Here is a 45,399-nt window from a genome sequence, read left to right on the forward strand (position 1 = left end):
GAGGCGAACTGGGACCTTGATCAGCATAACACTCTGTTCGGCCGGCTTGAGAATGTCGCCAACGACGAGCTATTCCCGGATCACGACGATCCGCTGCACGATCAGACCTTCCGGGTCAGCAAGGTGCAAGCCGGATATGCGCGCAGGTTCCGGCTCGATCCGTTCGAGCTGGCACTGGGTGGTTCGCTTTCGGGCTACCTGAAGCCTGACGCTCTAGACGCTGCTTATGGCAACAATCCGTGGGGCTATACGCTGTTCGCTCGGTTAACCCTGGGCCGTTGACCCCTCGGGCGTTGACGGCGCGCAGCTTACCTGGCCGAGCGAATCGAAAGCCACGCGCTCGTTGGAGTCGTGGATGACGAGGCGGCTCGGCCAGGACTTGGCCCCACCCGGTCCCGCGCCGTCTTCTCCAGCCTGCGCCACAAGTTCGACCCAGTTCTGCGTGCCGATATAAGTGCTGTGCGCGCCAGATGGCAGTTCCGCACTGCCGCTCTTCACCGCCAGCGGGTAAAGCTTGCCCTCGATCTTGAGGTAACCCCGATCCTGCTGCGCCACGAACAACGGTTGTTCATCCGCTTGCTTGCCCGGCCGGAACATGCACCCGGCGCGGGCGAGGTCATACCGTGCGATGTCTTCTGTCGTGAAAGGTTGGGGCAGCACGGGCTTGAACGGAGGCTGGTTGAGCTTTTCCACCAGCGCGACATCCTGCGCGTCATCGACCGCTTTCGCCTGTGGCGCGTCCTCGTCTCCGCATCCGCTCAACGCCGCCACCGTCAGGACTGCCAGCCAAATCTTCCGCATCATTTCCGCCCGAACAGCTTCTCGATATCGCTATGGGCAAGTTTAACCCATGTGGGGCGGCCATGGTTGCACTGGCCAGAGCGGGGCGTTTGCTCCATTTCGCGCAGCAATGCGTTCATCTCCGCCACGGACAGGGCCCGCCCGGCGCGCACCGAACCGTGGCAAGCCATGGTCGCCAAAACGAGGTCCAGCTTCTCCCCCAACAGCAGGGCATCGCCATGACGGGCAAGATCGTCGGCGATATCGCGCACCAGGGCCTGAGCGTCGGCCTTGCCCAAGACCGAAGGCACGGCGCGCACCAGCAAGGCACCGGGCCCGAACCGTTCGAGGACGAGGCCGAAGCGTGCCAGTTCCGTCGCCTTTTCCTCCAGGCGATCACAGTCCGGTTCTTCCATTTCGACCACTTCGGGCAGCAACAAGGCTTGGCTGCGGATCATCGCCTCCTGCGCGCCGGCGGCTTTCAGTCGCTCCAGCACCAGCCTCTCGTGCGCGGCATGCTGATCGACGATGACGAGGCCGTCTTCCGCTTCGGCGACGATATAGGTCCCAGCCACTTGCCCGCGCGCCACGCCCAGCGGATGTTCGGCCACCGGCGCGTCTTCGCTGGCTTCCTCGGCTCGCGCCGCTGGGGGAGCGAGCGGCTGATGGCCCCGCCCGGCCCAGCCATTCCCCATCTCACGCACGGAGTTGGCCGCCGGAGCGTATTGGCGCGCGAACAGCGATTGCAGGGAGGGCGCAGGCGCCAGGGATGAAGGCGCAGGGGGCTCCACCTGCCACGCTCCCATCGCGCCCGCCGCTGGGGCCTGCGCGCTGCGCTGGCCTTGCGCCTCAAGCGCATGACGCAGCGCCCCCACCAGAAACCCGCGCACGAAGGCAGGGTCGCGAAACCGTACCTCGGTCTTCGCTGGATGGACATTCACGTCCACATCCTCGGGCGGTATTTCGAGGAACAGCGCGAGGACGGCATGGCGATCGCGCGCCAGCATATCGGCATAAGCTCCGCGCACCGCGCCGATCAGCAGCCGGTCCTTCACCGGACGACCGTTGACGAACAGGTATTGGTGATCGGCCACGCCGCGATTGAAAGTAGGCAAGCCAGCCACGCCCGTCAGCCGCGCAGCCCCACGCTCGGCCTCGATCACCACGCCGTCATCGGCCAGTTCGCGCGCGACCAGACGCGCAACCCGCGCTGCCAGCGCCTCTTCTGGCTGGGTCGCCAGAGTGCGCCGACCGTCATGTTCCAGCGTGAAGCCGATTTCGGGCCGCGCCATCGCCAGGCGACGGACCACATCCAGGCAGGCGGCATATTCGGCGCGCGGTGAGCGCAGGAATTTGCGACGTGCGGGCACGCGGCCGAACAAATCCTCAACACGAATACGCGTTCCGCACGGCAGCGCGGCGGGGGTGTCGGCAGCGATCGCGCCATGGTCCACGGTGCGGCGCCAGCCCTCTTCGGTCCCCTGCGCACGGCTTTCGATGGTGAGCCGCGCGACGCTGGCGATCGAGGGCAAGGCTTCCCCGCGAAAACCCAGGCTGGCGACCATCTCGATCCGCTCGTCCGGCAGCTTGGACGTGGCGTGGCGTTCCAGCGCGAGGGCGATCTCAGCCGAGGCCATACCGCAGCCATCATCCGTCACTTCGATCAGGTCCAACCCGCCGGAGGCAAGGCGCACCGCGATCGTGCGTGACCCCGCATCGATGGCGTTTTCCACCAATTCTTTGAGCGCAGACGCCGGCCGTTCGACCACCTCACCCGCCGCGATGCGATTCACAAGGTCGTCAGGCAGTCTGCGGATAAGCGGCATCGTTCCACTGGTAGCGACGAACCGCCGCGATTTCGAGACGGAGGCGACGAAACCCCCAGTGCTGTCGACACAAAATTTTGGCCTTTACGGATTTCTGGGCTAAGGGACGCGCGTTCCTCGCCACCCACCTGATCGCTTTCCCGCCATGCGCGGGCGGGCCTTCCGGTTACCTAACGGATTTCCTGATGGCCTCGATGATGTCGCGATTCTTCAAATTCGGTTCGCAGAACATGGCCATCGATCTCGGCACCGCCAACACCCTCGTCTACGTACAGGATCGCGGCATCGTGCTGAACGAGCCGTCGGTCGTCGCGATCGAGACGCTGCATGGCGTGAAGAAGGTCAAGGCCGTGGGTGACGATGCCAAGATGATGATGGGCAAGACGCCTGATAACATCGAAGCGATCCGCCCCCTGCGTGACGGCGTGATCGCGGATATCGAAATCGCGGAAGAGATGATCAAGCATTTCATCCGCAAGGTGCACGGCAAGAAAAGCTTATTTCGCTACCCGGAGATCGTGATATGCGTACCATCTGGCTCCACCTCGGTTGAGCGTCGCGCCATCCGCGATGCGGCCAGCAACGCCGGTGCCAGCCAGGTCTATCTGATCCTCGAGCCGATGGCCGCTGCGATCGGTGCCGACATGCCCGTAACCGAGCCGGTCGGCTCGATGGTTGTCGATATCGGCGGCGGCACTACCGAGGTCGCGGTGCTTTCGCTGCGTGGCCTTGCCTACACGACGTCCGTGCGTGTCGGCGGCGACAAGATGGACGAGGCGATCGTCTCCTACGTACGTCGCCATCACAATCTGCTGATCGGCGAATCGACGGCGGAGCGGATCAAGAAGGATTACGGCATCGCCGTCATGCCGGCCGATGGCGTGGGTGAGACGATCCACATCAAGGGCCGCGACTTGGTGAACGGCGTGCCGAAGGAAATCACGATCAGCCAGGCCAACGTCGCCGAGGCGCTGTCTGAGCCGATCGGCGCGATCATCGAAGGCGTGCGCATCGCGCTGGAGAACACCGCGCCCGAGCTGGCCGCCGATATCGTCGACCAGGGCATCGTGCTGACCGGCGGCGGCGCGCTGATCCAGGGTTTGGATGACTATCTGCGCGAAGAGACGGGTCTGCCCGTCAGCGTTGCGGAAGATCCGCTGTCCTGCGTGGCGCTGGGTACCGGGCGCGCCATGGAAGACCCGATCTACCGCGGCGTGTTGATGACCGCCTGAGCCGTTTTCGAAAGGCGGCGCGTCTTCGCTGAGCGGACGCGCCGGAAAAGGAGAAACGGCTGATGGCGCCGCCCGCGAACCGGCGCTCTGGCTATTCCCGCAGGGCGCAGTACACGATCTTCATCAGCTACTTCGCCGGTGTGGCCGGAGTTCTGCTGGGTGTCGTGCTGCTGGTAGTGTCCTTCGTTCAGCCGAGCGCCTTTACCGGATTGCGGGTTTTGGCCGCCGATCTGACCGAGCCTGCCGGCCATGTCACCGCGACGGGGCGGATGGCGAGCAAGGATTTCTTCGCCACCGTCAGCGGCTATTTCAAGGCGGGTAGCCAACATGCCCGGCTGGAACGCGAGCTGGCGATCGCCAAGATCAGGCTGGTCGAAGCGCGCGCTACCGCGGTGGAAAATCGTCGTCTCAAGGGCCTGCTGGGCCTGGCTCAGCAAAGCCCGGCACCCGTGGTCGTCACGCGTTTGACAAGTTCCACTGCCGCCAGCACGCGGCGCTATGCCACGCTGGCAGCTGGGGCTGATCGCGGCGTGCAGAAGGGCATGCCGGTCCGCTCGGAGATGGGCCTGCTGGGCCGCGTTCTTGAAGTGGGGCAAGGCAGCGCCCGTGTGCTGCTGGTGACCGACTCCGAAAGCGTGGTCCCGGTGCGCCGCGCCAGCGATGGCGTACCGGCCTTCGCGCAAGGAACCGGCGACGGCACCTTGCGCATCCGCTTGATCAACCTGGGCCTCAACCCGCTGAAGAAGGGCGATGTCTTGGTGACGTCGGGCTCTGGCGGCCTTTACCGACCGGGCACGCCGATCGCCATCGTGGCCAACATTCTGCGCGATGGCGCGACTGCGCAAGTCATCGCCAATCCCTCCGACTCGGACTACGTGCTGGTCGATCGACCGTTCGCGCCGGTCCCGCCCCCGGCGATCACCCCCATTCCGGATAGCCAGTGAGGCTTTGGCCGCAATTCGGCACGCGGCGGGCGCGGATCAATCGGACGCCCTCCAAGATTGTCGCGCGCGGGACGCCATGGGCCACCGTGATGCTGGCATCGCTGCTGCCAGGTCTTGCCCTGATCGCCTCCGCGCCCGTGCTGCCGCCGTTCGGCTTTCTGATGTTCATCTCGTGGCGGCAATTGCGCCCGGGCCTGCTGCCGATCTGGGCCGGATTGCCGCTCGGCATTTTCGATGACCTGTTTTCGGGCCAACCCTTCGGATCGGCCGTGCTGCTGTTTTCCGCAGCAGCGATCGCGCTCGACATGATCGAAGCGCGCCTGCCCTGGCGCAACTTCCTCACCGAATGGCTGGTGGCGATCGGCCTGATTATAGTTTATACCGCACTGGGACTGGCGCTGGCGAACCTGGACGGCGCAGCCACCCCCCTTCGTGTGACCTGGCCGCAGATCGTGATTTCCATCCTCGCTTATCCCCTCGTCGGTCGCTTCGTGGCGCTGGCCGATCGCTTTCGTTTGACGCCGTTCCTGGAAATTCGATGAGCCTCTTTCGTCCGCGCCATGTCAGCATGGCGACGCTGCGCAACAGCTTCGATCGGCGCAGCATGGTCATCGGCGGCGTGCAGGCCGGCATCGGTATTTTGCTGGCCAGCCGCCTCGGCTATCTCTCGATCGCCCAGAACGAGAAGTACAAGCTCGAATCGGAAAGCAACCGCGTCAATCTTTCGCTGATCCCCCCACGCCGGGGATGGATCCTTGATCGGCGCGGCTCTCCCCTCGCCTCGAACCGCGCCGACTTTCGCGTGGATGTCATCCCTGATCGCATGACGAATGAGGGGCAGACCATCGGCGAACTGGCCCGGCTGTTGCGGATGCAGCCGGTGGACGTGCAGGACTTGCGCGACAAGTTGGAGAAATCCCACGGTTTTGCCCCGGTCGAGGTGATGTCCGGCCTGGATTGGGAGCGATTTGCCGCCGTCAGCGTCCGCTTGCCCGACTTGCCGGGCGTGGTGACTCAGCGCGGCTTTTCGCGCTTCTATCCCACCGGACCAAGCGTCGGCCACTTGGTCGGCTATGTTGGCGCAGCTTCGGCCGAAGAGTATGAAAAGGAACGCGATCCCCTGCTCGTCACGCCTGGCTACAAGGTCGGCAAGGACGGGCTGGAAAAAATCTTCGAGAAGGATCTGCGCGGCTACCCCGGTGCCCGGCGCGTGGAGGTTACGGCAGGCGGCCGCGTAGTGCGCGATCTGGAAACGCGGGAGGACATGCCCGGCAAGCCGATCAAGCTGACCATCGATGGTCCGCTGCAGGACTATGCCGCGCGGCGCATAGGCCTGGAATCGGGTGCTGTCGTGGCGATGGACTGCCACACCGGCGAAGTGCTGGCGATGGCATCGATGCCCAGCTACGACCCCAACAGCTTCTCGGACGGCATCGGCCGTATCGAGTGGAAAATGCTGGCGGACGACGATCACGTGCCTTTGCGCAACAAGGTGCTGCGCGGTCTTTATCCCCCGGGCTCCACCGTGAAGCCGATGGTCGCCCTATCGTTCCTGGAAGCGGGCCTGCACCCGGAGGAAAGCGTGTTCTGCGGTGGCGGCCTGCGGGTCGGCAACCGGGTGTTCCACTGCTGGAACCGGCGCGGCCATGGCCAGGTCAACATGGCCAAGGGCATTTACCAGAGCTGCGATGTGTACTTCTATCACTTCGCCCAGCGCATCGGCATGGACCCGATCGCGGCGATGGCACGCCGCCTGGGCCTTGGGCAGGAGTTCAAGCTGCCGGTCGTCGGCCAGTCCTACGGCACCGTGCCCGATCCGGCCTGGAAGAAGCGCAAGTACGGCAAGGATTGGGCGATCTACGACACCGTGAACGCCACGATCGGTCAGGGCTACTTTCTTGTGAACCCCCTGCAGCAGGCCGTCATGGCATCGCGCCTGGCGTCCGGCCTCAACCTCGTGCCGAGCATGCTGTTCACGGACAAAGCCAAGCCTGCGCCCACTCTGGGCATTCCGCAGGAACATCTGGATATCATTCACAAGGCCATGTCGGACGTGGTCAACGGGCCCGGCACCGCCCATCGCGCGGCGCTGCCGATGAAAGACATCCTGCTGGCGGGCAAGACCGGCACGGCGCAAGTCGTCGGGCTCAATGTCGGCAATGGCAAGGGCGGCCTATGGAAGCACCGTGACCATGGCCACTTCATCTGCTTCGCGCCTGCGGACAAGCCTCGCTATGCCGTGGCGGTCGTGGTCGAACACGGCGGCGGATCGGGCGCAGCCTATCCGATCGCGCGCGATGTGATGACTTACCTGTTCGATCCCAACAAGGCGGTCGAGGTGCTGCATGGTTATGAAAAGGAGTGGGGCGGCACCGCGCAGCAGCGGCTGGACGCCAAGTACCGCGCTTATTCACAAGCCTACGGAGGCGGTGCGCCCGCGCCACCTTCGGAGGAAAAGGTGGAAGCGGCCGATCAGCCGCCCGCCACCAACCAGCCGATCGTGAGCGGCCCGCAAACGCCGCCGCCCGAGCCGGTGGCGTTACCTTCGACGCCTGTGACCGCCGAGCCATCGGCCCCTGCAATCACCCTCTCGCCGCCGGGGGGCAACCCGCAATGAACCGCTCCATCGTGCCCGAAACGATCGCCCGCCAGCCCTGGCATGTGCTGATCCCGCTGGCTGGTCTGGTCTCGCTGGGAGCAGCGGTGCTCTATTCGGCGGCGGGCGGAAGCCTTCAGCCTTACGCGCTCAGCCACGTCCTGCGTTTTTGCGTGTTCCTGGTCGCGGCTATCACTCTCAGCCGCATTCCGCGCGAATTCTTCCGCATGGCCGCCTACCCGGCATACGGGGCGATCCTGGTCCTGTTGATCCTGGTGGAGCTGCTGGGCGCCGTTGGCGGCGGTAGCCAGCGATGGCTGAACTTGGGTTTCATGACGCTGCAACCGTCAGAGCTGATGAAACCGGGCATCGTCCTGGCCCTCGCCCGCTTTTACGAAAGCCTGCCCGCCTCCATCACCGCTAGCTGGCGCGGACTAGTGCCTGCAGGACTACTGATCGCGATGCCTGCGTTCTTCGTGATGATCCAGCCGGATCTCGGCACGGCACTCGCGATCTGCTTTGGCGGGGGCATGACCATGTTTCTGGCGGGTTTGCCTCTCTGGTGGTTCCTGGGCGTTGCCGGGTCCCTGGCCGTAATCGCGCCTGTCGCCTTCTTCACCTTGCTCCACGACTATCAGCGCAATCGCGTCCTGGTGTTCATGGACCCGGAGAGTGACCCGCTTGGCACCGGTTACCACATCACCCAGTCCAAGATCGCGATCGGGTCCGGCGGCTTCTTCGGAAAAGGCTTCGGCAACGGCTCGCAAAGCCATCTGGACTACCTTCCGGAGTCTCACACCGACTTCGTCTTCGCCACGATGTCGGAAGAATGGGGCATGCTGGGCGGGCTGTTCGTGCTGCTGGTCTTTGCCATAATCCTGTTTTGGGGCCTGCGCGTGGCGCGCAACAGCACCGATCGGTTCTCCAGCCTGCTTGCGGCCGGTATGGCGCTGACGATATTCTTCTACGTGGCGATCAACCTCATGATGGTGATGGGCCTGGCGCCGGTCGTGGGCATTCCCCTTCCCTTCATGAGTCACGGCGGCTCATCGATGATGACGAACATGATCTGCCTGGGGACGATCATGGCCGTCAGCCGCTGGCAGCGCCGCCCAAGCGGCCTTGGTTGATACCGTCCGAAAAAAAGTGCAAAAAAGGTCTTCCCATCCGGCGGAAAGTCGCTAGAGGGACCGCTCCGCCGCAACGGCAACGATCGAAAGATCGCTTCGCAACGGCAGTGTGGACGCATAGCTCAGTTGGTAGAGCAGCTGACTCTTAATCAGCGGGTCCTTGGTTCGAGCCCAAGTGCGTCCACCACTTTCTCCTAAAAATCAGCCGCAGTATCGCACCGCGTACTGCCTTGGGATATCATAGGCCGTTCCATTGCGCGGCAGGATGCCCATCTTGGCGAGATGGCAGGCCAATCCCGTATCCGTGTCGTCGATCTGGAAACCACCGGCTCGCGGCCACCGGCTCATGGCGTTTGCGAGATCGGATGGCAGGACGTTGTTCTGGGCGCGGACGGAAAATGGCAGTTATGTGAGGAGCGCGGAGCGCTGTTCGTCAACCCGGGGCGGCCGATCCCCGCCGTCACCATGGCGGTGCATCACATCATCGATGCGGATGTCGCAGCTTCGCCTTTCTGGAAGTCGACCGCACCCGACATTCTTAAGCCCAAGGGCGGCGTGGTGGCACTTGCAGCGCATCGTGCGGCGTTCGAGCAGCGTTTCTGCACGCCGGAGTTGTCTGGCGGAGCCGCCTGGATCTGCACCTGGAAGTGTGCGCTGAGGCTTTGGCCCGATAGTCCCAGCTTCTCCAACCAGGTCCTGCGATATTGGCGCATGCCGGAAGGCCTGGATCGCGAGATGGGGTTGCCTGTGCATCGCGCTTTTCCCGACGCCTACGTGACGGCACATCATCTGCGAGATCAGTTGAACGAGGCGGGGCTTGAGACGCTTCTAAAATGGAGCGCCGAGCCGGGCCTGCTGCCCCGAGTACCCGCAGGGCCGGATCGTGGCAAATACTGGGGCGCGCTGGACGATGCCACCCTGCGCCGTCTCGCCGCCGACCGCGACGAGGATATTCGCTTTTCGGCAGAGACGGAATTGCGAGGCCGTGATGGGTTCGTCGGCCTGGAACCCGAGGTTTCCGCGCAGGGCCGGTTGCTATGACATCAAATCGCGCTAGTCGGTGAAGTCGAAAGACCTTCGCCCCACGCTGATCAGCGCTTCCATATCCGCCATATGGGCATCTTCGCCATCACACGTGGGTGCGAGCTCATCCGCTTTCGTTTCGACGCGGGCACTCGCCGTCAAGGTGCGGTGGACGGGGCAGCGATCTGCAATCTCAAGCAGGCGGGCGCGCTGCTCTTCCGTCAGATCGCCGCTGAAAGTGATGTGGCGGATGAACAGGTCGGTGGGCTTGCCGCCCTGCTCACGCCGATGGCCCACCGCCGTGCGAATATCTTCAACAGGCCATCCCTTTTGATCGGCATAGAGCCGCAATGTCATAGTGGTACAGGCAGCCAGCGCCGATCCCAGTAGCTGATACGGGTTGGGCCCAGAGCCGAGACCGCCGGCGCTTGTGGGTTCGTCCGCGAAGAATTGCACGCCGCCGCTGGATATTACGACCTGGAACCGCCCCTCGCCCGTCTCGCGACCGATCGCCTGGTCTAGCTTGTCGTTTGCGTCAGACATGTGCGGCGTCCTGTGTTGCTCCGTCACTCATGCAATCGCCGGGTGGCAGACGAATGTCAAAGTGCGTTGCGGCCCGATCGAAAGGCAGGCGCCCCATACGGCTAGCTTTGCACGCTCCCATGGTCTGACTGAAAGGGGGCACGAAAGCAGCCTCGCAGTTCCCGGACCGGCCACTTGTCTGTACCGACTCCAAGAAGAACTTGATAAAAGTCAATAACATGCCCCCAGGGGCAATTTGGCAGTTCAGGATCAAATCAGTTCTCAACCCGTTCCCCGCTTGTACAAAAAAGGGGACCGCCTTGAACATTTTACACTTGGCGCTGGGCGGTTGTCTTCGAAAGCCGCCAGTCCATTACGGCCTAACCGCCGACACGGGCGGCCACATCGCCTATGTTCTTGAAGTTGCAACCCATCAGGCACAACACGCCGATGTCAGCGGGGTGACGATAGTTACGCGCTTGTTCGACGATGAGAAGCTCGGCTCAGTGCATGCCCAGCCGACCGAGCACATCAGTGAAAAGCTGACGATCCACCGCATCGCCACATCCAACCGCCGGTACATCGAGAAAGAGCAATTCTCGGCGGAGCTTCCCGCTTTGATAGAGGCGTTCTGCGAGTATATTTCCCGACAGCCTGAGCGACCCGATGTGATCCATGCTCACTTCGCGGACGCCGCCGGTATGGCGCGGGAGGCAGAACGGCGGTTCGGCATTCCATTCATCTACACACCCCATGCGCTTGGGATCGACAAGCAGGCCGAAACTGGCGCTTGCGACAGTCTAGTAACCCGCATTGAGGCAGAGCGTGCGGCAATCATCAGTGCGGCGGCGATCATCGTTTCAACCGGGGACGAGGCGGAGCGCCAGATCGGTCGCTACGGCGTGGCAACAGGCGATCGCGTCCGCATCATCGCGCCGGGCGCTCCTGCCCACTTCGCAGGCGCCGGGCCGACGGTTGTCGATCGCATGACGGAATGGCTCGATCAGCCCCAGCTTCCGATCATATTGGCAATCGCCCGCCCCGTTCGAAAGAAGAACCTGATCGCCTTGGTCCGCGCTTACCTGGCGGACGAAAAACTTCGTGCTGCGGCGAACCTTGTGGTGCTTGCCGGGCAGCACGGCCTGGCCTCGGGTGAAGAGCGCGTTGTTATTGACGAACTTACCGCGATTTGCGCGACGCCCGAAGCTCGCGGTCATGTCATGCTACCGGCCGACCACGATTCCACCGATGTCGCCGCGCTTTATGAAAGAGCGTCCGAGGGTGGTGTGTTCGTCAATCCAGCCCTCCACGAACCCTTTGGGCTGACGCTGGTGGAAGCGGCGGCCGCAGGCGTGCCGGTTGTCGCCACTCGCAACGGCGGCCCGGAAGAGATCGTCGCCACGATCGGTCATGGCATCACCGTAGATCCGCGTGACGAGGGCGCCCTTGCAACGGCCATCCGCGCCATCGTGCTAGACCCGGCGCGTCATGCCCGGCTGGCTGGCGCCGCGCGGCGCGGACATCGGCAGTATTCATGGGATCGGTATGCGGCTCTGTCCGTTGAGACCTATCGCGAGTGCAACCGGCCAAGGCTGCTCATCAGCGATATCGACAACACCCTGACCGGCTGCCGGAGTTCGGCATTTGCATTCGCTGGATGGCGGGCGAGGTCGACCTTGTCCTTCATCGTTGCCACCGGGCGTAGCTTGGCCGCAGCACAAACTATCCTCAGGCAATGGGGCTTGCCGATGCCTGACGGCTTTATCGTCGATGTGGGCACCCGTCTCATGATCGCGGACGGCAAGGGCGGTTGGCGCGAATGTGACGATTATGCCCGCCTCCTTGATAACGGCTGGGATCGGAACGCCGTTCATCGCGCTTTGGCGACACTTTCGTTGAGCCCGCAGCCCGCCGAAACCGAAGGGCCGCACAAGATCAGCTTCTTCGGCAATGAACGGGATGCCAATGCGATCCGCGAAGCGCTGGCAGCGGCTGGCCAATCGGCCCGGGTAGTCTTTTCCCATGGCCGCCTGATCGACGTCCTTGCCCCGAATGGCGGAAAGGCGGCGGCGATTGCGGCTTATGCGCAGAGCCAGGGGCTCAGCCTGGCGCAATGCGTGGCGGCGGGTGACAGCGGCAACGATGTCGACATGCTGACGGCATGTGGCCGCGCAATCGTGGTCGGCAATGCCGGCTCGGAGTTGGACGATCTGCCTGAACGCCCCGGCTTGCTACGGGTCCATGACCATCATGCCGCCGGAGTGCTGGAAGGCCTGGCGAGCCTTGGCATCACCGTCCCCTCTCTTCTCCCTCAAGCGGCATGAAGCGTCCTTTCGGGTACTTCGTTCACCACCAGGGGCGTGGCCATGCAGAACGGTGCGCGGCGATCGCGGCGGCGTTGCCAGCGGATCGTCCGCTGACGATCTTTTGTGCGCGTGACGATATCTTTCCCGCCCTGCCTCCGCAGGCCACCGTGACGCGCATTCCATCGCTGTTCGAACCTTCGGGTGATGAGGCAGGCACCATGGATTGGGTGGCGACGCCTGAAACACTTCATTGCGCGCCGCTGGGCTGGCCAGGCATCCGGCAGGCGATAGGGACGCTGGCAGGGTGGTTTGCTTCGGCGGACCCCGCGCTGATGATCTGTGACGTCTCGGCTGAAGTCGCGCAACTGGCTCGCATCTGCTCGGTCCCTCACGTGAAAATCCTGCAGCATGGCGATCGCAGCGATCCCGGCCACCGCGCCGCCTACGATGGGGCCGCCGGGCTGCTTGCGCCTTTCCATCTCGACCTTGCCCAGCCGGACTGGAGCAAATCAATGCGGGACAAGACCTGCTTTGCCGGTGGTCTGGGCGTGGATTTGCGCGTGCCTGAGCGTGAAGTCGCCCGCCAGCGCATCGGCGTCTCGGCGGGCGAGCGGATGATCCTGGTCCTGTCTGGCGGCGGCGGTGATGGCTTTGCCGCCGCTCCTCTGGGAGTAGGCGCCCGGTCCACACCGGATGCGCGCTGGATCACCATCGGCAAGGTCCAGCGGGACTGGCACGCGACCGAACCGGCCAATCTGGAACATCGCGGCTGGGTGGATGACGCCGCCGATCATATCGCCGCAGCCGATATTGTCATCGCTTCTGCCGGGAACACCACCTGCCAGCAGATATTAGCCGCTGGCCGCCCGTGGCTGGTCGTTCCCGAGTGGCGGTACTTCGATGAACAGCATCACAAGGCCACCGCTTTGGGCCGCGCCGGGGCGGCGACAGTCCTGCCGCATCTCCCGTCCTCGGCCCATGCCTGGACGGCGGCGCTGGGCGAAGTGACCCGGTCTCATCTCCCGGAGCGGCAGAAGGCTCTGATCGACGATGCACCCGCAACTCTGACCGCCAACTGGCTCGAAGCCCTGGCATCCCGTCTTTGGGACGCACCGGTGGCCTTGGCCAAACCCACCCGATCACAGGAGAATTTCGCCGTATGACCAGCGTTTCCGTCGTAACCCTGGCGAAAGGCCGATCCGAACATCTCGTCAACGTCGTGCTGGGACTTTCACGACAGACCGTATTGCCTGACGAACTGATCGTGGCGGTGATGCAGCCTGAACCGTATGATCTGCCCGAAGCCCCCTTCCCCATCAGGCAAATCCGCGTGGAGGGCGAGCAACTCCCCCTCGCCGCCGCACGCAACTTCGCGGCGCGGGCAGCGAACAGCGAGTTGTTGGTCTTTCTGGACATGGACTGCATCCCGCACCCACGCTTGGTCGAAGACTATGCCGAACTCAGCGGCGCCTTGGATGGATTGCTGATGGGCGAGGTAATGTACCTACCCGGCGGCGCCACCCGTAACGACTGGTCCTATGACGAATTCGCCGCGGTGGCCGTGAAACATTCGGATCGGCGCGGTCCGCCGCCCAGCGGCATCGAGATATGCCCGGACTATCGCTGCTTTTGGTCTTTGAACTTCGCGATGCGCCGGGCGACGTTTCTGGAGATCGGCGGCTTTGATGAGCGCTATTACGGATATGGTGGAGAAGACACGGACTTTGGCAAGACGGTCAGTCAGGCCGGCGTTCCGATCGCCTGGATAAAAGGGGGGCTGGCCTACCACCAGTATCACCCCCATCATATGCCGCCCGTCCACCACATCGAAAGCGTGGTGCGCAATGCCCAGCTCTTCGAATCCAAGTGGGGCTATCGCACGATGGGCCACTGGCTTCATGCGTTCTTGCTGATGGGCTTGATCGAGGATGAACCCGGTGAGGCGATCCGGATCGTCCGGCAACCGGCGGCTGCGGACTTCGCGCTCACCACGCAGCAAAGCCATGAGCCTTACTGCAACACCGCGCGTGTGCTGCGCTATCTGAAGGATGAACTGGCGTTGCAGGGCGATGCCCCGGATGGGCTGACGCGGGTCATGCAAACGGCATGAAGATCGCGATCCTCGCCCACGTCCGCCAGCGGATCGCCCAGCCCTTCGCAGGCGGCATGGAAGCGCACTGCTGGCAACTGGCGGCTGGGTTGCAGGAGCGTGGGCATGAAGTGATCTTGTTCGCCTCGGGCGACAGTGATCCGCGATTTACCATCGATTCCGTTCTGGCCGAACATTATGAGCGCACCTTCCCCTGGGCGGAACATCGCGGCTCCCCGCCGCTGATCGCCCATCTCGATGCCGGATACGAGGCCGCTTGCGACCGCATTGCCGATGGCGGGTTCGATGTGCTTCACAACAACAGCCTCCACCGCTTCCCCCTGGCCCAGCAACGTACAGCGGCGGTCCCGACGGTGACCTCGCTGCATGTGCCCCCCTACGACGCGCTGCACTGGTTCGTGGCGGCAAGTCCCGCAGCGCGGCATCGCCTGACGGTGACGTCGCAAAAGCAATTGCGCGCCTGGTGGCCTGATGGCGCTCCGCCGGAGGCCTCCGTGCTGCACAACGGTATCGACCCGCGGCGATGGCCATTCCAGCCGCGCGGCAATGGCGAGGCGGTTTGGTGCGGGCGTGTGACGCCGAACAAGGGGCCGCATTTTGCCGCGCAGGCGGCGATGATCGCCGGTGTGCCGCTCACCTTGTTCGGCGCGATCGAAGACCCGGGCTACTGGCAGGCGGAGGTGGAGCCATTGCTTGGCCCCACCATCCGCTATGGCGGACACCTGCCTGCCAAAGCGCTGGCACGCGAGATCGGCCGCGCATCCGTGTTCCTGTTCACGCCATGTTGGGACGAGCCGTTCGGCCTAGTGGCGGCAGAGGCGATGTCCTGCGGCCTGCCCGTCGCCGCATTCGATATGGGTGCGGCGCGCGAGGTGATCGGAGAGGCCGGCGTCATGGCCGAACCCGGCGATGCCAAGGGTCTAGGGGCGGCCATCAACCAAGCCATGCTCATTCCGCGTGAAACCGCCAGAGATCGTGTGCTGGCTCATTTCACGCACGATCGCTGGCTGAATCGCTGCGAGGCACTCTATCGCGAAGTTTCCGTGGGCTCCGGCGTTTCGCAACATAATCCAATCCAGGTCGCTAGCACGGAACTGGTGTTTTAAAGCAACGTCCGCAGTGGAAGTAAGTCCATGAGGGCATACGGGAACTTTCCGCATTTGCCCTGCATTGTGTTTTTCACCCACTCTATTCAGGAATCAATGGCACCATGCGATCGCCTGCCGGCAAGAACTCTCGCCCGTACAACTCCAGCGCATCTCGCCCTAGACAGGATGGCCCGATGAGGCTCTGGGTCCACGGACCGATCCAGCCCATGGAGAAGCCGGGATTTCTTCAACGTTTTTTCGGTCTCCGTTGAAGCGCTCACCGGGCAAGCGGCAAAGCTTACGTGTGCGATAGTCACGCAATCACGGTCTTGCGAATGAGTTGTTGAGCCCGCAGACCTGTGGGTCTTAATAGGGGAACGATTGCTCATGAAAAAGCTGTTGCTGGCCGCCGCCGCCTTACTACCCATCTCCACCGCCCAGGCGGAGGCCCCGAAGCCTGCAGCGCTTGTGGCCGATGGCATACCACCCGTCCCCGATGATATCCCCGCTGCCATGCGGCCGTATGGCGAAAGCCGCAGCGCCGTCGTGCAGGGTTGGGACGCCAGCACCGGCAACCTGATCATCGCCACCCGATTTGCCAATACCGCGCAATTGCACGCGGTGGCAGGCCCGATGATGGACCGTCGTCAGATCACTTTCGAAGCAGAGCCGGTGCGCGCACATCCCTCCCCCGTGGGTGGCACGTTGCTGGTGCTTAAAGACACCGGCGGGAACGAATTCTTTCAGATATACCGCGTCGCCGAAGGCCAATTACAACTTCTGACCGACGGCAAGAGCCGTAACGAATTTGGCGCCTGGAGCGATGACGGCAAGCTGGTGGGCTACAGCTCTACCCGCCGCAACGGCACCGATACCGACCTTTACGTGATGGATCCGCTCAATCCCAAGTCCGACAGGATGGTGGCGCAATTGGCTGGTGGCGGCTGGCAGATCGCGGGCTTCTCGCCAGACAGCAAGACGGCCCTTGTCCAGCAATACGTGTCGGTCCAGAAATCCAATCTCTGGCTGCTGGATGTCCGCTCGGGCAAGCTCACGCCTCTGGGCGATCATGCTGCCTCCGTTTCGTATGGCGAGGCCGCCTTCGCGCCTGACGGCACAATCTGGGTAACCAGCGACGAGGGTTCGGATTTTCAGCGCCTGGGCACGATCGACCGGCGAACCGGGCGGTTCACTCCCCGCTCGACCGAAGCGAAATGGGATGTCGAAAGTTTCGAGATCGCGCGCGATGGATCATACGTCGCCTACGTGCTGAACGAAAATGGCAGTTCGCGGCTGAAGCTGCTGGACCCGAAAACCGGAGCGGCCAGGGAAGCGCGCAATCTGCCCCTCGGCACGATCGGCGGACTGGAAGCGGGACCGGACGGACGGCTGGCTTTTTCGCTGAGTTCCGCCAAGGTCCCGACGGACGCGTTCACCCTGGACCCCGCCTCGTTGCAGGCGACACGCTGGACGCAGAGCGAGACCGGTGGCCTGGACGCCGCTCGCAATCCTGAAGCTGAGCTGGTCGAGGTCAAGAGTTTCGATGGGGAGACAGTTTCGGGCTTCCTCTATCGTCCCGATCCAAAGAAATTCCCGGGCAAACGCCCGCTGGTCGTCAGCATCCACGGTGGGCCCGAAGGGCAGTACACCCCCGGTTTTCGCGGGGCGAGCAATTACCTGACGAACGAGTTGGGCATCGCCGTGTTCGCGCCGAACGTGCGGGGCTCCACCGGCTTCGGCAAGCGCTTCGTCAGCCTCGACAATGGGCCGTTCAAGCGCGAGGATTCGGTGAAGGATATCGGCGCGTTTCTGGATCGCCTGCAGCGCGATCCCCGCATCGATCCCAAGAGGATGGCCGTGAACGGAGGGTCGTACGGCGGGTACATGTGCTATGCTTCCGCGATCCGCTACGGCGATCGCCTTAAGGCGGCCGACTGCATCGTGGCCATCAGCAACTTCGTGACTTTCCTGGAGAACACCCAAAGCTACCGTAGAGACTTGCGCCGGGTCGAATATGGCGATGAGCGCGATCCGGCACAGCGAGCGAAGTTGACCGCGATTTCTCCGCTTACCAGCGTGAACAAGCTGAAGATTCCCCTGCTCGTGGTAACCGGCAGCAACGACCCGCGTGTGCCTGAGAGCGAGGCCAACCAGATCGTCGCGGCGGTGCGCGGGAATGGCGGTACGGCGTGGCACCTTGTCGGCAAGAACGAAGGCCACGGCTTCGCCAAGAAGGAGAACCGGGACTACCAGAGCTGGGTGGAAACCATGTTCTGGCGCAAGTATCTTCTCGGCCAATAGGCTGGTACTGCACCGTCTTTGCAAATTCGTGCGGGTGGCTTATATGCCGTCCGCGAAAGCCCCGGCCGAGCAGTTCGCGTGAATACGCTCTGCGCGCGCCGGGGTCCGCTTTTTCGGTGCAGTGTTTCGAGTAAGGATTTGCCCATGTCCCGCAGACGCCAAATCTACGAAGGCAAGGCGAAGATCCTCTACGAAGGCCCTGAGCCCGGCACCCTGATCCAGTATTTCAAGGATGATGCCACAGCGTTCAACGCGCAGAAAAAGGGCACGATTCAAGGCAAGGGCGTGATCAACAACCGCATCAGCGAGTATGTGTTCACCCGCCTCAATCACATTGGCGTGCCCAACCACTTCATCCGCCGCCTGAACATGCGCGAGCAGTTGGTGCGCCAGGTGGAGATCATCCCGATCGAGGTCGTGGTGCGCAACGTCGCCGCCGGATCGATCTCGAAGCGCCTTGGCATTCCGGAAGGGGAGCCGCTGCCGCACACCCTGCTGGAATACTACTACAAGGATGACGCGCTGGGCGATCCGATGATCGCGGAAGAGCATATCTCGTGCTTCGGCTGGGCCACCAATGAAGAGATGCAGGACATCTCGGCACTGGCGATCCGCGTGAACGACTTCCTCTGCGGTATGTTCGCGGCCATCAATATCCGCCTGATCGACTTCAAGCTGGAATTCGGCCGCATTTGGGACGGTGAATACAGCCGCGTGATCCTCGCCGACGAGATCAGCCCTGACGGCTGTCGCCTGTGGGATATGGTCACGGGTGAGAAGCTGGATAAGGACCGCTTCCGCCAGGACCTGGGTGGCGAGGAAGAGGCCTATCAGGAAGTCGCGCGGCGCCTGGGCGTGCTGCAGGACGATCCGGGCCCGAGCGAGGTTTTCGACCTGACCGCCCATCGTGGCAAGCTGCGGGGCGGCAAGAGCACCACGAAGTAAACTGCCGCGATGTAACGGCTTATCGTCTCTGCCTAGACCTTGAGCTACTTGGCAAAGCAGGCGCGTTGGGGCAAGCGGATCGTCATGCGGTTCCGCCCCTTCGCGTTCTTCGTCCTCTTCGGCCTTGTCTCTCCCGGATCACTTCAAGCCCGTGATACGGCCCCTGCCGCGGATGATACGCAGTGGGCGTTCGGCACCAGCGACATCGCGCCAGACCCCTCGTTCCGCTTTGGTCGGCTGCCGAACGGAATGCGCTACGTCATACGGCGCAACGCCACGCCTGCGGGTACCGCGCTGGTGCGGATGGACATCGCCGTCGGCTCGCTGGATGAGAGCAAGAAAGAGCGCGGCTTCGCCCATTTCGTAGAGCACATGGCTTTCAACGGCAGCACGCACATCGCCGAGGGCGAGATGGTGCGGCTGCTGGAACGGCACGGCCTAGCCTTCGGCGCGGACACCAACGCGTCCACCAGCTTCGACCGCACGCTCTACAAGCTGGACTTACCGACCAACGACCCGGCCCTGATCGACACCGCGTTGATGCTGATGCGCGAAACCGCCAGCGAACTGACGATCGCCCCCGCCGCCGTAGTGCGCGAACGCGGCGTGATCTTGGCCGAGATGCGCGACCGGAACACTTGGCAGCTACGCGACACGATCGCCAACACGCAATTTCTCTACCCGAAATCCCGCTTTGCCCAGCGTTTTCCCATCGGCGTTACAGAGACGATAGAGGGCGCAGACGCCAAGCGGCTGCGGGCATTCTACCGCCGGGAATATACGCCAGCCAAGACGACGCTGGTGGTGATCGGAGACTTCGATCCGCTAGTGGTGGAGCAGACCATCAAGGCGCGCTTTGCGGACTGGCAGGCAGGCAAGGCCGTGACCCAGCCGAGCGCCGGCCCGATCGTGGCGAAGGATCGCGATCGGACTACGATCTACATCGACCCAGCCGTTTCCGAACGCATCACCATGGTGCGTAATGGGGCCTGGCTTGATGAGCCAGACACGATCCGCCAGCGCCAGGAAAGCCTGCTGCGCCAGATCGGCTATGATATCGTCAACCGCCGTTTCCTGCGCCTTTCCCGCCAGGAGGACCCTCCGTTTCGTGGGGCAGGCTTTGGTACGGGAGACGTGTTCGAAGCGGGACGCTCCACGCGGCTGATCGTGGATACCGTGGATCGCAAATGGCGGCGCGGAATGATTGCGGCCGCGCGGGAATATCGCCGCGCGCTGATCTACGGCTTTTCGAAGCCGGAAGTGGCCGAACAGGTCGCCAACATCCGCACCGCGCTGGAAGATGCGGCCGCCATGTCCGACACGCGCAGCAACACGGCCCTGTCCGGCGTGGCGCTGGCCTTGGTACAGGACCGCGTGGTTCCTTCCCGACCAGAGGACGTGCTGGCCCGTTTTCGCGCCTTCATGCCCCAGATCACGCCGGAGGCCGTCCTCGCAGCAATGAAGCGGGAAGCCTTGGATGTGGCCGATCCGCTGATACGGTTTCGCGGACGGTATGATCCGGCAGGCGGTGCGCCTGCCATCCGCGCCGCGTGGGACGAGGCGATGAGGGCTGAAGTAGCGCAGATGAGTTCCACCGATCTCGCCGGCTTTGCCTATACCGATTTCGGCCCGGCAGGTGTCGTGGCCACAGATACGCGCGAGCCCGCTCTTGGCATTCGGCAGGTTCGCTTTGCCAATGGTGTGATGCTAAATCTGAAGAAGACCGCACTGGAAAAAGACCGGGTGCGCGTCACCATATCGGTCGACGGTGGAGACAAGCTGGACACCAAGGCCAATCCACTTGCCACGGAAATGATGCCTTTCCTGGACGAAGGCGGCCTGGGAAAGCACAGCACCGATGATCTGCAAACGATCCTGGCCGGTCACAGCGTAAGCGATACTTTCGGCACTGGCGATACCAGCTTCGATGCGCGCGCGATCACCACGCCTCGCGACCTGGAATTGCAGCTTCAACTATGGACGGCGATGCTGACCGACCCCGGTTACCGGGCCGAAGGCGAAGTGCAATATCGCCACAACATGAACAATTATTTCGAGCAATTGCGCGCGACCCCAAGTTCGGCGCTGCGAGCCGATCTGGGCGGAATTCTCTCTGGAAACGATCCACGTTTTACGCTGCAGGATGTAAAGGCCTATCGCGCGCTGACCTTTGCCAAATTGAAGCGCGATATCTCCGATCGGCTCGCCCACGGCGCAATAGAGGTCGGCATCGTGGGTGATATCTCGGAAGACGAGGCGATCGCGCTCGTCGCCAGTACCTTGGGTGCCCTGCCGAAGCGCGAGCCGGCGTTTGGCGACGGCAAGGATCGGGCCGAGCGCATATTTACCGCCGACAGGCTTCCCCGCGTGATCCGCCACACCGGGCCGGGCAATCAGGCTCTGCTGCGCCTTACTTGGCCGACGCGGGACGATACCGATCCCGAGGAAACGCTGAAGCTGGCGCTGCTGGAACGCGTTGTGCGGATCGAATTGACCGACACTCTGCGCGAGACCTTGGGTAAGGCCTACTCACCCACCGCGGCCAGTTCCCTTTCACGCGCCTGGCCCGGCTACGGGACGTTCGGGATCGCTGCCTCGGTCGACGTTGCCGACATCGAGCAGACGCGGATGGCCATCATTCGCACGCTTAACCAATTACGCGATGCTCCCGTGAACACCGATGTCCTGCAGCGCGCGCGCCAGCCATTGCTGGAAAGCGTGCAAAACAGCCTCAAGACCAATGACGGGTGGATCGCCTTGGTCGATCGTGCGCAGACCCAGGCCGATCGCATCCAACGCCAGATTGCCGCCAAGAATCGCCTTGCGACTATTTCCGCGCAGGACGTGCAGACGATGGCACTGCGGTATCTGGAACCGGCCCAGGGGCTTGAAGTGCTCGTCCTGCCCAAAGGCCTGACACCCCCGGGATCATGGACGACCGCGTTGCGCGAGTCCGGTCAGAGTCGCTCCAGCGTGGGGATCAGCTCGTCGAAATGATCGATCACCGCCGTCGCGCCTAACTCGGCGAGCGGCAGATCGTTGAAACCGAAGCTGACGGCAACACACGGCAGCCCGGCGGCACGGGCTGCACCCGTATCATACGTAGTATCGCCCACGTAAGCCGCCCGCCCGGCAACGCCTCGCCGCCGCATCTCCAGCAAAGTGTCCGGGCGCGGCTTGGCCGTGTTCGGCCCCAGGCTGTCGCCGCCGATGATGGTATAGAACCTATCCGAAAGGCCCAGTTCACCCAGCAGCTTGACCGCAAGATGCTCCAGCTTGTTGGTCACCAAAGCAAGCTGCACCCCGCGTGACGCCAGCGAGTCCAACATCTGCGCCCCGCCGGGATACAGCTTCGTCTCGATGGCGATATGCGCTTCGTAATATTCCAGAAGCCGGGGAAACAGTTCGTCGATCCGGCTGGCCGGCAAGGCCCCGCCCGTCACCTCCAGAGCTTTCGCCAGCATCTTGCGCGATCCGCCGCCGACCAACGGGCGTACCTCATCCACCGGGATCGGCGCGCGGCCTTCCAGCCCGATGGTATAGTTCACGGCTCCGGCCAGATCGCCCAGGGTGTTCAGCAACGTACCGTCAAGGTCGAACCCGACGATTGCAAAAGGAAAGTTCGTCATCGCGACCGCACGTGCGCGCTTGTGGTGGAATCCGCAAGCATTTGCTGGCACACGCCGGGACATGACATCTTCCGTTTTGCAGCCGGTCAGCCCCCCCCTTGCCATCGTGATTCTCGCCGCCGGTAAAGGCACGCGGATGAAAAGCGATCTGCATAAGGTGCTGCATCCCATTGCCGGCCGGCCGATGCTGGAACATTTGCTGCAAAGTGCGGCTCGGCTCGATCCCCAGTTTCAGGTCGTCGTCGCCGGGCATGGCCGCGATCAGCTGGAAACCGCCCTGGCGGGCCGCGCCGTGATCGCCCTGCAACAGCCACAGCTGGGGACAGGGCACGCCGTCCTGCAGGCACGGCAAGCGTTGAAAGCCTTTACCGGCGATATTCTGATTCTTTACGGCGATGTCCCCTTCGTTTCCGAAGCAACGATGCGGTCCATGCTGGAGCGGCTGCATCAGGCCGATGCCCCGCCCGTGGTGGTGCTGGGGTTCGAGCCGGACGATCCCCTACAATACGGACGCATCGTCGCCGAAGGTGACCGGATCGAGCGCATGGTCGAACACAAGGACGCCACCGAGGAAGAGCGTCTGGTCGGCCTGTGCAACTCCGGCCTGATGGCGGTACGTAGCCAGGACCTGTTCGCGCTGCTGGATCGCGTCGGCAACGACAACGCGCAGGGCGAATACTACCTCACCGACATCGTCAATATCGCCAATGGCGATGGGCGCGCCTGCGCTGTCGTCATCACCGACAATGCTGACGAGGTTGCGGGTATCAACGCTCGCGGGGAGTTGGCGCAGGCCGAGGCACGCTGGCAGGCGCGGCGGCGTCAGCAGGCGATGGCGGATGGAGCCACGCTCGTCGCGCCAGAAACCGTGTGGTTTTCCTGGGACACGAAGATTGGTCGCGATGTCACCATCGAACCGAACGTGGTGTTCGGCCCGGGGGTGACGATCGCGGACGGGGTCACCCTTCACGCATTCTCGCACCTTGAAGGCGCCACGCTGGAGGCCGGCGTCTCGATCGGCCCTTATGCGCGCCTGCGGCCAGGCGCCGTGTTGAAAGCCAAGTCGCGCGTCGGCAACTTCGTAGAGATGAAGAACGCCGTGCTGGGCGAAGGGGCCAAGGCGAATCACCTGACCTACCTGGGCGATGCCGATGTCGGACCTGGCGCAAACATCGGCGCCGGAACGATCACCTGCAATTACGATGGCTATTTCAAGCACCGCACCGTGATCGGACCGCGCGCCTTCATCGGTTCAAACAGCGCACTGATCGCACCAGTCCGCATCGGCGCCGATGCGATCGTGGGCGCCGGCAGCGCGGTGAGCCGTGACGTGGCAGATGGCGAATTACGTCTGGTACGGGCAGAGCAATTGGTTAAGCCAGGCTGGGCAGACAGCTTTCATGACGCTATGAAAAAGAAAAAGGCTGATCGATCAAAGCCCTGACACCGTTTTCTTCCAAGCAAGGATACGTTGATGAGCAACAGTCCATGGCAACATAATCGCAGCAACTCTGACAGTGATGACGTCGATTTTGAGATCAAGGGTCAGGAACTGCAGTTCGTAGAGATCGAATTGGATCCGGGCGAAAGTGCCGTCGCGGAAGCCGGTGCGATGGTTTGGAAAGACGCCAGCATCGATATGACGACGGTGTTCGGTGATGGCTCGGCTGGGCAAGCCGGAGGCGGTTTCATGGGCAAGCTGCTGGGAGCCGGCAAGCGCCTTGTCACCGGGGAAAGCCTGTTCACTACCGTCTTTACCCACCAGGGCCGTGGCAAGGCGCGCGTCGCCTTTGCCTCACCGATCCCCGGTTCGATCGTGCCCTTGAAATTGGGCACTTTGGGCGGACGCCTGGTTTGCCAGAAGGACGCTTTCCTGTGCGCCGCACGGGGCGTGCAGATCGGAATTCACTTCCAGCAAAAGATCATGACTGGCCTGTTCGGCGGCGAAGGCTTCATCATGCAGCGCCTGGACGGCGATGGCTGGGTCTTCGTGCAAATGGGCGGCACCGTGATCGAGCGGGAATTGGCACCAGGAGAGGAACTGCACGTCGATACCGGCTGCGTCGCCGCGTTCACCGCCGATGTGGATTTCGACGTGATCCGCGCCGGCTCCATCAAGTCGATGTTCTTCGGCGGCGAAGGCGTGTTCTTTGCGCGGTTGCGCGGGCCTGGAAAGGTCTGGATTCAGTCGTTGCCATTCTCCCGCCTCGCAGGTCGAATGCTGGCGGCCGCCATGCCTTATGGCGGGCAGAACCGGGGGGAGAGCACTCTGCTCGGTCTCGGCGCGATGGGCGGCCTCGGCGCGATGATCAGCGGCGACGATTGAGCGCGATTAGTTTCTCACCGTTGTAATCGTATCGTAAGCTTGCGGATGGGCGGCAGGCCCTACACCTTTGTTCAGGATTCTCCGACTATCGTCCGGTCGAGCAATCTCATCTGAATTTGATCTCATTCAAGTGAAAGCATCAGCAGCATGTGCGGCATCATTGGCATCGTCGGCAAGGAAGACGTGGCGGATCGCCTCGTCGATGGACTTCGTCGCATGGAGTACCGGGGCTACGATAGCGCCGGTATCTGCACGATCCACGATGGCGAGCTGATCCGCCGGCGTGCGCAGGGCAAGCTACAGAACCTAGTTACCGAGCTTGCTCATAACCCGGCATCTGGCCTGACCGGGATCGCACACACGCGCTGGGCCACGCACGGCGCACCGACGGCGGCGAACGCCCATCCTCATGCAACGTCTGAACTCGCACTTGTACACAACGGTATCATCGAAAACTTCAAGCCACTGCGTGACAGCCTTGAGGCGCGAGGCCGGCATTTTGAGAGTCAGACCGATACCGAGGTCGTAGCTCACCTGATTTCTGAGCTTGTCGAGGGCGGCCTGTCGCCCGAGCAGGCGGTGCGCGAAGCCCTGCCGGAACTGCGCGGGGCCTTTGCGTTGGCTATCGCATTCAAGCGCTTTCCGGACATGCTGATCGGGGCTCGCCTCGGCTCACCGCTCGTGGTCGGTTATGGCGATGGCGAGACGTATCTCGGCTCGGACGCACTCGCCCTGGCGCCGCTCACCCAGCGTATCAGCTATCTTGAGGAAGGTGATTGGGTCGTCATCACCCGCAAAGGCGCGCAGGTCTATGATGCGTCAAACCATGCGGTCGAGCGTGAGATCGTCGCATCTGGCGCCTCGGCCGTCGCGATCGAGAAGGGCAATTATCGCCACTTCATGCAGAAGGAAATCTTCGAGCAACCGACCGTGGTGGCGCAGACCCTTCGCAGCTACATTCATCAGGTCGATCAGTCAGTCGCATTGCCCCAGATCGACTTCGACTTGTCCCGCATCAATCGAGTCACGATCGTCGCCTGCGGCACCAGCTATTACGCTGGGATGGTGGCGAAGTACTGGTTCGAGCAATTTGCCCGCCTGCCGGTCGACATTGATGTCGCTTCCGAGTTTCGTTACCGCGATCCGGTCTTGGAACCGGGCGGCCTGGCACTGTTCATCTCGCAATCCGGCGAGACGGCCGACACTCTGGCCGCTCTGCGCCATTGCAAGGCGGCTGGGCAGACCATCGCCGTCGTAGTGAACGTACCGACCAGTTCGATGGCCCGCGAGGCCGACTTGCTGCTGCCAACCCATGCCGGGCCCGAAATCGGCGTTGCCTCGACAAAGGCATTCACTTGTCAGCTCGCTGTGCTGGCCGCGCTCGCCGCGCATTTGGCGGTGAAACGCGGACGCATCGATCGCGAGGAGGAGATCGCCATCGTGCGCCATCTGGTGGAAACGCCGGCCTGCTTGAACGCAGCCCTCGCTTTCGACGAGGAGATTTTTTCGATGGCGCACCTCATCGCTCCCGCCCGGGACGTGCTCTATCTCGGCCGCGGCCCGGACTATCCCCTGGCATTGGAGGGAGCGCTAAAACTGAAGGAAATCAGCTATATACATGCAGAAGGTTATGCTTCTGGTGAGATGAAGCATGGCCCTATCGCGTTGATAGACGAAGCCGTGCCGGTAATCGTCCTGGCGCCTTCAGGCCCACTATTCGAAAAGACCGTGAGCAACATGCAGGAGGTGCGAGCGCGCGGCGGCAAGGTTGTTCTGATTTCGGATGCCGACGGCATTAAGGAAGCGGGCGAAGGTTGCATTGCCACGATCGAGATGCCCAAGGTGCATCCGCTCATCGCCCCCTTGGTCTATGCCGTTCCGGTCCAGTTGCTGGCCTATCACGTCGCCTGTGTGAAGGGCACGGATGTGGACCAGCCCCGCAATCTGGCGAAGAGCGTCACGGTAGAGTGAGGACTTAGGCGCGGCTGCAAGGCCGCGCCCAGCGTTTCTCAGGCGGCAACCAAGCCCTTGATCGCGCTTTCGAACAGGGCGCGACCATGGTCGCCACCATGCGCCGCTTCGATCGCTCTTTCAGGGTGGGGCATCATCCCAAGGACATTGCCGGCATCGTTTAGGATACCCGCGATGTTTCGTGCCGATCCATTCACATCCTCAGCATAACGGAACGCCACGCGGCCTTCACCCTCCAGGCGGTCGAGCGTCTCTCCGTCAGCGTAGAAGTTGCCATCGTGATGCGCGACGGGAATGCGGATGGTCTCGCCCGCTTCGTAGCCTGCCGTGAACAAGGACTGCGCATTCTCGACGGTCAGGCTCACCTCGCGGCAGACGAAGCGGATGCCCGCATTGCGCAGCAGCGCGCCCGGCAGCAAACCGCTTTCGGTCAGTACCTGAAAGCCGTTGCACACGCCCAGCACCGGCACGCCCTGCCCGGCCGCCTTGATCACGGCTTGCATGATCGGCGAGCGCGAGGCGATCGCACCACAGCGCAGATAATCGCCGTAGGAAAAGCCGCCGGGGAGCGCGATGAAGTCCAACCCCTGCGGCAGATCGGCATCACCGTGCCACACACGCGTCGGTTCGGTGCCCGACACCTTGTGCAGGGCGTCGAACATGTCCCGGTCGCAATTGGAACCGGGGAACGTGATCACCGCCGAGCGGAACCCGCTCACGCCTTCAGCTCCGGCGCGGCGACCTTTTCGATACGGTAGCTTTCGATCACCATATTGGCGAGCAGCTTGCGGCACATCTCGTCGAGATCGGCGTCCGTCACGCCGTCCGCCACGTCCAGCTCGATCAGCCGGCCCGCGCGGACATCGTTCACACCGGTAAAGCCCAGTCCTTCCAGCGAATGATGAATGGCGCGCCCCTGAGGGTCGAGCACACCGGGCTTGAGGCTGACATGGACGCGCACTTTCATCGCCGGGCCTTTCGCATGGGCGTGGATCGAGGTGCCTATGCCCCCACTCACGATTCGGAGCAAGCTGCACCCCAAAAAGGACAAGCTTCGATTGAAGCGGCCGCAAGGCTGTGTCACCGCTAAGGCTATGAATGCACGCTTTGCAGGCCAGGTCGCCATCGTCACCGGAGCAGGCAATGGCCTTGGCCGAGCCTATGCGCTCGAACTGGCACGGCAGGGAGCGAAGGTCGTGGTCAACGATCTGGGGGTAGCCCGCGACGGAAGCGGCGGGGGGCTATCGGCCGATAAGGTGGTCGACGAAATCCGCAATAACGGCGGCGAGGCGATGGCTGATGGCGGCGACGTTTCCGACTTTGCACAGATGGACGCGATGGCGGCCCGCGTGCTGGAGCGATGGGGCGCGATCGACATCCTGATCAACAACGCCGGTATCCTGCGTGATCGCACGTTCGCCAAGATGGTGCCTGCGGACTTCGAAGCCGTCTTGCGCGTCCATCTGCTCGGATCGGCGTTCGCGACCAAGGCGGTTTGGGAAACGATGCGACGGCAGCGACGCGGCCGCGTTCTGATGACGACATCAGCATCCGGGCTGGGTGGGAACTTCGGGCAGGCAAATTATGCTGCGGCCAAGGCGGGCATCATCGGCCTGGCCAAGACGCTCCATCTGGAAGGCGCGAAGTACGGGATCCGAGTCAACTGCATCGCCCCAGCGGCAGGCACTCGTATGACGGAGGATATCCTGCCGGAAGAGGCGTTCCAGGCATTCCATATGGACGACGTGGTGCCCGCCGCGCTGTTCCTGGTTTCCGATCAAGCCCCGGAAGGCGCCGTCGTAGGGGCCGGCGGCGGGATCGTGCAGGGCTGCTGGCTGACGATGGGCCAAGGCGTCCTACTGGAGCAGCACGAGCGAACCGTGGACGGGGTTGCCGCTAACTGGTCTCGGATCATGGCGCAGGCACCCGGCGTGCCGCTAAATAACGGGATGGAGCAGACCTATCGCGGACTGGCGATGATCAATCCGCCAAAATCGCCGCCGCGTTAATTGTCCACGACCTTGAGGAGCCTTCGCTCCAGCGGAACGAGAACGCCGGCAAGCTCGTGGCCGCGCTTCAGGACTTGCCCGACTTCGCCGAACAGGGTCCACATACCCTGCTTACCACGAAGAGCCGGGCGTTTCTCGATGCGAGCTTGAGGTCGTTCGGCGGCGCGGCGGAAAGCGGAAAAGCTTGCGGCGTCGCGCGTGAACTCCATGGCATAATCGCGCCACTGCCCCGCGGCTACCATGCGCCCATAGACGTCCAGAATACGCTGCAATTCCAGGCGATCGAACCCGACCTGAAGCGCTCCGGCTTTGGGAAACGCAATAATATTCGTGTCGGTAGAGCCGTTCCCGGGTGCTGCCATCGCAGGCTCAGGTTCCCGTCATGCCTGGCGATTCAGGCTCTTGAGCGGATCGGTGCGCCGACAATTGTGCCACCTGATCGCGCAAACGGCTGAGTTCAGACTCGAGCTGCTCGACCCGGGCCAGGCCGGATGGTTCGCAAGGCTCTTTGCAAGGAGTGCCGTAGGGCATGAATTCCTTCGCCCACGTCTCCGCAGCAACCAGCGTGGAGCGTGCTTTCACGCCCACCATCGTCGCGCCCTCTGGCACGTTCTCGGTAACGACGGCGCTGGCACCGATCCGGGCCCGACGGCCCACGACCACTGGCCCAAGGATCTGCGCACCCGAACCGATGATCGCATTGTCCTCGATCGTGGGGTGACGCTTCCCCGGCTGTCCGTTGGTCGGATTGGTGCCGCCCAACGTAACGCCCTGATAGATGGTGACGTTGTCACCGATAACCGCCGTTTCGCCGATCACGGTGAAGCCATGATCGATGAAGAAATTCTTTCCGATCGTCGCGCCCGGGTGAATGTCGATCGCGGTCAACACGCGTGACAAGTGATTGATCAGGCGCGCGAAAAAAAACAGGCGCGATCTGAAAAGCCGATGGGCCACGCGGTGCCAGAACAGTGCCCAAACACCTGGGTAGAGCAACACTTCCCAACGCGAACGTGGCGCGGGATCGCGGGCGACAATAGAGTCGAGGTAACGGATAAGATTGTTCATCATCGCCCCATCACTCCTGCCCATTTCGCCATAACGCTGCAGCCGCGATCAAGTTGCACTGCGGGCGGCTCCTGTAATCTCATTCAACGCTTCACGCCAGACCGATAACGTCGGTGGCTGCTTGCGCTCCAGACTGAGGCGATCAATGGCGGCGACGATCTGTTCAGCGGCCAGATGGCTACGCTCGCAACGCGGTACAAGGTAGGCAATCGCCGCCTCGTCTAAGGGCAGGCTGCGCATCTCTGCATGAAGAGCGATCAGTTCGCCCATCATCATATCGTCAGGCGCGCCGATCTCGAGGTGAAGGGCGGCCCCAAGCCGCGAGCGCAGATCGGGAAGCGTAATCTGAAAGGCACCCGGCATGGCATCCCTGATGACAAGCAAAGGACGGCCGCTTTCCTGAGCCCGGTTCCAGGCGTGAAATACCGACGTTTCATCAATCCTGTCGGCATCGTCCAGCACATCGCCCGCCCCTGATTGCTGAAACCAGCGGCCGAGCAATGTCTTGCCGCAGCGCGGTTGTCCGGACAGTACGGCAGTCCGGAAAGGCCAGCGCGATGCATCCGCCATTGCATCCACTGCAGCGGCGTTCGCGTTGCCGACGACGATCCTGGGAGCGCTTTCATTCGGCAGGGGCAAAGGCAAGGCGATCTGGCGCATCGCTTGGCGTGCCTTACTCAGCGTGAGATACGGATCACGCCGCCGCCAGCGCTGACTTGCCATCCGCGCGCCTTGAGTGCGGCCACCAGCGCGCCCTGCCCGCCAGCTACCGTCACCCGCATTACAGACGTGCCGCCGATCGCCAGACTGGTGGTGGCCGCGTTCTGCACGCCGGCTGCCCCGCGCACGGCGGACAGCGCAGCGTCGACAGCCGCAGCGTCTGGAGAAGCGAACTGTACCGTCACGGTCTGTATCTCACCCAAGGGCACAGGCTCAGGCGTAATCAGCGGCGCGACCGAAGCGGGCGCGGAAGCGGCGCGCGGCACGCTATCGACATCGCGGCTCATCAGTTTGCCCCGCAACTCGCCCAGCGCCTGATCGAACGCGATGCTGCCGCTCATCAATGTGGGGTTGGGCGTCAGCTGACCTTGCGCCAGAGCGTTGCGATAGATTCCATCTATCCGCGCGACGGCCTGCGCCAGCATCTGCGGCACCGCCTGGTCGTCGCGGGCGGACATCGTGAACGTTTCCAGCACTTCGTTGTCGGGGCCATGCCGCGCCGTGAAGGTGCCTTTAACCGGACCGCCCGGCCACTCCCGCTCCAGCCGGGCTACCGGGATCACGACATCTGCGGCATTGAACTGATCCAGCACGTTGCGCCACCACAAGCGGCTGCGACGGCCGGCTTGGCCCGCATTGAGAACCAGAGATTCGCCGCCCGTTCCGGCCGGACGAACATAGTCCACCGGACTGGCAGAAGCCTGGAATTCCGCCCAGGCCTTCTGCCAGGCTCCTCGCACTTCGAACACTTGGCGCACGCCGCCCGAATAGAGGATCGGGATCACCAGCATCGGCGCCGAGTGCAGCCCGCCACCCTCGCCCCCGCCGACATACTGGCCCGCTTTCGCGCGATCGAAGATCACGCCCAGCTTGGCGACATAGCGATGTGGGCCGATCTGTTCGCGCTCGATCACTACGGAGGACACCATCGCATCGATCGCCTCGATCGGCATGGCGGGGCCCTTCAGTTGCTCCCAGGCTTTCTTCTCGGCCTGCTTCCAGCCCTCGACACGCGCTTCCTGCCCGGTCTTGCCGGTCACGTCGACGACGATGCCATTGACCTGGATATCGACCGAGTTGGCAACGGGCAGAATGCCGCGATCACCTTCGATCTGGGCAATCAGCTGCGTTGCGGCCATACCGATCACGCTACCCACAGCGGCCATGCCGAGCATGATCGCAAGCCTGCCCTTGGGTCCGGCCTCATCCATGCGCGCACGCAGGTTCTTGGGGTGAAATCGACTGGTCATCATCAGGCCGCGCGCCTTTTGCCTAAACGCCGATGGAAATCCAAGCAGTAAAGCGTTAGGCGCTTGCCCGATGTCAGACGATAACGCCCAAACCGCCGACCAGACCCGCTACAGCTACGCGCAAGCGGGTGTATCCATTGCCGCCGGAAACGCGCTGGTAAAGGCCATCGCACCGCTTGCCAAAGCGACGGCCCGCCCCGGTGCCGATGCGGAACTGGGCGGCTTCGGCGGATTCTTCGATCTGCGAGCGGCGGGCTACACGGATCCGTTGCTCGTCGCCGCGAACGATGGCGTTGGCACCAAGGTCAAGCTGGCGATCGACCATGACCGGCATGACCAGATCGGCATCGATCTGGTGGCAATGTGCGTGAACGATCTGATCGTCCAGGGCGCAGAGCCATTGTTCTTCCTGGACTATTTCGCGACTGGCAAGCTGGAGAACGGCATCGCCGAACGTGTCGTCGCCGGCATTGCCGAGGGATGCCGCATTTCCGGCTGTGCGCTGATCGGCGGCGAAACGGCCGAGATGCCGGGCATGTATTCCGCCGGAGATTATGACTTGGCCGGCTTCTGCGTCGGCGCGGTGGAACGCGGGCAGCAGTTGACCGGTGACAAGGTTGCCGAGGGTGACGTGCTGCTGGGCCTCGCCTCTTCCGGCGTACACTCCAACGGATACTCGCTTGTACGACGGCTCGCGGCTGACAAGGGCTGGAAGCTGGATCGTCCGGCGCTGTTCGATCCCGAAGTGCTGCTGATTGAGGCGTTGATTGCCCCCACGCGAATCTATGTGAAAAGCTTGCTGCCGCTGATCCGCTCGGGGCGAATCCACGCGCTGGCACACATCACTGGCGGCGGATTGCTGGAGAATATTCCGCGAGTCCTTCCCATGGGCCTGCGCGCGCATGTCGCTGCCGATGCTTGGGAGCAACCGCGCCTGATGTCGTTCCTGCAGGCGCAGGGGAACATCGAGCCGGCAGAGATGGCACGCACATTCAATTGCGGGATCGGCATGGTGCTTTCTGTGGCGGCAGCCGACGTCGACTCGATCATCGCAGACCTTAGCGCCGCTGGGGAAACGGTGCATCGCATTGGGGAAATTCGCGCCGGGCAGCGTGGCTGCACCGTCTCCGGCTCGGATGAAACCTGGTCGGCCCGCGCGCCTTGGACGGCGGGGCACGACGCTTAAGGCAAAGCTTCAGGTATCGCGAGGGACGCCGTCGATATCCTCCCCCAGGGTATCGCGCAGGTAGAACTCGCGCACACCGACGAACGCCACCACCAGCAGCGCTCCGGCGAAAAACACGCCATAGACGCCGAATACCGCGCCCACGGCTAGGATCGTGAATAAAGTCAGTGCGGGCGGGATGTTGACGACGGTGCGGTTGACGAACGGCGTCAGCAGCCAGCCCTCGATCACGCGCACCACGAGGAACGCGACAAGCGTGCGCCACAGTACGTCACCGCCCACGGCGGCCGCTAAGCCGATCGCCGGCAGCATCGCGACGACCGGGCCGACATAGGGCACGAATTCGCTGAGGCCGCCCAAGAGGCCCAAAGCTGCCCATGATTCGAGCCCCGCCCACCACAGGCAACCGCCGATCACCAGCGTCATCATCGCCATCGAGATAAGCTTTGCCTTGAGCCATAGCCGTAGAGCGAACGACATCTCGTTCAGCGCGCGTTCCATGGTTTGCCGGGCCGGGCGGGGCGTCATCAGCACCACCGCATTGCGATAGGGGCTAGGATTACTGGCGATGAACATCGCGCCCACGATCACGATCACCAGGTTCAGCATGATCTCGCCCGCGCCGCGCACCAATTCGCTGAGGCTGTCTGCGATCTTGCTGCCGCCAGCAGCGGCCTCGCCCGCCTGCACCACCGCGCGGCCGACGGGGTTGACCGAAAGCCCGCGCTCGATCTTCTCCAACGTACCAGGAAGATTCCCCAGCATCGCCGCCAATTCAGTGCCGAACTGCACCGTCAGCAGGTACAGCATCCCGCCGAATACCGTGAGAACCAGCAACGTGCCCAGCCCCAGGGCGATCCGCCAGTTGCGCACCCCCAATTGCTGGATCATCCGGGCCGCGCTGCGGAACATCACCGCGCCCAGCAGCGACCCAAAGGCCAGCAGCAGCAGGTCCGACGCGCGCCAGGCCATCATCAGGATCGCGCCGATCACCACGGTCCAGCCCAGGCGGCGCAGATACGTCAGGTCTTCGGGATTGGGCTTGAACGGCGCATGCATCAGGCAGTTGCTCCTCGGCTCGCAAGCGCATACGGGCAGCGCGCAGACGCCGGGACAAACGCCAGCGATAAGGGGAAACCTGCCATGAGCCGCCAAACGTCCGGATCATCGATGCTGTTCCGCCCCCGGACCGCTGCATAATGGCATTTCGCGCAAAAGTGGCCGTACTGATTTCCGGCAGCGGCACGAATATGGCCGCCCTACTCTACGCCAGCCGCCTGGCGGATTGCCCTTACGAACTGGTGTTGGTGGTCAGCAACAAGCCCGAAGCCGGCGGTCTCGCCCTGGCAGCGACCGAGGGCGTCGCGACGTTTTCGCTATCCCACAAGGGCATGACCCGCGAAGCGCACGACATGGCGATGGACGCCGCTATCCGCCAAAGCGGTGCGCAATGGGTGGTGCTGGCAGGGTACATGCGTATCCTTTCGCCGGCGTTCGTCGCAGCTTGGGAAGGCCGGATGGTCAATATCCACCCCTCGCTTCTCCCCAAATACCCTGGCCTCCACACACATCAACGCGCTATCGAGGCGGGCGACAGCCATGGCGGAACGACTGTCCACTTGGTGACTCAGGACCTGGATTGTGGGCCTACGCTCGGCCAAGTCGCCGTCGCCATCGCACCGGGTGATACGCCCGAGACGCTTGCCGCGCGCGTCCTCATCGCCGAACATCAGCTCTACGCCCGCTGCCTGGCCGATCTCGTCCGGCCGAGCCTCACCGTGGGGTCCTAGAAAGCGGTCGCGGTCCCTGCCGTAAGCGCAGCTGCTTCCGGCCAAACCAGCACTTGCCGCGCGTGGAGCGCAGTTTCCGCCTGATAGCGCTGCCTATCGATCGTCAATTCAGACAGCGCTTTCGGAGCGCCTTCACGCATGAGATAATCCACGGCTGCGGCGGCGCCCGACAGGGAAACCGCATCGCCATCCAAAGCGGAGGCGCGGAACGTCAGTTCATATCCGATAAAATGTTGCAACCCATGCGTGACCACGCTGCCATCGGCCAATCGCGTCATCGCGGTGAGCCCCGCCGCCGGGAACGCACCGCCCGCGAGCCAAGCCAGCACGACGCGAGAAAAATAGCGCGGTTCGATCAACGTGTCGGCAGGCTGCCAATACAACGCCGCAACCGGCATGCTGACGGCCAGTTCCGCCGCCAAAGCCAACAGTGCGCGAACGACCGGCGTGAGCGCTAACCCGCCGGACAAATGCGGGCCAGGATACAGGCGAACGGCTTCATGCCCCCCACAATTGACTTCACCCGAGAAGCCATAGGGCACAGCGGAAGCCACAAAGCCCGGCCCCGTCGAATCGACCGATGCGGGGTTCAATCCGTCACACATGAAGGCCAAGCCACTCGCTAGAACCTCCACCTGACCTGCCCCATCATCGTGCGTGACACTGGCCACGGCCTGACACTGCGCCAACGCCTGCTCCAGCGCGGCCCGATCCGGGCGCTCCCCCGGACGGAACAGGAAGGACACCCCGGCACGGGCATGCTCGTCCGATTGATATGTCATCGTGCATCACCCCCGAAAGCCCGGCCGCACCATGCCCACCGATCAGCCGAACGCAAGCCGCGAATACCGCCGAATCACTTGCGGCGATCAGAAGATGCCCAGGCGCAGCCCTTCGGCCATTGCCTCGCCCATCTCGAGACAGGCGCGGCGACCCTCGCTCGGCAACACCTTGCGCGCCGCGATCGCCTCCGGCGTTTGCGCGGCGAAATTGACGATCAACGGTTCCGCCACGCGGCGCAGGCGCCAGCCGGTGACGATGCGGTCTAGCTGAGACTGCGCGCCCTGCCCGTCAGACCCCGCCGCGATCGCCGAAGCATAGGCCCGCCCTTCCACTTGCCCCAGCAGCGGGTAATAGCAGCGGTCGAACATCTCCTTCATCGCGCCGGACAGCGCGCCCAGGTTTTCAGGGCATACGAAGACGTAACCCGACGCGGACAGCAGATCTTGCGCCGTCACTTCCCCAGCCGGGATCAAGCGACCGGCATCCCCCGCTCCCGCCGCGATCGCCTGCGCCATGGCTTGGGATGCGCCAGTGCGGCTGTGCCAGATGATCGCCAGCATTCCGGATCTCTCAGCTTCATGGGCCATACCCACCCCGATAAGGGGCGCAGGCCTTTGCCGCCACCCCAGCTTGCGGTAGTCAGCGGCCATGCAATCTCTTTCTACACCCGTCTTCGGAATCGAGCGATCTCTGTCCGGGAAAGCCTGGCGCTGGCGCGGCGGCAACATGGACCTCAGCGTCGGCCAGAGCGGCCTGGACGACATCGTCTCACAACTACTGCTCTCCCGCGGAGTGGAGCGAGACGACCTTGACCGCCACCGCGCGCCGTCTCTGCGAGCTTTCCTGCCCGACCCATCCGAATTTCGCGACATGGACGCCGCCGCCGAGCGGGTTGCCCAAGCCGTGCTGACTGGCGAGACGGTGACGATCTACGGCGATTATGATGTCGATGGCGCCACCAGCGCCGCGCTGCTGGTCCTGCTGCTGCGCGCGCTAGGCCAGGAGGCGCGCTATTACATCCCTGACCGGCTGCTGGAAGGCTACGGTCCCTCCGGCGAGGCTCTGGTCCGGATAGCTGGCGAAGGCTCCAGCCTGATCGTCACGGTCGATTGCGGGGCCATGGCGCACGAAGCTCTGGCAATGGCGCATGAGGCCGGCGTGGATGTCATCGTCGTCGATCATCACAAGTGCGCGCCGCTGCTGCCGCGCGCAGCCGCCCTGGTCAATCCCAACCGCCTGGACGAAGGCGTGATCGCGGCGGGGCACGGTCATCTCGCCGCCGTGGGCGTCGCCTTCCTGCTCGCAATCGCCACCGTGCGCGCGTTGCGGCGCAAGGGCTGGTTCCAGGACCGGGCCGAGCCGGACTTGTTCTCGCTGCTCGATCTGGTTGCGCTGGGCACCGTGGCGGATGTGGCGTCGCTTCATGGCCTGAATCGTGCCTTCGTCGCGCAGGGGCTCAAGGTCATGGCGAGGCGTGAGAATATCGGCATGTCCGCCTTGATCGACGCCAGCCGCCTCTCCCGCGCGCCGACGTGCAGCGATCTGGGCTTTGCGCTGGGCCCGCGCATCAACGCCGGCGGGCGTGTGGGCGAATCGACCCTCGGCGTGCGCCTCCTGACGACGCGCGACCCGGATGAGGCCCGCGACATCGCCACACAACTCTCGCGCCTGAACGATGAACGCCGCGCAATCGAGCAAGTGGTGCAGGAAGAGGCGGAGGCGCAAGTCGCCGCCCAGCACAACCGCGCCGTTCTCGTCCTGGCTGGGCGTGGCTGGCACCCCGGCGTGATCGGCATCGTTGCCGGGCGGATCAAGGAAAAGACCGGCAAGCCCGCGCTCGTCATCGCGCTTGGCGCGGAAGAGGAAGGCTCGGGCCACGGCAAGGGCTCCGGTCGGTCGATCAGCGGCGTCGACCTTGGCGCTGCGATCATCGCCGCGCGCGAGGAAGGGCTTCTCGTTGCCGGGGGCGGCCACGCAATGGCCGCCGGCTTGACGATCGATCCTATTAAGGTGGGTGCCTTCGGAGACTGGTTGGACGCCAAGCTGGGCAGAGACGTGGCGGCGGCGACCGAAAGTCGCTCCCTGCTGCTCGATCTGGCCTTATCCCCCGGCGGCCTGACGCCGCAGCTGGTAGACACTCTGGACGTCGCTGGCCCCTTCGGCATGGGCTGGCCCGGCCCCAAGGTCGCCGTCGGACCGGTGCGCCTGGTGAAAGTGGACATAGTCGGCGCCGATCACGTCCGGCTGATTGCCAGCGGCCCCGACGGCGGACGGATCAAGGCGATCGCCTTTCGTGCCGCCGAAAGCGATCTGGGACAGGCGCTGCTGCATGCCAGCCAGGGCCGACGCCTATGGCTGGCAGGCCGCGCCAAGATCGATGACTGGGGTGCTCGGCCCCAGGCGGAGCTTTTGCTGGACGACGCCGCGTGGGCAGATTGAGCCTGATCCGCAGACTATTGCAAAAAGGCGCTTGACCCCCCCGCGCTGCTTGCCTAGAGGCGCGGGCCTGCAAACGACGCAGCATGAGATTGGCCCCTTCGTCTAGCGGTTAGGACGCGGCCCTTTCACGGCTGAAACACGGGTTCGATTCCCGTAGGGGTCACCACTCTCACGCGGCTTTTGCAGACCGGCACATGGCTACACGGCCCCTTCGTCTAGCGGTTAGGACGCGGCCCTCTCACGGCTGAAACACGAGTTCGATTCTCGTAGGGGTCACCATCCGCTCTTAATCTCTGAGCTTATCGGACAGGGCTTTGGCTCGATTGCCCGCCTCGCTGATGTCGCAAGCCTCGTCATGATAATCACTGCAACGGGTGCCCCTTCGGGCATAATCGCTTCAACTGGCAGGGCGAGCCGTCGACATAACGCCGGCCCTCATATCGCCCAGCGTGACGCTGACGCGAAGCGCGACAAGTCTGTAGAATCGCACTAGGCTGCTTGCTTGCGCGCGCGGCGCGATCCAGCCTAATAACCGGCCAATGCAGTTCCGCTTCCTCGAATACTTCATCGCGCTGGCGGAAGAGCGGCATTTCGCCCGAGCGGCCGCGCGCTGTCATGTCACGCAACCCACGCTATCGGCGGGAATCGCCAATCTGGAAACGCGGTTGGGCAAACGCCTGGTCCAGCGCGACCGTCGCTTTGTCGGGCTGACGGCGGAGGGTGAGGCCATCCTCTCCCACGCGCGCCGCCTGGTGGCTGGGCATGACGAAATGCGGCTGGCGGTGGATGCGGCAGGGTCCCTGCGCGGCGAGATGCGACTGGGCTGTATTCCGGCCGCGATGCCGTATGTCGGGCGCTTCATGGGAGCGCTCGCGTCTGCGTTTCCGGACCTGCGGGTCGCGATCCGCCAATTGACGTCCGATCACATCGTGCGCGGATTGGCCGGGTTCGAACTGGACGCCGGGCTCACCTATCTAGACGCCGAACCGGCAGGCGGGATGATCGCCACGCCGCTCTATTCCGAGCGCTATTGCCTGGCCGTCCATCCGGGCAGTCTGCTCGCCGCTGCGGACGAGGTAACTCTGGCGCAGGCCGTGCGCGAGCCATTGTGCCTCTTGCACCAGGGCATGCAGAACCGGCGCATTCTGGATGCGCATCTGGCGCGGTTGAAGGTCCAGGCAACCCCCGTTGCTACTGCGGATTCCTATATCGCGCTGCTGTCGATCGTGGCGCGGGGTGGATTGAACAGCATCGTCACGGACAGCCACGCCGACTTCATCGCACCGGCCACCGGCGTGCGGCTGATCCCGATCAGCGACCTGCCGGAGAGTAACCGTGTTGGCCTGCTCGTCGGCGCACTAGAGCCGATGCCGCCTGTCGCACGTGCCGCGCTGACGGTAGCACACGGATTGACTATCGCATGATAGATACGCCCTATCGACTATCGCCAACTTTGATTTGAGTTTCTGGCCACGCGACCTCATGATGATCAGCAGGTGGAGGACCAATGGCTGAACTGAACGAGATTTTGCGCGCGCATGGTAGCCGGCAGGATGCCTTGCTACCGATCCTGCATGACGTACAAGCGGCGTTCGGCCACGTATCGGAAGTGACGATCCGCGAAATCGCACTGCACTTGAACCTCAGCCGTGCCGAGGTGTCGGGCGTCGTCAGCTTCTATCACGACTATCACCGCACGCCCGATCCGCGACCGGCGATCAAATTATGTCGTGCCGAAAGCTGCCAATCGCGCGGCAGCGAGGCCCTGGCGATCGCGGCAGAAAAGGTCGCCGGCGCGCGGGTGCGGGTGGAGACTGTCTATTGCCTGGGGCTATGTTCGGTCGGACCGAACGCGATGATCGGCCATGAGGTTCACGCCCGCCTCGATAACGGCAAAGTCGCCGCATTGATCGGGGCGCTATGATGCAGATCAGGATTTCAGATGACGCCCTGGCGATTGCCTGCGGAGCAAATTTGCTGGCCAGGGCCTTTGCTGAGCGCGGGCATGAGGTGGTGCGCACATCCAGTTGGGGCATGCACTGGCTTGAGCCTTTGGTGGAGATCGATGGCATAGGCTATGGCCCCGTCGAAGCGGCGCATGTCGATGCGATTTTGGGCGGCACGGCCGATGCGCTGTGTATTGGCCGGATCGCCGATCATCCGTTCATCGCGAGCCAGACCCGGCTGACTTTCGCACGGGCTGGGATGACCCGTCCGACCAGCCTGGACGATTACGCGGCAACCGGTGGCTGGGCTGGATTGGAGCGCGCGCGGGCTTTGGGCGCAGAAGCCGTCGTCGCCGAGGTTACCGCATCAGGCCTGCGCGGAAGAGGCGGAGCGGGCTTCCCCGCTGGCATCAAGTGGAACACGGTGCGTGTCGCGCCGGGTTCGGAAAAGTACATTGTCTGCAACGCCGACGAGGGTGACAGCGGCACATTCGCCGATCGCATGGTGATGGAAGGCGATCCCTTCATGCTGATCGAGGGCATGGCCATCGCCGGTCTGGCTGTCGGGGCGGGCAAGGGCTTCATCTACATCCGTTCGGAATATCCGCACGCCATCGCCAAGATGCAGGCAGCAGTGCAGCTATCTTCTGCGATCGTCGCGCCGTTCGAGGTCGAAGTGCGCGTGGGCGCCGGGGCCTATGTCTGTGGCGAGGAAACGTCGCTCCTCAACTCATTGGAGGGCAGGCGCGGTGAGGTTCGCGCCAAGCCGCCGCTGCCTGCGCATGAAGGGCTGTTCGGGTGCCCGACCGTCATCAACAACGTCCTGACGCTGGCGGCGGTACCCTTCGTATTGTCCCAAGGCGCGCAAGCCTACGCCGACTACGGCATGGGCCGCTCGCGCGGGACGATGCCGGTGCAGATCGCCGGCAATGTGAAGCACGGCGGTTTGTACGAAACTGCATTCGGCATCACGCTGGGCGAAATTGTCGAAAAGATCGGGGGCGGCACGGCAAGTGGACGGCCGATCCGCGCGGTGCAGGTCGGCGGGCCGCTGGGGGCGTACTTCCCCCCTGCCCTGTTCGACACGCCGTTCGATTACGAAGCCTTCACGGCGGTGGACGGCCTGATCGGCCATGGCGGAATCACCGTGTTCGATGACAGCGCCGACATGGCGAAGCAGGCACGCTTTGCGTTCGAGTTCTGCGCGGCGGAGAGCTGCGGCAAGTGCACGCCGTGCCGGATCGGATCAGTGCGCGGGCGAGAAACTCTGGACAAAGTTATCGCCGGGGAAGCCTCGGAAGCCAATCTGCAACTGGTTGCCGATCTGTGCGAGACGATGAAGTTCGGTTCGCTCTGTGCGCTGGGTGGGTTCACACCTTATCCCGTGATGAGCGCGATCACCCATTTCCCCGAGGATTTCGGCCTGCGCATGGCCGAAGCTGCGGAATGATCACCGTGCGCGGCATCGGCCGTGATCTTCGCGAACACATGAACCTGCCGGGCGATCCGGCACCGCTGGAGCAGCATCATGGGCTATGAACCCCAGGCCGATTTCGGCACCCCGGCGTCGGACGCCATCGCCTCCGTCACCTTGAACATCGACGGTCGCGAAACGACCGTTCCGGCCGGCACTACGGTGATGCGCGCCGCAGCCGAGATGGGAACTTCGATCCCCAAGCTCTGCGCGACCGACAGCTTGAAGCAGTTCGGATCATGCCGGCTTTGTCTTGTGGAAATCGACGGACGGCGCGGCACTCCCGCTTCGTGTACCACCCCGGTAGAGCCGGGCATGGTCGTGCGCACGCAGACCCCGACGCTTCACAAGTTGCGCAAGGGAGTGATGGAGCTCTACATCTCCGATCACCCGCTGGATTGCCTGACTTGCCCGGCCAATGGCGATTGCGAATTGCAGGACCAGGCGGGCGCAGTCGGCTTGCGTGAGGTGCGCTATGGCTATGCCGGCGAGAATCATCTGGAAAGCGCCAAGGATCAGTCCAACCCCTACTTTGATTTCGACCCAAGCAAGTGCATCGCATGCTCGCGCTGCGTTCGCGCGTGCGACGAGGTGCAAGGCACCCTGGCTCTGACGATGGACGGTCGCGGCTTCGCGTCCAAGATTTCGGCCGGCACCGCTGCCGATGATTTCCTCTCGTCGGAATGCGTCTCTTGCGGGGCCTGCGTGCAGGCTTGCCCGACATCCACTCTGCAAGAGCGCAAGGTGGCCGAGATCGGCACGCCGGATCGCAGCGTCGTCACCACATGCGCCTATTGCGGTGTCGGCTGCACCTTCCGCGCCGAGATGCGGGGCGAGCAACTGGTCCGGATGGTCCCGTGGAAGGACGGCAAGGCCAATCGCGGGCACAGCTGCGTCAAAGGACGCTTCGCCTGGGGCTATGCCAACCATCAGGAGCGCATCCTCAATCCGATGATCCGTGAGAGCATCGATCAGCCGTGGCGGGAAGTATCGTGGGAGGAGGCCTTCACCCATGCCGCCAGCGAGATCCGGCGCATCCAGGCCAAGTATGGGCGGGAGTCCGTCGGCGGTATCACCTCAAGCCGCTGCACCAACGAGGAGACCTTCCTCGTCCAGAAGCTGATCCGCGCCGGGTTCGGCAACAACAACGTCGATACGTGCGCGCGCGTCTGCCACTCGCCTACGGGCTATGGCTTGAAGACCACGTTCGGCACCAGCGCGGGCACGCAGGACTTCGACAGCGTGATGCAGGCCGACGTCATCCTGATCATCGGCGCCAACCCGACTGACGGCCACCCGGTTTTCGCCAGCAGGATGAAGCGCCGGCTGAGGCAGGGCGCAAAGCTGATCGTGATCGATCCGCGTCGCACAGACATCGTGCGCTCGCCCCACATCGAGGCGGCCCATCACCTGGCGCTGCGTCCCGGCACGAACGTCGCGGTATTGACTGCCATGGCGCACGTCATCGTCACCGAAGGATTGGCAGCAGAAGAATTCGTGCGTGAGCGGTGCGATTGGGACGAGTACAGCCACTGGGCAGAATTCGTCTCGCAATCGCGCAATTCGCCCGAGGCCCTAGAGCCGGTTACGATGGTCAATCCGGCGGAGCTGCGCGAAGCGGCGCGCCTCTACGCGACCGGCGGGAACGCGGCGATCTACTACGGCCTTGGCGTCACCGAACATTCGCAAGGCTCGTCCACTGTCATGGCGATCGCCAACCTGGCGATGGCGACCGGCAACATCGGGCGCGAAGGCGTCGGCGTGAATCCGCTGCGTGGGCAGAACAACGTCCAGGGCGCTTGCGACATGGGCAGCTTCCCCCACGAACTGTCTGGCTATCGCCACGTCTCGGACGCCTCGGCGCGCGCGCTGTTCGAAAGCGAGTGGGGCGTGGCGATCGATCCGGAGCCGGGCCTGCGCATCCCCAACATGCTCGACGCTGCGGTGGAGGGCACGTTCAAGGCGCTCTATGTGCAGGGCGAGGATATCCTTCAGTCCGACCCGAACACTAAGCACGTGTCGGCCGGTCTGGCGGCGATGGAGTGCGTGATCGTGCACGACTTGTTCCTGAACGAAACGGCAAATTATGCGCATATCTTCCTGCCGGGCTCGACCTTTCTCGAAAAGGACGGCACGTTCACCAATGCCGAGCGGCGCATCCAGCCCGTGCGAAAGGTGATGACGCCGATGAACGGTCTCGCCGATTGGGAGGTGACGCAAGGCCTCGCCAATGCCCTCGGCCTGGACTGGAATTACAGCCACCCCAGCCAGATCATGGACGAGATTGCCCGGCTGACCCCCAGCTTCACCGGCGTCAGCTTTGAAAGGCTAGACGCGATGGGATCGATCCAATGGCCGGCCAACGAAGCCGCGCCTGACGGTACGCCTGTCATGCACATCGAAGGCTTCGTCCGCGGCAAGGGCAAGTTCGTCGTCACGGACTATATCCCGACCGACGAGAAGACCGGGCCACGCTTCCCGCTCTTGCTCACCACCGGCCGTATCCTGAGCCAGTACAATGTCGGGGCACAGACGCGGCGCACCGATAACGTGGTGTGGCACGCGGAGGATGTGCTGGAAATACATCCGATCGATGCGGAAGACCGCGGCTTGCGCGATGGGGATTGGGCGCGGCTCGCCAGTCGCGCGGGTGAAACGACCCTCCGCATTCTGGTAACCGACCGCGTCGCGCCCGGCGTCGTCTATACCACCTTCCACCATCCGACGACGCAGGCCAACGTGATCACCACCGACTACTCTGATTGGGCGACGAACTGCCCGGAATACAAGGTGACGGCGGTACAGGTCGCGGCATCGAATGGACCAAGTGACTGGCAGGAAAGCTATGAAGCGCTTTCCCATCGCTCGCGCCGGATCGAAGCGGAGGCGGCGGAATGACGCCACGCGAACACCTCGTCCGCATGGCCAACCAGATCGCCGCCAACTTTGCCACCATGGGCGACGTCGATGCGGCCGCCGCCACGGCCGATCACATCGCAATGTTCTGGGATCCGCGCATGAAAGCGAGCGTCTTTGCTGATCTCACGGACTTGTCGCCCATAGCCGAACAAGCGATCATGCTCCTGCGGCAAGATCCGCACCCGTCGCACCAGACGCAAGCGACAGAATTTGTCGCCGCGAATGAAGTGGGTGCGTCCGACGCCGGCTGATTGATGGCAAAATCACGCGAGCGAGGTGGGCAGTGGACGTGGCATGCCCTCCCGGAGTTATCCCCGTGGCATGTTCGCCAGCCACCTCGCCGACGATCGGGGTGGTAGAGCAGTTTCCCGACGATCCGATAACGAGGACACGTCTAGAACCCGATCTTTACGCCGACCATAAGGCGATTGCTGGGAGCGCCCGAAATTTGCGCTGCCTCCACATGAAGATCGATAGTGGCGTTGTCACTTAATAGAGCCTCGGTTTTTGGTGGACCATCTGGCGGGCTGTTAGGCCGTTATCCCAGTCGATTGCGTTTTGGATCTGCCGCGCACACCACGATTTCATCAGCCTTATCACCGGCGCATCGGGGGCGAATAACGCTTAGGCTTTTCTCAATCTTCAGGCTGGCCGCTGCATCGAACTCAGCGGCCACGTGCGGAAGCTCGAGAGCAGGCGGCACTTCGGGCAGGGGCATCTCAACTCTGCCTATAGCGAAGCAGATGAATAATAGCGCGATAATGGCAAAAATGGGGCGACTGCCTGTGTTCCTAATCCGATGGAATCAGAACGGCGGCTTCCTGCCGCTATCGCCTGCGACGCGCGATAAAACGAAATTGTGTCGACTGGTCGCGAATGACAGCCATGGAGCTTTGCATAAAGCGTTTTCTCGCGCCCTCCCTTCCATCGTGTAATTCAGTCGACCATTAGCTGCCGATAACAGTTCTGTTTTGGATAGAGCAGGCAGCGTGCGCGTCTCGTTGGTTTAGGTACGAAAGGAGGCGCGCTTCGCCCAAAAGTGATGCCCTGGATGATCTGAGCGAAGGGCAGGCTTTGGGTGCATGG

The 45,399-nt window shown here is 63.3% G+C and carries 39 protein-coding genes and 3 tRNA genes (1 of these 42 cut by a window edge); 29 read left to right on the forward strand and 13 right to left on the reverse strand.

The window, feature by feature from the left end; all coding sequences use genetic code 11:
- A protein-coding gene (locus GGR39_RS13985; protein WP_246388728.1) for a hypothetical protein crosses the window boundary here: on the forward strand, positions 1-282 show its final stretch. Its footprint begins 1,065 nt before the window's first position; only the last 282 of its 1,347 coding nucleotides appear in the window; its start codon lies off the left edge, out of view; the stop codon is at positions 280-282.
- Here GGR39_RS13985 and GGR39_RS13990 read toward each other — a convergent pair.
- Positions 265-801 carry a hypothetical protein gene (locus GGR39_RS13990; protein ID WP_221226140.1) on the reverse strand — a complete coding sequence of 179 codons (537 nt, stop codon included), beginning with the start codon at positions 799-801 and terminating at the stop codon, positions 265-267. The genes GGR39_RS13985 and GGR39_RS13990 overlap by 18 nt on opposite strands.
- Positions 801-2,606: a DNA mismatch repair endonuclease MutL gene (gene mutL, locus GGR39_RS13995; RefSeq protein ID WP_183617783.1), complete on the reverse strand. Its 1,806-nt coding sequence runs from the start codon at positions 2,604-2,606 to the stop codon at positions 801-803. Before mutL ends, GGR39_RS13990 begins: the two co-directional genes overlap by 1 nt.
- Before the next feature lie 185 nt (positions 2,607-2,791).
- Between mutL and GGR39_RS14000 the strand changes: the two genes are divergently transcribed.
- The 7 genes from GGR39_RS14000 (at position 2,792) to GGR39_RS14030 (ending at position 9,549) form a co-directional block, all read left to right on the forward strand.
- On the forward strand, positions 2,792-3,838 hold the full coding sequence (locus tag GGR39_RS14000) for a rod shape-determining protein (RefSeq protein ID WP_058737723.1): 1,047 nt from the start codon (positions 2,792-2,794) through the stop codon (positions 3,836-3,838).
- A gap of 62 nt (positions 3,839-3,900) precedes the next feature.
- Positions 3,901-4,782: a rod shape-determining protein MreC gene (locus GGR39_RS14005; protein ID WP_058737724.1), complete on the forward strand. Its 882-nt coding sequence runs from the start codon at positions 3,901-3,903 to the stop codon at positions 4,780-4,782.
- Positions 4,779-5,324, forward strand: a complete 546-nt coding sequence (mreD, locus tag GGR39_RS14010; protein ID WP_343055894.1) for a rod shape-determining protein MreD — start codon at positions 4,779-4,781, stop codon at positions 5,322-5,324. Before GGR39_RS14005 ends, mreD begins: the two co-directional genes overlap by 4 nt.
- The gene (mrdA, locus tag GGR39_RS14015) at positions 5,321-7,399 is read left to right on the forward strand and encodes a penicillin-binding protein 2 (RefSeq protein WP_246388733.1); all 2,079 of its coding nucleotides are present in this window, start codon (positions 5,321-5,323) and stop codon (positions 7,397-7,399) included. The genes mreD and mrdA overlap by 4 nt, the downstream gene beginning before the upstream one ends.
- Complete coding sequence (rodA, locus tag GGR39_RS14020; RefSeq protein WP_183617785.1) at positions 7,396-8,508, forward strand: rod shape-determining protein RodA; 1,113 nt, start codon at positions 7,396-7,398, stop codon at positions 8,506-8,508. The genes mrdA and rodA overlap by 4 nt, the downstream gene beginning before the upstream one ends.
- A 111-nt stretch (positions 8,509-8,619) precedes the next feature.
- Positions 8,620-8,695, forward strand: a tRNA-Lys gene (locus tag GGR39_RS14025).
- Positions 8,696-8,790: 95 nt separating this feature from the next.
- The gene (locus tag GGR39_RS14030) at positions 8,791-9,549 is read left to right on the forward strand and encodes a 3'-5' exonuclease (protein ID WP_183617788.1); all 759 of its coding nucleotides are present in this window, start codon (positions 8,791-8,793) and stop codon (positions 9,547-9,549) included.
- 12 nt (positions 9,550-9,561) lie between these two features.
- On the opposite strand, the gene GGR39_RS14035 is transcribed toward GGR39_RS14030, so the two are convergent.
- Positions 9,562-10,074, reverse strand: coding sequence for an OsmC family protein (locus GGR39_RS14035; RefSeq protein ID WP_183617790.1), 513 nt, complete (start codon positions 10,072-10,074; stop codon positions 9,562-9,564).
- A 299-nt stretch (positions 10,075-10,373) separates the two neighbouring features.
- Here GGR39_RS14035 and GGR39_RS14040 point away from each other — a divergent pair, with 299 nt between their 5' ends.
- The 7 genes from GGR39_RS14040 to GGR39_RS14070 all read left to right on the forward strand — a co-directional run bounded on the left by GGR39_RS14040 (position 10,374) and on the right by GGR39_RS14070 (position 21,800).
- Positions 10,374-12,377 carry an HAD-IIB family hydrolase gene (locus GGR39_RS14040; protein ID WP_183617792.1) on the forward strand — a complete coding sequence of 668 codons (2,004 nt, stop codon included), beginning with the start codon at positions 10,374-10,376 and terminating at the stop codon, positions 12,375-12,377.
- Positions 12,374-13,522: a glycosyltransferase gene (locus GGR39_RS14045; RefSeq protein WP_183617794.1), complete on the forward strand. Its 1,149-nt coding sequence runs from the start codon at positions 12,374-12,376 to the stop codon at positions 13,520-13,522. Before GGR39_RS14040 ends, GGR39_RS14045 begins: the two co-directional genes overlap by 4 nt.
- Positions 13,519-14,469 carry a galactosyltransferase-related protein gene (locus GGR39_RS14050; RefSeq protein ID WP_183617796.1) on the forward strand — a complete coding sequence of 317 codons (951 nt, stop codon included), beginning with the start codon at positions 13,519-13,521 and terminating at the stop codon, positions 14,467-14,469. The genes GGR39_RS14045 and GGR39_RS14050 overlap by 4 nt, the downstream gene beginning before the upstream one ends.
- Entirely contained in the window at positions 14,466-15,575 is a 1,110-nt protein-coding gene (locus tag GGR39_RS14055) for a glycosyltransferase (RefSeq protein WP_183617798.1), read from the forward strand. The genes GGR39_RS14050 and GGR39_RS14055 overlap by 4 nt, the downstream gene beginning before the upstream one ends.
- A gap of 369 nt (positions 15,576-15,944) precedes the next feature.
- Positions 15,945-17,858, forward strand: a complete 1,914-nt coding sequence (locus GGR39_RS14060) for a S9 family peptidase (RefSeq protein WP_183617800.1) — start codon at positions 15,945-15,947, stop codon at positions 17,856-17,858.
- A gap of 144 nt (positions 17,859-18,002) precedes the next feature.
- On the forward strand, positions 18,003-18,803 hold the full coding sequence (gene purC / locus GGR39_RS14065; protein WP_058737736.1) for a phosphoribosylaminoimidazolesuccinocarboxamide synthase: 801 nt from the start codon (positions 18,003-18,005) through the stop codon (positions 18,801-18,803).
- A 39-nt stretch (positions 18,804-18,842) separates the two neighbouring features.
- The gene (locus tag GGR39_RS14070; protein ID WP_246388734.1) at positions 18,843-21,800 is read left to right on the forward strand and encodes a M16 family metallopeptidase; all 2,958 of its coding nucleotides are present in this window, start codon (positions 18,843-18,845) and stop codon (positions 21,798-21,800) included.
- Here the strand turns inward: GGR39_RS14070 and GGR39_RS14075 are convergent.
- Positions 21,761-22,432, reverse strand: a complete 672-nt coding sequence (locus GGR39_RS14075) for an HAD hydrolase-like protein (RefSeq protein ID WP_183617803.1) — start codon at positions 22,430-22,432, stop codon at positions 21,761-21,763. The genes GGR39_RS14070 and GGR39_RS14075 overlap by 40 nt on opposite strands.
- Before the next feature lie 61 nt (positions 22,433-22,493).
- Here GGR39_RS14075 and glmU point away from each other — a divergent pair, with 61 nt between their 5' ends.
- The 3 genes from glmU (at position 22,494) to glmS (ending at position 26,729) form a co-directional block, all read left to right on the forward strand.
- Entirely contained in the window at positions 22,494-23,876 is a 1,383-nt protein-coding gene (gene glmU, locus GGR39_RS14080) for a bifunctional UDP-N-acetylglucosamine diphosphorylase/glucosamine-1-phosphate N-acetyltransferase GlmU (protein ID WP_183617805.1), read from the forward strand.
- 30 nt (positions 23,877-23,906) lie between these two features.
- On the forward strand, positions 23,907-24,758 hold the full coding sequence (locus GGR39_RS14085) for a TIGR00266 family protein (protein WP_183617807.1): 852 nt from the start codon (positions 23,907-23,909) through the stop codon (positions 24,756-24,758).
- Positions 24,759-24,905: 147 nt separating this feature from the next.
- The gene (glmS, locus tag GGR39_RS14090; protein WP_183617809.1) at positions 24,906-26,729 is read left to right on the forward strand and encodes a glutamine--fructose-6-phosphate transaminase (isomerizing); all 1,824 of its coding nucleotides are present in this window, start codon (positions 24,906-24,908) and stop codon (positions 26,727-26,729) included.
- A 38-nt stretch (positions 26,730-26,767) separates the two neighbouring features.
- Here glmS and purQ read toward each other — a convergent pair whose 3' ends face one another.
- Both purQ and purS read right to left on the reverse strand, forming a co-directional pair.
- Positions 26,768-27,448 (reverse strand): phosphoribosylformylglycinamidine synthase subunit PurQ, encoded by a 681-nt coding sequence (gene purQ, locus GGR39_RS14095; RefSeq protein WP_183617811.1) that lies wholly within the window; start codon positions 27,446-27,448, stop codon positions 26,768-26,770.
- Entirely contained in the window at positions 27,445-27,696 is a 252-nt protein-coding gene (gene purS / locus GGR39_RS14100; RefSeq protein ID WP_183617876.1) for a phosphoribosylformylglycinamidine synthase subunit PurS, read from the reverse strand. The genes purQ and purS overlap by 4 nt, the downstream gene beginning before the upstream one ends.
- A 127-nt stretch (positions 27,697-27,823) precedes the next feature.
- On the opposite strand from purS, the gene GGR39_RS14105 reads away from it, so the two are divergent.
- Entirely contained in the window at positions 27,824-28,738 is a 915-nt protein-coding gene (locus GGR39_RS14105) for an SDR family NAD(P)-dependent oxidoreductase (RefSeq protein ID WP_183617813.1), read from the forward strand.
- Here the strand turns inward: GGR39_RS14105 and GGR39_RS14110 are convergent.
- The 4 genes from GGR39_RS14110 to GGR39_RS14125 are packed head-to-tail and all read right to left on the reverse strand — an operon-like array spanning position 28,735 to position 31,776.
- Entirely contained in the window at positions 28,735-29,100 is a 366-nt protein-coding gene (locus GGR39_RS14110) for a DUF2794 domain-containing protein (RefSeq protein WP_183617815.1), read from the reverse strand. The two genes, GGR39_RS14105 and GGR39_RS14110, sit on opposite strands and share 4 nt — an antisense overlap.
- A gap of 7 nt (positions 29,101-29,107) precedes the next feature.
- Complete coding sequence (gene epsC, locus GGR39_RS14115) at positions 29,108-29,809, reverse strand: serine O-acetyltransferase EpsC (RefSeq protein ID WP_183617817.1); 702 nt, start codon at positions 29,807-29,809, stop codon at positions 29,108-29,110.
- A gap of 45 nt (positions 29,810-29,854) precedes the next feature.
- The gene (locus GGR39_RS14120; protein ID WP_183617819.1) at positions 29,855-30,466 is read right to left on the reverse strand and encodes a P-loop NTPase family protein; all 612 of its coding nucleotides are present in this window, start codon (positions 30,464-30,466) and stop codon (positions 29,855-29,857) included.
- A gap of 17 nt (positions 30,467-30,483) precedes the next feature.
- Positions 30,484-31,776, reverse strand: coding sequence for a heavy-metal-associated domain-containing protein (locus GGR39_RS14125; protein ID WP_246388740.1), 1,293 nt, complete (start codon positions 31,774-31,776; stop codon positions 30,484-30,486).
- 70 nt (positions 31,777-31,846) lie between these two features.
- Between GGR39_RS14125 and purM the strand changes: the two genes are divergently transcribed.
- Entirely contained in the window at positions 31,847-32,962 is a 1,116-nt protein-coding gene (gene purM, locus GGR39_RS14130) for a phosphoribosylformylglycinamidine cyclo-ligase (RefSeq protein WP_183617821.1), read from the forward strand.
- A gap of 9 nt (positions 32,963-32,971) precedes the next feature.
- Here the strand turns inward: purM and GGR39_RS14135 are convergent, their stop codons facing one another.
- Positions 32,972-34,021 (reverse strand): AI-2E family transporter, encoded by a 1,050-nt coding sequence (locus GGR39_RS14135; protein WP_183617823.1) that lies wholly within the window; start codon positions 34,019-34,021, stop codon positions 32,972-32,974.
- A 140-nt stretch (positions 34,022-34,161) separates the two neighbouring features.
- Between GGR39_RS14135 and purN the strand changes: the two genes are divergently transcribed.
- Positions 34,162-34,752, forward strand: a complete 591-nt coding sequence (gene purN / locus GGR39_RS14140; RefSeq protein ID WP_183617825.1) for a phosphoribosylglycinamide formyltransferase — start codon at positions 34,162-34,164, stop codon at positions 34,750-34,752.
- Here the strand turns inward: purN and GGR39_RS14145 are convergent.
- The gene (locus GGR39_RS14145) at positions 34,749-35,534 is read right to left on the reverse strand and encodes a hypothetical protein (RefSeq protein ID WP_183617827.1); all 786 of its coding nucleotides are present in this window, start codon (positions 35,532-35,534) and stop codon (positions 34,749-34,751) included. The genes purN and GGR39_RS14145 overlap by 4 nt on opposite strands.
- 87 nt (positions 35,535-35,621) lie before the next feature.
- Positions 35,622-36,095, reverse strand: a complete 474-nt coding sequence (locus GGR39_RS14150) for a flavodoxin family protein (protein WP_246388762.1) — start codon at positions 36,093-36,095, stop codon at positions 35,622-35,624.
- An 88-nt stretch (positions 36,096-36,183) separates the two neighbouring features.
- On the opposite strand from GGR39_RS14150, the gene recJ reads away from it, so the two are divergent.
- The 8 genes from recJ to GGR39_RS14190 all read left to right on the forward strand — a co-directional run bounded on the left by recJ (position 36,184) and on the right by GGR39_RS14190 (position 44,564).
- Positions 36,184-37,974, forward strand: a complete 1,791-nt coding sequence (recJ, locus tag GGR39_RS14155) for a single-stranded-DNA-specific exonuclease RecJ (protein WP_058737751.1) — start codon at positions 36,184-36,186, stop codon at positions 37,972-37,974.
- Positions 37,975-38,065: 91 nt separating this feature from the next.
- Positions 38,066-38,140 (forward strand) — tRNA-Glu (locus tag GGR39_RS14160).
- Between the two features lie 38 nt (positions 38,141-38,178).
- Positions 38,179-38,253: transfer RNA gene (locus tag GGR39_RS14165), tRNA-Glu, on the forward strand.
- Positions 38,254-38,513: 260 nt separating this feature from the next.
- The gene (locus tag GGR39_RS14170; RefSeq protein WP_183617829.1) at positions 38,514-39,398 is read left to right on the forward strand and encodes a LysR family transcriptional regulator; all 885 of its coding nucleotides are present in this window, start codon (positions 38,514-38,516) and stop codon (positions 39,396-39,398) included.
- 83 nt (positions 39,399-39,481) lie between these two features.
- Positions 39,482-39,898, forward strand: coding sequence for an NADH-quinone oxidoreductase subunit NuoE family protein (locus GGR39_RS14175; RefSeq protein ID WP_183617832.1), 417 nt, complete (start codon positions 39,482-39,484; stop codon positions 39,896-39,898).
- The gene (locus GGR39_RS14180) at positions 39,895-41,370 is read left to right on the forward strand and encodes an NADH-ubiquinone oxidoreductase-F iron-sulfur binding region domain-containing protein (RefSeq protein ID WP_183617834.1); all 1,476 of its coding nucleotides are present in this window, start codon (positions 39,895-39,897) and stop codon (positions 41,368-41,370) included. Before GGR39_RS14175 ends, GGR39_RS14180 begins: the two co-directional genes overlap by 4 nt.
- 78 nt (positions 41,371-41,448) lie before the next feature.
- Positions 41,449-44,292 (forward strand): formate dehydrogenase subunit alpha, encoded by a 2,844-nt coding sequence (fdhF, locus tag GGR39_RS14185; protein ID WP_183617836.1) that lies wholly within the window; start codon positions 41,449-41,451, stop codon positions 44,290-44,292.
- 23 nt (positions 44,293-44,315) lie between these two features.
- Positions 44,316-44,564 carry a formate dehydrogenase subunit delta gene (locus GGR39_RS14190; RefSeq protein ID WP_183617838.1) on the forward strand — a complete coding sequence of 83 codons (249 nt, stop codon included), beginning with the start codon at positions 44,316-44,318 and terminating at the stop codon, positions 44,562-44,564.
- Positions 44,565-45,399: the final 835 nt, after the last annotated feature.

The organism is Novosphingobium fluoreni, from assembly GCF_014196615.1.
GTDB classification, from domain to species: Bacteria; Pseudomonadota; Alphaproteobacteria; order Sphingomonadales; family Sphingomonadaceae; genus Novosphingobium; species Novosphingobium fluoreni.

Excerpts from the sequence above, each read along its gene's own strand:
- purN (WP_183617825.1), top strand. The coding sequence starts at position 34,162 with ATGGCATTTCGCGCAAAAGTGGCCGTACTGATTTCCGGCAGCGGCACG.
- GGR39_RS14190 (WP_183617838.1), top strand. The coding sequence starts at position 44,316 with ATGGCCAACCAGATCGCCGCCAACTTTGCCACCATGGGCGACGTCGAT.
- GGR39_RS14170 (WP_183617829.1), top strand. The coding sequence starts at position 38,514 with ATGCAGTTCCGCTTCCTCGAATACTTCATCGCGCTGGCGGAAGAGCGG.
- mrdA (WP_246388733.1), top strand. The coding sequence starts at position 5,321 with ATGAGCCTCTTTCGTCCGCGCCATGTCAGCATGGCGACGCTGCGCAAC.
- GGR39_RS14035 (WP_183617790.1), bottom strand. The coding sequence starts at position 10,074 with ATGTCTGACGCAAACGACAAGCTAGACCAGGCGATCGGTCGCGAGACG.
- GGR39_RS14085 (WP_183617807.1), top strand. The coding sequence starts at position 23,907 with ATGAGCAACAGTCCATGGCAACATAATCGCAGCAACTCTGACAGTGAT.
- rodA (WP_183617785.1), top strand. The coding sequence starts at position 7,396 with ATGAACCGCTCCATCGTGCCCGAAACGATCGCCCGCCAGCCCTGGCAT.
- GGR39_RS13990 (WP_221226140.1), bottom strand. The coding sequence starts at position 801 with ATGCGGAAGATTTGGCTGGCAGTCCTGACGGTGGCGGCGTTGAGCGGA.
- GGR39_RS14050 (WP_183617796.1), top strand. The coding sequence starts at position 13,519 with ATGACCAGCGTTTCCGTCGTAACCCTGGCGAAAGGCCGATCCGAACAT.
- GGR39_RS14180 (WP_183617834.1), top strand. The coding sequence starts at position 39,895 with ATGATGCAGATCAGGATTTCAGATGACGCCCTGGCGATTGCCTGCGGA.
- purM (WP_183617821.1), top strand. The coding sequence starts at position 31,847 with ATGTCAGACGATAACGCCCAAACCGCCGACCAGACCCGCTACAGCTAC.
- recJ (WP_058737751.1), top strand. The coding sequence starts at position 36,184 with ATGCAATCTCTTTCTACACCCGTCTTCGGAATCGAGCGATCTCTGTCC.
- GGR39_RS14075 (WP_183617803.1), bottom strand. The coding sequence starts at position 22,432 with ATGACGAACTTTCCTTTTGCAATCGTCGGGTTCGACCTTGACGGTACG.
- GGR39_RS14045 (WP_183617794.1), top strand. The coding sequence starts at position 12,374 with ATGAAGCGTCCTTTCGGGTACTTCGTTCACCACCAGGGGCGTGGCCAT.
- GGR39_RS14005 (WP_058737724.1), top strand. The coding sequence starts at position 3,901 with ATGGCGCCGCCCGCGAACCGGCGCTCTGGCTATTCCCGCAGGGCGCAG.
- GGR39_RS14030 (WP_183617788.1), top strand. The coding sequence starts at position 8,791 with ATGGCAGGCCAATCCCGTATCCGTGTCGTCGATCTGGAAACCACCGGC.
- mutL (WP_183617783.1), bottom strand. The coding sequence starts at position 2,606 with ATGCCGCTTATCCGCAGACTGCCTGACGACCTTGTGAATCGCATCGCG.
- GGR39_RS14175 (WP_183617832.1), top strand. The coding sequence starts at position 39,482 with ATGGCTGAACTGAACGAGATTTTGCGCGCGCATGGTAGCCGGCAGGAT.
- epsC (WP_183617817.1), bottom strand. The coding sequence starts at position 29,809 with ATGATGAACAATCTTATCCGTTACCTCGACTCTATTGTCGCCCGCGAT.
- GGR39_RS14000 (WP_058737723.1), top strand. The coding sequence starts at position 2,792 with ATGGCCTCGATGATGTCGCGATTCTTCAAATTCGGTTCGCAGAACATG.
- GGR39_RS14135 (WP_183617823.1), bottom strand. The coding sequence starts at position 34,021 with ATGCATGCGCCGTTCAAGCCCAATCCCGAAGACCTGACGTATCTGCGC.
- fdhF (WP_183617836.1), top strand. The coding sequence starts at position 41,449 with ATGGGCTATGAACCCCAGGCCGATTTCGGCACCCCGGCGTCGGACGCC.
- GGR39_RS14105 (WP_183617813.1), top strand. The coding sequence starts at position 27,824 with ATGAATGCACGCTTTGCAGGCCAGGTCGCCATCGTCACCGGAGCAGGC.
- GGR39_RS14150 (WP_246388762.1), bottom strand. The coding sequence starts at position 36,095 with ATGCTGGCGATCATCTGGCACAGCCGCACTGGCGCATCCCAAGCCATG.
- purS (WP_183617876.1), bottom strand. The coding sequence starts at position 27,696 with ATGAAAGTGCGCGTCCATGTCAGCCTCAAGCCCGGTGTGCTCGACCCT.
- GGR39_RS14055 (WP_183617798.1), top strand. The coding sequence starts at position 14,466 with ATGAAGATCGCGATCCTCGCCCACGTCCGCCAGCGGATCGCCCAGCCC.
- GGR39_RS14110 (WP_183617815.1), bottom strand. The coding sequence starts at position 29,100 with ATGGCAGCACCCGGGAACGGCTCTACCGACACGAATATTATTGCGTTT.
- GGR39_RS14145 (WP_183617827.1), bottom strand. The coding sequence starts at position 35,534 with ATGACATATCAATCGGACGAGCATGCCCGTGCCGGGGTGTCCTTCCTG.
- glmS (WP_183617809.1), top strand. The coding sequence starts at position 24,906 with ATGTGCGGCATCATTGGCATCGTCGGCAAGGAAGACGTGGCGGATCGC.
- GGR39_RS14125 (WP_246388740.1), bottom strand. The coding sequence starts at position 31,776 with ATGACCAGTCGATTTCACCCCAAGAACCTGCGTGCGCGCATGGATGAG.
- glmU (WP_183617805.1), top strand. The coding sequence starts at position 22,494 with ATGACATCTTCCGTTTTGCAGCCGGTCAGCCCCCCCCTTGCCATCGTG.
- GGR39_RS14120 (WP_183617819.1), bottom strand. The coding sequence starts at position 30,466 with ATGCGCCAGATCGCCTTGCCTTTGCCCCTGCCGAATGAAAGCGCTCCC.
- GGR39_RS14060 (WP_183617800.1), top strand. The coding sequence starts at position 15,945 with ATGAAAAAGCTGTTGCTGGCCGCCGCCGCCTTACTACCCATCTCCACC.
- purC (WP_058737736.1), top strand. The coding sequence starts at position 18,003 with ATGTCCCGCAGACGCCAAATCTACGAAGGCAAGGCGAAGATCCTCTAC.